This window comes from Hyphomicrobiales bacterium (assembly GCA_016125495.1).
GTDB lineage: Bacteria > Pseudomonadota > Alphaproteobacteria > Rhizobiales > RI-29 > RI-29.
The window spans coordinates 1-55991 of the sequence record WGLQ01000025.1 but is presented as its reverse complement, the minus strand read 5'-3'; the positions used below and the strand labels follow the sequence as shown (position 1 = coordinate 55991).

Genomic DNA, 55991 nt, shown 5'->3' with positions numbered 1-55991 from the left:
ACCGAGGTGCCGGATGCGGGATGGATGAAGCGGACGCAGTCGCCGACCGCAACGATCCGCGGGTCGCTGGTCGAGAGCCCGGCATCGACCAGCACGCCGTCGCGCGTCTCCAGGCCGGCGCCTGCGGCCAGTTCCTGGTTCGCCAGGACGCCGATGCCGACCACCACCAATCCGGCGGCGATGCGTTCGCCTCGCGTCGTCTCGACCGCGTTGACGTTGCGGCCATCACCATGGAAGGCGGCAAGCCCCGTTTCGAGGCGGACATCGATGCCGGCGGTGCGATGGCTCTCGAGGAAGTGGGCCGAGATTTCGGGCACCACGGCCCGGCCCATGAGGCGGGGGGCCATCTCGAGGACCGTGACACGCTTTCCGAGCGCGTTCGCCGTTGCAGCCACCTCGAGGCCGATGAAACCGCCGCCGACGATGACGACCTCGCTCGCGGCCATGAGGCGCCGTCGCAGTTCCCGCCCGTCATCGAGGGTCTTGAGATAGCAGATGCCCTCGAGGTCGGCGCCCTCTATCGCTGCGCGGCGAACGCGCGATCCGGCGGCATAAACGAGCGCGTCGAAGGCGATGCTGGTGCCATCGGCCAAAGCGACGGTGCCGGTGCCCCGGTCGATCGAGACCACCTCGCGGCCGAGTTCGAGTTCGATCCGGTTCTGATCGTAGAAGGCCTCTGCGCGAATCGGGAGCGGCTCGGAGCCCGTCTTGATGAAGGCTTTCGAAAGCGGTGGGCGATGATAGGGCAGGTGCGGTTCCGCGCCGATGAGGATCACACGGCCCTCGAAGCCCTCGTCGCGCAGGCTGGCGACGGCCTGGGAGCCGGCGTGACTGGCGCCGAGGACGACGATCTGTCCGAGCGGCATGGTTCCTCCTGTGATTGCAGCGCCGGCAGCTGGCGCGCGACGACGGGCGTGACGGGCGGGTCGGCGTGCAGCCGCCGCGAAGGGGTCACGGGACGCGCAAAGGGCGTCGTGTGTCAAGCGTGCGATCGGTGCGGACGGCGCCCCTGTGGCGGTCCCACTTGATCCAGGTCAATGCGGCAAGACTGGAAAGAAAGGAAGCAAAGATCGAGGGTCGTGCAAAGGAGAGCACGAGGCTACGCTGCCGCTGGACCGTCAGCCCCGCCCATCCCGGCGGTGCCCCCACGCTTCCGGCCGGGGTGTGGCGGTCAGTTGTCAGCTCAGGCAAGCTCGGCACGTACGGCTCGCCGTGCATGCCGGTGCTCTCACGATGCACGGCCCCGCTGACAATCTGGCATGAGCGGACGGCCGCGTCGATGCCCCGACGTGAGGTATCGCCAATTGGAGGAGTGGACCATGTCATACCGCAGCATCCTGGCGCCCATCGCGAGCGAGCGACACCTGAAGACGCTTCTGCCCGTGGCGAAATTCCTCGCGGAAAAACACGACGCTCACGTGACCGGTCTGCATGTGATTTCGGAGGTGCCGCTCTACGGCTCCATGGCGGTCGAATTCCCGCAGGAGGTCATCGACAATCAGATGCGCAGCCTGCGCGAGAATGCCAAAGCGCTCGGCGACTCGTTCGTCAAGGCCACGCAAGGCTGGCCGCATCCCGGTGAGTGGCGCTTCGAGGAGACGCGGCGCAACGAAGCGGGCAACGTCATTACCGAGCAGGCGCGCGCGAACGACCTCGTCGTTGTCTGCCAGGGGCCGAGCGACGATTATGACGCCTGGGAGGATTTGGCTCCCCGCGTGGTGCTGGGGTCCGGTCGTCCCGTGCTGGTGGTGCCTTCGGTCGGCTCCTACCCGAGCTTCGGCAAGACGTGCGTGCTGGCCTGGAACGGCAGCCGCGAGGCCTCGCGCGCGGCATTCGACGGACTGGCGATGCTCAAGCGTGCCGAGCGGGTGCATGTGCTCGCGGTCAATCCGCAGGACGAGGCGATGGGAAGCGCCCAGACGGCCGGCGACGCGATCGCACTCACACTGGCGCGCCACGGCTGCAAGGTCGAGGTGCATCGCGAGATGAACACCCGCATCCCGATCGCCGAGGCGCTGCTGTCGCGGACGGCCGATCTCGGGGGCGATCTTCTCGTCATGGGGTGCTATGGCCACTCGAGACTGCGGGAGACGATTTTCGGTGGCGCGACGCGCGAGATCCTGAAATCGATGACCGTGCCCGTCCTCATGTCGCACTGATCGGCGTCGGAGGTCCGTTGCGGCGGTCCGGGTGTCGGTGGCGCGGTCGCGTGTCACGGTGCCCGGATCGCGGTGACTGCGATCGGACGAATTCGGCTCAGACCGGTCACCTCGCCTGCCATAGGGAGATGAAATGAAGAAGATCCGCCTCGAACTCGCCAGGGACCACGACTTTCCGGGCGGCAGTCGCGAGCACGGCTACGAAATGGTCGCGCCAATCGACGACGACGGGCATATCGATGCCGCCGAGTGGCGGCGCAGCCGCGAGAAGTGCCGCGTCGTTCGCTTCTGGGGAGACGCGGATCACGAGATCGGCCACCTCGTGCGCAAGCCGGGCGGCCAGTGGGCCTTCCACTACGACATCCACGGCGACGAGGACGACGACGAGACGGGTCACCGGTTCGACAGTCATTCCTTCCGGATCGGCGATTATGTCTCCATCAAGGAGCACGACGACATCATGCGCACGTTCCGTGTGGTGCGTTCGCTGGACGTCGCACTCTGACGGAGAGGGCGCTCGTCGCGTGCCGGCCGGGTTAGGCGCGCAAGCGCTCGCCCGCGCCCAGAAGCTGGCCGCGCTGGATCGCAACGCCGAGTTCCAGCGATTGGGCGATCCGCTCGGCGCGGTCGATGAAGAGGGCCGCGGCCTCCGGCGGGCACGTTTCGCGCGCGGTCCGGCGGAACAATTCCAACCAGCGATCGAAGTGGGCGGCGGTGATCGCCGGATTGCCAGCGTGCGCCCGCATCGGCGAGCCCCTGTAGCGACCGGTGGCGAGCGTCACCGACGACCAGAACGCGCAGAGCTTTTCGAGATGGGCGTTCCAATCGTCGATCGCGGCGTCGAACACGGGGCCGAGTGCTTCATCCTGGCGGACGCGCGCATAGAATAGGTGGACGAGGTCGCGGATCATCGCCTCGGTGACGCTGGCGCCGTGGCCGGGGGCCGTCAGACGCGGCCCGTCGCGATCGCGGTCCGGGTGATTCGTGCTGTCGGTCGACATGGCTTGCTCCTCGGCTCGCTGGGAGATCCCCGGTGCCTCGCTCGTGCGGCACTTCCGATCCTCCATCCTTGATCTTCGTCAATCTGCGGCCGTTGGCTCCTGCTCGACGCAGATGGCTCGCGAATCCGTATCGCTCAGCGGTTCGTCGAGGAGCATGCAGTGGTGTGGGGTGGCACCAAGCGTCTTTCCGGGGCGAAAATGGCGGCACGTGAAGCAGGCCCCGAACGCCCGTCCGCCGTTACGGCGGATCAGGGTCGACAGGGTCGCGCGCAGGGCCTCGACCAGATCCTCGAGCTTACCGGGCAGTGCTTCGGCCAGATCGTGGGCCAGATCCAGCAACGGGTCGCGCGCGAGGGTTTCGGAGCCCGCCGGCGTCAGGGCGAGGGTGATCGAGCGCTTGTCCCGCGTACTCGGCTGACGGGTGACGTGTCCCTTCTGCTCGAGAGCGATCAGGGTTTGCGAGATCGTGCCGCGCGTGGCCCCGAGGTATTCGGCGAGGGCGGCGGGCGTGCGTGAAAAGCGATTGGCCTGCGCCACGTAGCGCAACGCCTCCCACTGCGCAGGGTTGAGGCCGCCCTTGGCCTCGTTGCTCCGCGAGAGGCGGTCCAGGCGATTGATCAGAGTGGCGGCTTGGAAGGCGTGTTCAAAAGGCATGTGGTAGCGACTCGCTATTTGTATTGACCGCCATCGGCGCCCGTGCCAATTGTAGCGTGTCGCTATCAATAATTCAACGCCCAGGAGTTCTCCATGCTTCGCACGATCCCGATCGCAATCGCGCTCGCTTTGACCGGCCAGTCAGCCACCGCCCACGAGATCACCGCCGCGCCGTCCACCGGCGCACCAGCCGCGTTCGACATCGTGCGTGCCGTGGCGACCACTGACGGGCGCCTCGCCACCTTCATGATGGAGGTGAGCGGAATGGCAGGAGCGCAGAAGCCCGCAGCCACCGGCCAACTCGCAGGCGCCTCGGTCGACGCCTATGTCTGGCCGACCAAGCTCGATCCCTCCGCCGTCGGATTCGCGCCCGGCTCGGGAATCCTCGCGCTCGCCGTCACCGCGCATCCCGATTTCGACGATACGCCCCTCTTCGACGAGAACGGCGATGGGGATCCGGCCAACGACGGGGCGGGCTGGCATTCGCATTGGGTCGTGCTCGAAGGCGATGCAGCCTGCGCGGGCGGGCTCAAGGTGCGGGATGTTTCGCCGGGCCAGGATGTGTTGCCCGCGACCGCGCCGGGTTTGCCGATCGCGCTCGACAGCCCCGGCATGAGCCCGATCATCAAGGGGGCCGTCGTGCGGATCACGGTGCCGGTCATGGGGGCGGAAAATGTGAGCTTCGACGCGGTCGCCGCCAAGCTGCAGGTCAACGGGGAGGTGAAAGCGCCCCTGCTCTGCGTCACCGGTACCTACAAGGTCGCCTCGGGCAACCTTTCCCTACCGGGCATCATCGTCAAGGAGACGAAATAGCAGCGGCGCGCCGGGTGGCCGCCATTGGGCCGCCATGCCGCCGCCCGGCATCGATGGTGCCCCGATCACATGAAACGGACGGCGTAGACCGGCGGCAGTGTGTGGCTCACCATGGTCCACTCCTCGCCGCCGTTCTCACTGACCCAGAGGCCGCCGGTGGTCGAGCCCATGGCGAGGCGCTCACCCTCGTCGTCGAGCGCGAGGGCATGGCGGTAGACCACGTCGTAGGCATGCGCTTGCGGCAGACCGCGCGTCAGAACCTCGAAGGAGCGCCCACCGTCGCGGGTGCGCGATACGACGAGGCGACCGCCGACGGGAATGCGTTTTTCATCCTTGATCTCGGGTACGAACCAGGCCGTGTCGGGATCGCGGGGGTGGACGACGACGGGAAAGCCGAAGGTCGAGGGCTCGACGCCGGTGATCTCCGTGAAGTTGCAGCCCTCGTCCGAGGAGACGAAGATCCCGTTGTGGTGCTGCACCCACATGCGGTGCGGCGCGGCGGGGCACTGGACGAGGCTGTGGACGTCCTGGGCGATCGGATCGTGGGTCAGTTCGGGTGGGACGTGGTCGGCGCGCATGCCGGCGCCGCGCTGCGTCCAGGTGGTGCCATCGTCGGGGCTGTGCCAGAGACCGCCGGTCGAGACCGCGACGGTGAGGCTCGAGCTGTCGCGGGGGTCGACGACGATCGAATGGAGGCCTGGGAGGTCCGCCCCGCCACCCATCCATTTCGTGCGCTTTGGATGGTCCCAGAGCCGGCGGATCATCTCCCAGCTCTCGCCGTCGTTCCGCGAGCGAAAGAGGCCGCCCGGGATGGTGCCGCACCAGAGCACGCCCGGCCGATCGGTCCCACCCTCCTCGAGAGCCCAGACGCGGACCGTCGACCAGGGCAGAGGCCGCCCCCACATGTCGAGTTCCTCGTAACCCTCCGGTTTTGGGGGATAGGCGGGTGTCGACATTTCTTCCCATTTCCCGGGAGCCGTGGAGCGGTGCATTTTCACTCCGAAATGTCCGTGATCGAGCGCCGCGTGACGATAGCCGCTGCGACGGTCGCAAAAGGCGAGCGAGACGTTGTCGCCGAGGAACTCGGCCTCGGCGATCCGCCAGTCGCCGGGCGCCGCGCGTGCGATGGTAAAGAGGCCCTTGCGGGTCGAGACCAGAAGTCCGTCCGACATGTTTTCCTCCAATCAGCCGCCGGAGAGTGCCTGCATGACGAAGATCGAACTGGCGTCCTCGACGGGATCACCGAGTCCGGCGCGGTCGCGGATCAGGACCCCGTCGATGTAGATCGTCATGTGACGACGCAGCGCGCCCTGATCGTCCAGCACGTAGGAGCGAATTCTCGCGTTGGCGGCAAAGACGTTCTCGAGCGCCTCGCGCACGCTTGTGCCTGGCACCGACATCGACGGGCAGTCGACGTGGCGCTGCAGGTTGCGGGTGAATGTCACCGTCGGCATGGGGCACCTGCAGGCTCGAGGACCTCCAATAGCACGGCCCAGCAACGGCCGATAGGCGTCGCCCGTTCAGGTCTTGGTCGAGAGGACGCGGTCGAGGGCGGCGATGAGGCGTTCGACCTCGGCACGTTCGGTGTAGTGCACGAACGAAAGCCGCAGAACGCCCGGCTCCGGGGCAACGCCCATCGCCTCGACGAGGCGTCGCGCGTAGAAATCTCCGGCCCAGCACATCACCTTGTGGCCGGCGAGCGCGCGGGCCGTCTCCTCGGGATCGCCGGGTATCTCTACGGCGACGGTCGGGGCGCGTTCGCTGGCGCGGGTCGGACCCAGCACGCGCACGTCGTTTCGCGCCGAGAGATAGTCGAGGAGCGGCGCGAGCAGGGCCTGCTCATGGGCGCGCATCAGGTCGTGGAGCGCGCGACCGCGTTCGCCCGGGGCGGCGTGCGATCCCGGAAAGTGATGGGCGTGGAGCGTATCGAAGTAGTCCGCGATACCCGCGGCCGCTGCAACCTGGGCGTGATCGGGGCCCGCCGGAACGAGCTTCTTTCGCGCCTCGTCCGCGTTGAAGTAGTGGCTCTGATTGGCGAGAGCTTGCCGCGTTTCGCTCCGCACGACCATCAGGCCCTGGTGCGGACCGTAGGTCTTGTAGAGCGAGAAGAGATAAATGTCCGCGCCGAGGGCGGCTACGTCGGGAAAGCCGTGCGGCGCGTAGGAGACGCCGTCGACGACGGTTCTGGCGCCCGCCGCGCGCGCCATCGCGCAGATCTTGGCGACCGGATTGACGTGCGCGACGATGTTGGAGCAGTGGGGGAAGGCGACGAGCCGCGTCCGCTCGCCGAGGAGGCCGGCCAGGTCCGCCGGATCGAGCTGGCCGGTCGCAGGATCGACCCGCCATTCCCGAACGACGATGCCCGTCTCGGCCAGCCGCCGCCAGGCACCTGTATTGGCCTCGTGATCCTGGTTGGTGACGACGATCTCGTCGCCCGGCTGCATGCCGGCGCGAAAGGCGTGCGCGAGCACATAGGTGTTCTGGCTGGTCGAGGGGCCGAAGTTGACCTCGTCTGGTGTCACGCCGAGGTAGGGTGCGAGACGCGCGTAGGATTCGTCCATCGCCGCGCCCGCCGCCTCGCCCACCGGATAGGGCGCGTAGGGTTGCACCTTGGTCTCGCGATAGAAGCGGTGGAGTCGCTCGACGACCGGTCCGCAGGCATATGAACCGCCGGCGTTCTCGAAGAACGCCCAGCCCGCGAGCGAGGGTTCGGAGAAGGCCGGGAACTGGCGGCGGACGAAAGCGGTATCGAGCGTCGGCATGGCGGGCTCCTTGCGACTGGCGAGAGCGCCAATTAGCAGCAGGAGGCGGTCGCGGGAAGGCCGGCCGCGCCGCAAGGATGGCTCGCGCCCGTTCTCTGAACCGCTTCTTCACCCTGGTATGCGATGGTTCCGCCGTCGGCGGACGGAACCGTGGTTGCTCCCTTGCCGCGGTTCTCCAGCCACCCGATGTGCCAGCCATGACGCCGGCGGCCGCCGGGACTGCCCCGGGCAAACGACGGAGAACGAGCCTTGCGCAAGGAATTCAAGCAGCATCAATGGCTGATCCTCGTGGCGGCGGTGGTGGTATTGGTCGCTGCCGGTTCCATGGTCATGGGAACCGCCGGTGCGATCGAGCCGATCCTCGTCGGCGCGATCCTCTTTGCAATGGGCGTCGGTGCGGCCCTGCTGGCGCTCTTTCACCGGTTCACGGTCGTGGTCGACCGCAAGGAGGTCGCCTGGTTCTTCGGCATCGGTTGGCCGCGCTGGCGCATGCCTCTGGCGGACATCGCGTCGGTAGCGCCTGTGCGCAACCAGTGGTGGTGGGGCTGGGGTATCCGGATCACGCCGCACGGCTGGCTCTTCAATGCGAGCGGCCTCGATGCCGTCGAGATCACCGACCTCAAGGGGCGCAAGCGCCGGCTCGGCACGGACGATCCCAAGGGGCTCGCCGCCGCGATCGAGGCGAGCCGCAAGCTCGCGCCCGGCCGCCGCTGAGATCGTGAGCATCCCGTGGCCGTCGCGGGCTTGCGGCGGCGGTGCGCGGCGCTATTGTCCGGGCCATGTTCACGAGCTTCTTTTTCGAGCTGAAAGCGGCTGGCGTGCCGGTCTCGCTGCGCGAGTACCTGACGCTGCTGGAAGCCATGCGGGCCGACCTCGCCGAAAAGCGCGTCGAGGATTTCTACTATCTCTCGCGCGCCGCCCTGGTGAAGGACGAGCGCCACCTCGACAAGTTCGACCGGGTGTTCGGGCATGCCTTCAAGGGCCTCGAAGCGCTCTCCGATGCGATCGAGACAGGCACCAGCGAGATCCCCGAGGAGTGGCTGCGTTCGCTCGCCGAGCGTTTCCTCAGCGAAGAAGAGAAGGCGCGGATCGAGGCACTCGGCGGCTGGGACAAGATCATGGAGGAGCTGAAGAAGCGCCTCGCCGAGCAGAAGGGGCGTCACCAGGGCGGCTCGAAGTGGATCGGCACCGGTGGCACCAGCCCGTTCGGGGCCGATGGCTACAACCCGGCCGGAATCCGCATCGGCCAGAAGGGTAACCGCAACTTCCGCGCGATCAAGGTCTGGGACAAGCGCGAGTTCCGCGACCTCGACGACACGGTCGAGATCGGCACGCGCAACATCAAGATCGCGCTGCGCCGCTTGCGGCGGTTCGCGCGCGAGGGGGCCGCCGAGGAACTCGACCTCGACGGCACGATCCGTGGCACCGCCTCCAAGGGCTATCTCGACATCCAGATGCGCCCGGAGCGGCACAACACGGTCAAGGTCCTGATGTTCTTCGACATCGGCGGCTCGATGGACTGGCACGTCAAGGGGGTCGAGGAATTGTTCTCCGCCGCCCGGACCGAATTCAAGCACCTCGAATACTACTACTTCCACAATTGTCTCTACGATTTCGTCTGGCGCAGCAATGCGCGCCGCTGGTCGGAACGCGTGCCGACGTTCGACGTGCTGAGGACCTACCCCGCCGACTACAAGGTGATCCTGGTCGGGGATGCCTCGATGAGCCCCCACGAAATCATCCAGCCAGGGGGGGCGGTGGAATACATGAACCGCGAGGCGGGGGCGGTCTGGATGCAGCGGCTCGCGGCGACGTTTCCGCGCCTCGTCTGGCTCAATCCCGTCGGGCGCGACCAGTGGGACTGGACGCAATCGATCCGGATGATCCGCCAGCTCACCGACGAGCGCATGTTTCCCCTGACGCTCGAGGGGCTCGACGGGGCGATGCGCGAGTTGATGCGATAGGACGGCGCGCGCGGTCGCAGCCGGCGCATGGGCTCCTGCCGGCGCCGTGAACTAGGGCGTGATCGGGCGCGCGACACGAAAGCCGCCAGTGCCATTTCGCTCCTGCGGCCCGAGGCCGGTACGATAGGCCGAGCGCATGTTCCATGGGCGGCTCTTCCAGGAGCCACCACGCACGACGCGAGCCGGCGCGTGGCCACCGGTGGTCCAGGCTGCGCCATCGGCGGGTGCGCCGTCGTAGGAGCGGTGCCAGCTGTCTTCTACCCATTCCCAGACGTTGCCATGCATGTCGTGGAGGCCCCAGGCGTTGGGAGAAAAGCTCCCGACCGGGGCGGTGAACCAGTGCCCGTCGGTGCAGGGAACGGGATCGCGCCAGCGCGCGCCATTCTCGCCGCCCGTCCGGTCGGCGCCGTTGCCGTTGCGGCAAAGGTCGCCCGCGTCGTCGCCGAAACCAAAGCGCGTCGCGGAGTCGGCGCGGGCGGCATATTCCCACTCGGCTTCCGAGAGGAGACGGTAATCGTGGCCGGTCAGCTTCTTCAGCCATAGGGTATAGGCCTTGGCATCGCCCCAGCTGACGCAGGTGGCGGGGTCGTCGTCGGTCTGCGGGTATCCGGTGTTGCGGAAGGAACGGCCCTCCGTCCGGCCCCAGGCCGCCGGTGTGTCGCTGTGCGTGAAGCAGCTGTCCTCGACGCGATGGCCGGTCTCGTCGGCGAAGTGCGCGAACTGGCCGCGGGTGACCTCGAACTTCCCGACCGCGAGGGGTCGCGCGATGGTAACCGGATGGCGGACCGTCTCGGATGCGATCCACTGGCGTTTGACGTAGGGGAATTCGCCGAGGATCGCCGTGGTCTCGTGCGGTCCCGCGCCCATCATGAACGTTCCGGCGGGGATCACCACCATTTCCGGGCATTGCGGGCAGTCCCTGAAGCTCGCGCCGGAGCCTGGAACGATGGCGCTTTGCGCCTCTGGAGAGGTGGGCGCTGCCTCGCCGCCGTGCGTGGGCGATGCTGCCAAGGCAAGCACGCAGAGCAGCAGCGGGGCGATGCCAACGAGGCGGACCGTGCCAACGACGCCACGGTCGCAATCGTGTCTTTTCGGTCTGCTTGCCCGCCTCGACATGTCCACGCCCCCGGTTGGTCGTTGCCCTCTAGCGATGGCGCATGATGCCGCGACCGGATCGTCGATTCAAATCCGTGATGGGCACAGTTCCCGAATGTCGACGAAGGCGGTTGGATAGCTGTGGACGGGCGATACAATCCACCGTCGGCGAATCGGATTACCTTGTTCACTCGGGGAAGTTTGTCGCAACGAGGGCACTGCCAGCATGCTGGTTCGACCTCCGGCACCACCAACTTCCTCGTGGTCGGACAGCTCGAGCGGGGGTAGCCATGAGGACACTCAGGCGCAATCGAGCGGTCATCGGCGATCTGGCACTCGTCATTGCGGGGGCTCTGTTGGCAGTCGCGGTTTCGGCGACGGTGGCGAATGCCACCGCTCTCTGGACCGTTTGATCTCGATGCCGCAAGCGGGCGATGGCGTGCCATCGCCCGCCATCGGGGCGGTCGCTCAGTTCGGCATGAGGGACCAGAAGAGCGCATAAAAGCCGATCCAGAAGAGCGCGAGGACGACGAGAACGGATCGCTCGCCGATGCGTGGGCCGGCGATGCGCGCAAAGCCCGCCGCGAGCGCGACGACGAGGGCGAAGCGCAGCAACCGCGCCGGCACGGAGACGGCGACGAAGAGGAGTGGGGCGAGGCCGGTCTCGCCTGCCGCCGTCGCATAGAGTTTATATGGGGTGCCGGAAAAGGCGCCGGCGAGCATGGCCGCGAACCATCCATCGCCCGCCATCGCGGTGCGCACGCCTTCGATCATGGTGCCCGAGATGGCAGGCAGCGCGTCATCGAGGAACGAAAAGACCGGGCCGGCACCGGGACCGACTCCCGGGTGCGCGAGCAACCACATGATAAGGCCACCGAGGGCCGCGCCGAGGGCGGCGGCAAGACCGGCAACGAGGCCCGGTCGCGGGCCGCCGCGCGCCGCCACCGCGCTCACCAGTACATCGGGAACGACGAAGAAGAGGGTTGCCTCCGCCAGCCCCCAGATGAACGCCGCGGCCTTCACTCCCAGGGCTCGAAGTTGCCCTCCGCCGCGAGCGTGCGGAACCGGCGCTCGAGGAGGTCCATGAATTCGTCGGGCCCGCCGCTATCGCGGTAGACGATTGGCTCGCCGACGAAGGCATCGCAGAAGAAGGGCACGAGCAGAAACGACCCCTTCGGCAGCGCCTTGCCGAGGCCATGGAGGAAAACCGGGGTGATCGGAACGTCGGGACGGCTGCGGGCGATGAGTGAAATGCCCTTCTTGAATTCGGCGAGACGCTCGGGATCGCCGCGGCTGCCTTCGGGAAAGAGGATCAGCAACTCACCCCGATCGAGCGCCTCGCGGCAGAGCGCGATGGGGTTGGAGACGATGCCGCCGCGCGCGATCGGCAGGATGCCGAGCAAATCGAGTGCGATGAAGCGCAGCCAGCGGTTGGCTAGGAAATAGTCGGCTGCCGCAACCGGACGCACCTCGGGCAACCGGCCGAGCGGCATCAGGGCCATGAGCGTCAGGGTGTCGAGGTGCGAGTTGTGGTTGGCGACGATGATGCCGGGTCCCCGGGTCGGGAGCAGGTGCCGGCGGCGCATGTTGATGCCGAGGACGAGGAGGATGAGCGGGCGAACGAAGAGGGCAAAGAAGGCGCGCTTGAGTTGCCGGCTTCGCCAGGAGGGGATGCCGCCGGCGGGTGGGTTGGCGGGCGCCGGGGCCGGGTTCCGCGGCCGGCCAGGTCTCGTCTCCTCGTTCGCTTGTCCGCTCGTCATCGCGCTCAACTCACGGGAAGAAGAAAAAGCGATAGGCGTGCGTGAACACTGGTGCTGCGAAGGTCAGGCTGTCGAGGCGGTCGAGCACGCCGCCGTGGCCCGGGATCATGGCGGAGGTGTCCTTGACGCCGAGGTCGCGCTTCAGTGCCGACATGGTGACATCGCCGAGGAAGCCGGCGATTGCGAGCATGGCGCCGGCCGCCGCCGACCAGGCGATCGGCATCGGGGTGAGGAGCGGTCCCGCGATGGCGGCAAGCACCGTTGTCGTCACGAGGCCGCCGAGGAAACCCTCCCAGGTCTTGTTGGGGCTGACAGTCGGCAGGATTTTGCGGCGCCCGAGGCTGCGGCCCCAGACGTATTGCGCGACGTCGTTGGCCTGCGTCATGAAGAGGAGAAAGAAGAGCAGTCCGGCGCCGCCCGCCACCGGGATGACCCGATCGCCCGCGACCAGCAGGAAGCCGAGGTGGCTCAAGGCGAACACCGTCATCATGAGGCCCCAGCTGATCATGCCGACCGAGCGCAGGAAGCCCTGCGTTTCGCCCCTGAGGACGAGAGCCATGGTGATGAAAAGATAAGCCCAGACGGGAACGAACACGATGAACAGCTCGTAGTTCTCATGGTAGGCGAAGGTGAGCTGAATGGGTATGGTCAGATAGACCCAGAGGAGCGTCGCGCGTTCGACGCGACGCGTCGGGATCAGGGAAAGATATTCCTTGAGCGCGAGGAAGATAACCAAGCCGATCGCCACGATGGCCGCAAGGCGGCCAGCCAGCACCACGAGCGTGAAGAGGCCCACCATCAGCCACCAGGAGCGGACCCGCTGGCGCAACTCGCTCGCCGGCAGCGAGGCGGGCCGGCCCCGCTCGAGCCAGAGGGTGGCAAAGCTCGCTGCAACGAGCACGCAGTAGACTGCCGCGAGCGCCCAGAACGCGGGCGGGGCAAGGCCGAGAATTCGCTCTCCCGTCATCTTCCCTCCCCTGCGTCCGTGGCTCGTTTCACCCCGCCTCTGCTCGCGGCGCCGGCCGCAGCCGCCGCGCGTGCCCGATTGATGACGGTTGCGAGGGCGAGAAGGGCCATCAATCCCAGCGGCCAGGCGAGCCATGTTCCGTCCGCCAGGCCGAAGCCGGCGACGAGCGCGAGGGCGCCGAAGGCAAGCGCGCGGTCCGATTTGCCGAGCGGGCCATCGTAGCGCCGTACGCCACCGAGCGCTTGCGCCAGAATGCCCATCGTCTCGCCCGTCAGCCCGAGGGCGACAATGGCGACGACCAGCGGACCATGGAAAGCCGCGACCAGCGCAAGCGGCAGATAGAGTGCGGCATCGCTGATGAGGTCGCCGAGTTCGTTGAGCACGGCGCCCGACGCCGAGGCCTGGCCGTGCTCACGGGCCAGCATTCCGTCGATGGCATTGAGCGCCATGCGGGCAAGGAGGCTCGCCGGCAGGAGGAGGAGTGGCCAAGGGTTCGCGGGCTGCAACAGGATCCAAGCGCCGTGCGCGAGCGAGAGGAGGGCGGCCGCGAGCGTGACCGCGTTCGCTGTCACCCCGGCCCCGGCGAGGCGGCGCACGAGCGGGCGAAGGAGCGCCTGGAAGCGCGGCTTGATGTCGTAGAGGGTGGCCATGACGACAAATTAGGCGGGAGCGGTGAAGAATTGGTGGCCGGCTGTGCCTTGCCGTGCGGCTGCCGCGTTCCCCTGCCAGCCTGTCGATGCGCCGAGGGCAAACGGGCATTTCACGAATCAGTGCCATCATGCTCGGCGGTGGAGACGGCCCGGGCGAGCCGCCCGTTGGAGGTGACGGTATGTCGAGAGCGATCCTTTCGTTGCTGGTGGTGATTGCATTCACCGTTCCGGGGCGCGCCGACCCGTCACCGGCCGCGCCGCGCGGCGACTTCGGGCGCATCGTTCTCTCCGATCGCCAATCGGTGGCCGGCGCCGTGTCGCTCGAGGCCAATATCGGCGCATACAACAACGAGCTGATCTCGAGTTACGGGCCACAGACCAGCTTCGTGCGGCTCGGGCGCGCGGTCGGCCGGCTCGACGTGCTGACGGATGCGGGGGTCTTTCCCTGCACAGCGTTCATCGTTTCGGAACGCTATCTGCTGACCAACCACCACTGCGTGCCCGGCATCGTCGATATTCCCGGTGCCAATGCCAAGCGGATCGACGCGGTGCAGTTCGTCGCGGGCTACACGGTCGAGGGCGTGACGGACGGCGCCAAGGCCTACACCGTCAGCCCCATTCCGGTCGAAACCGACCGCACCCTCGACTATTCCCTCCTCGAAGTGTTCGGCAATCCGAGCGCCGAGTATGGTCTCATCGGTCTCAGCGCGCCCGATCCGCTGCCGGAAAGCTATGCGCTCTGGATCATCGGGCATCCCTTGAAGGGCGCGCAGCGGATCAGCCGCGAACAGTGCAAGAGCGGGGCTCCGGCGATCGCGGACGGCAAGCTGCGCCATACCTGCGACACGCTGCCCGGCAATTCCGGCTCGCCGGTCATCGATCCCGAAACGCGCACGGCGGTTGCCCTCCATCACGCCGGCTCGCAGCGCGACAGCATCAACTTTGCCATCCCGCTCTCGCGCATCATGCGCCATTCGACCATCATCAGCGGCCTCGTCGAGGAACACCGCAAGGCATCGGGGGCATCGGGGGCGCCGGCTGCCACGCCACCCGCCCCGGCCGGCACGGCAGGGAACTCGCGGTCGGTCGACGCGATCACCGTCTGGGAGAGCCTCAAGGAGAGCCGCAGCCGCGCTGCGCTCGAGCGCTTCGTGCGCGACTATCCCGATACCGTCCAGGCGGCCCTCGCGAGCGAGCGTCTCGCCACGCTCGAGGCGGGCGGCGCGGGTGGTCAGGTCGCCAGCGCTCCAGCCACGAGCGGTACCACGGCGCCCCCAGCCGCGAATGCCGCCCCCCCGGCCTCCGCGCCCCGGGCACTTGCCGGGCGCTACACGTCCAGCGGGCGCAATCCCGACGGCTCGCGCTACACCGGCACCGCCGTGATCACGGAGAACGGCGGACTTGTGAGGATTACGTGGTATATCGCGAATGATGTGTTTCGTGGTACCGGGCGGTGGCGGAACGACCAACTCGTCGTCGATTGGGGGGCCGCAACGCCGGTGATCTATGATCTCGGCCCCGATGGAGTGCTTCGCGGCACCTATGCCGGCGGGGCGGCATCGGATGTGCTTCGGCCGCGCTGATCGGGGCTGTCACCTGCCGTCGCGTCGGCAGCATACCGCCGGTGTGTCCGGCACGCGAGGATCTTGAACGTGCAACTGATCTACTTCGCCGATCCTATGTGCTCCTGGTGCTGGGGGTTTTCGCCGGTCTTCGAGGAGCTTTCGGCGCTGGTTTCGGGGCGGGCGCGGGTCCGCTACGTCATGGGAGGCCTCAGGGCCGGCAGCACGCAGCCAATGGACGAGGCCCAGAAGCGCTACATCGCCGGCCACTGGCAGCACGTGCATGAGCGTACGGGCCAGCCCTTCAATCACGCGTTCTTCGACCGCGACGACTTTGTCTATGACACGGAGCCCGCCTGCCGCGCGGTGGTCACGGTGCGCGGGCTGCGACCGGACCTCCAGGGGGCGATGCTGAAGGCGCTCCATCGCGCCTTCTACATGGAAAACCTCGATCTTACGGATGCCGAGGTCCTGGCTGGCGCCGCCGGCTCGCTCGAAATCGACAGGGCGAGCTTTCTCGATGCCTTCGAGATGGAGGCGACGCACGATGCCACGCAGATCGATTTCGCGATCACGCAGCAGACCGGCATCCAGGGCTTTCCGACCGTGCTGCTCGGGCGGCCGGGCGCGCCGTTCGAGGTGGTGACGAGCGGCTACTGCGACCGCGCCCAGGCCAAAAGCCGGGCGCTCGCCATTCTCGAGCAGTTCAGCGCTTGAGGCGCGTCGGCCAGCCGCCCGACCGTGGGCGTGCGTGACCTCTCGTCAGATGTGGCCGAGGCTCTTCAGACTGGCATGGCCGTTGCGGCCGATGATGATGTGGTCGTGTACGGTGATGCCGATCGTCTGGGCCGCCTCGATGATCCGCTGCGTCATTTCGATGTCGGCGCGCGAAGGCTTGGGATCGCCGGAAGGGTGGTTGTGGACGAGGATGATCGCGGTCGCCGAGAGCTCGAGTGCGCGCCGCACCACCTCGCGAACATACACCGGCGTGTGATCGACGGTGCCGCGCTGCTGGACCTCGTCACAGATCACCTGGTTTTTCTTGTCGAGGAAAATGATCGAGAACTGTTCGTGGGTGTCGTAGGCCATCGCCGCGTGACAATAATCGAGCACACTCTGCCAGGACGCCAGCACCGGCCGGCGACGGGCCTCCAAGCGGGCCATGCGCAAGCCTGCGGCACGCACGATCTTCAGCTCGAGCGCGATCGTCTCGCCGACCCCCTCGACTTCGCAGAGCAGATTCGCGGGGGCGCTCAGCACCTCGGCAAGGGAGCCGAAACGCGCGATGAGCCGCTTGGCGATGGGTTTGGTGTCCTGGCGCGGAATGATCCGAAAGAGCAGCAGCTCGAGCAACTCGTAGTCGGCGAACGCGTCGGCACCGGCTTGCCGAAAACGGTGGCGCAGGCGCTCGCGGTGACCGGCGTGAAGGGGGGGCTCCTTGGTGGCGGCGCGTTCGGCGGTGGGCGACGGGGAGACCTCCGCGACGAGGCCAAGCTCCTTTTGCACCTCCTCGCGCATGGCGATGCTTCAACGATAGGGAGGCCGATGAAGACCGGCTGGTGAAACCGTGAAGATTTCGCAGCCGGTTTCGGTCACGCCGACCGTGTGCTCGAACTGGGCCGAAAGCGAACGGTCGCGTGTCACCGCCGTCCAGCCGTCGGCGAGAAACTTCACCTGCGGCCGGCCCAGATTGATCATCGGCTCGATGGTGAAGAGCATGCCGGGCTTCAGCACAGGGCCTTCGCCGCCGGTGCCGTAGTGCAGGATGTTGGGGCGATCGTGGAAGACGCGCCCGAGGCCGTGGCCGCAGAAATCACGCACCACACTGCAGCGCTGCTGCTCGGCATAGCGCTGAATGGCCTCGCCGATGTGGCCGGTGGTGTTGCCGGGTTTGACCGCCTCGATGCCCAGCATGAGGCACTCGTAGGTGACCTCCATCAACCGTTCGCTGCGTCGCGATACTTCGCCGACCGCATACATCCGGCTGGTGTCGCCGTGCCAGCCGTCGACGATCAGGGTGACGTCGATGTTGATGATGTCGCCCTCCTTCAACGGTTTGGGCGACGGGATGCCATGGCAGACGACGTGGTTGACGGAGGTGCAGCAGGAGCGCTTGTAGCCGCGGTAGTTCATGGTCGCGGGGACCGCACCATGTTCCAGGGCGAAGGCGACGATGAGATCGTCGATGTTATCGGTCGAGACGCCCGGGCGGATGTGCTCGACGAGCATGTCGAGTGCCGCCGCTGCCAGACGACCGGCCTTGCGCATGCCTTCGAAGGCAGCGGCGTCGTGGAGCAGGATGCCGCCCTCCGTCGCGCGCATGCTGCTGGTTTGCGTGGCTGTCATCGCCCGTGCCTCCGGCGTCGTGGCAGCGTCCACCGGCACCCCGCCGACCCGGGCGGGCGTCTCCGGGCCGGACCCGTTCTCGTTTCACCCTAGAGGTAGGGCCAATCGCGACCGCTGGCAACCGGGCAACGAGCCGGCGTTGATATCAGCCGGTCGGACAGATGATCGGGACTGGGCGGGCGACCACGATCGCTTCGGGCGAGACATCGCAGGCGTAGGCCAGCGCTTCGACGCCTGCTTGCGCGACCCGTGCGAACTCGCGCGCATAGGTCGGATCGATATCACCGGCCAGCGCCATACGATCGCAATCGCCGCGTTGGATGAGAAAGACCATCACGGCGCGATGGCCGGCCGCGACCATGTCGGCGAGTTCCCCGAGGTGCTTGGCACCGCGCTCGGTGACGCTGTCGGGAAACTCGGCGATGCCCCTTTCCCGCAAGAGGTGGACATTCTTGACCTCGACGTAAGTCAGCGCGCCGTTCTCTGCCTCGAGGAGAAGATCGATCCGGCTGTTCACGCCGTAGCGCTGCTCGCGTCGTATCGCCGTTGCGCCCGCCAGCTCGGTGATCGTTCCGGTGGTGATCGCTTCCTCGACGAGGCGATTGGGGTGGCCGGTGTTGATGCCGACGTGGACCGGCCGGCGCCCGGCAAGCTCCACCAGTTCCCAGGTATGGCGGTATTTGCGTGTCGCGCTGTCGGAAACCGAGAGCCAGACGGCGAGCCCCGGCTCCTTTAGGCCGAGCATGGACCCGGTATTGGGCACGCTTGCCGTCACCACCTCGCCGCTGTCGAGTTCCACATCGGCGAGGAAGCGTTTATATCGTTTGATGAGCGTGCCACGCACGAGGGGTGTTTCGAACCGCATGCCGTGCTTATGGCCGGCCGGATCGCCCTCGGCAAGGGCATGCACCGCCCGGCTTCTGTGGCGAGTGGGGGGCTTCTGCCATGAGCGACATCGTGACCGCCGCCCTCCTCGTGATCGGCGATGAAATCCTCTCCGGTCGCACCAAGGACAAGAACATCGGCCACGTGGCCGAGGTGCTCAACGAGGCGGGGATCCGGCTCGAAGAAGTGCGGGTCGTCGCCGATGTCGCCGAACGGATCATCGCGGCCGTCGATGCGCTTCGCGGCAGCTACGACTACGTCTTCACCACCGGCGGCATCGGGCCGACCCACGACGACATCACGGCCGATGCCATCGCACGGGCGTTCAACCTCGCGATCGACGTGGATCCGCGCGCGCTCGCGCTCATGCAACCCTACTATGAAGCCCGGGGCATGGAGCTGACCGAGGCACGATTGCGGATGGCGCGCATTCCGGCCGGGGCCGAACTCATCGACAATCCGGTCTCGATCGCACCCGGTTTCATGGTCGCGAACGTCATCGTCTTGGCGGGCGTTCCCAACATCATGCAGGCGATGCTGGCGGGTGTCGTTCCGCGCTTGCGCAAGGGGCGGCCGATGCGCTCGCTCACGCTCGACGTGCGCCACCCCGAGAGCGCCGTGGCGGCTCCCCTGCGGGAAACCCAGTCGCACTTTCCCGATGTTCCGATGGGCAGCTACCCCTACGTCGACGACGGTCGGTATTGCACCAATCTGGTTCTGCGCTCACCCGACCCGGAGCGCCTCTGCGATGCGGCCGCAGCCCTCAAGCGACGCCTTGCCGCAATGGGTATCTGCCCGTCGAACGAGAGTTGATTCGCTGCCGGGTGCGCGGATCGACAGGCCGGGATAGGGGGTGGCGAGCATGGCGGCGAAACCTGGCCCGAAGCGGCGCACGGCATCCGCCTCGCCATCGCGTCGCTCCGACTATGTGCCCGCGCCCATCGACACGTCGGGCGTGACACTGCGTCCGGCGCTCGCCGAACTCACCGAACGGCTTGCCGAGAGCACACACGACAATTGGGCGGCACAGCGCATTTCGGAGGGCTGGCGCTACGGCCCGCGCCGTGACGATGCCGCCAAGACCCATCCCGGGCTCGTCGCCTACGCGGATCTCACCGAAAGCGAAAAGGACTACGATCGGCGCACGGCGCTCGAGACATTGAAGGCGATTCAAGCCCTGGGGTTCCGGATCGTGCGCGCGCCGCAGCGTCGCGCGTGACCCTGCGGCGTCGGGGCGCGGCGCTTGCGAGGTTGGGCGCCGCACTCGATGCCGGGTCCGCATTGCAGTGCGAGCAAACACCATACCCCGCACCGGACGCCACATCTCACACGCGATGTGTCGCCCAGTGGTCAGGTCGTTATGTGCAGTCAATTGATTTCGATACTTCGACGCCTGCGAACAAGTGAGCCCGACGTACTCGTCAGAGCATACCAAGAACAATCGCAGCGATGAAACCCATCGAGAGGAGCGCAGCTATGGTCGCGAGCTTGACTTCAAGTTGCATGATCTGTGCCTCCTGGGATGTGCCGGCTTCGACGTCGGTCTTGGCCAGAAGCGTACGAATTTCTGCAACAGTTGCAAGAAAATCCTTCGCTGCGCTGCAGCGCAAAGGGTGTTGCGGTGCGGCAACCATCGGTGGAATCGATGAAAGCTCCGTACGCGACCTGTGGGTGGATGCGGCGTTGCGAACGGTGCCATCCAGCCATGCAACGGCGTCGTGGCTTTGGCGCCGGGCGTCGCAGCCGGCACAGCAGCGAAGCCGGCGTGCGGCTAGAAGACTGCCCAGCCACGATTGATCGACGGGGACGGAGGAAACGACATGGGCCTGCGGGTCGGCTTCATCGGACTGGGTAACGTCGGCTCCAAGCTGGCCGGCAGTCTCCTGCGCAACGGGGTGGATCTGACTGTCCGCGACCTCGAGCGCAAGGCGGCGGAGCCGTTGCTCACAAAGGGGGCCAAGTGGGGCGAAAGCCCGCGCGCGATGATGCAGGCCTGCGACGTCGTCATCACGTGCCTGCCATCCCCGGCGGCCTCGGCAGCCGTCGTCGAAGGGGCCGACGGCCTCATCGAGGGCATGGGGCCGGGCAAGGTCTGGATGGAGATGTCCACCACCGACGAAGCGGAAATCCGCCGGCTCGCGGCGCTGGTCGCAAAGACCGGTGGCGAGGCCGCCGAGTGCCCGGTCTCGGGCGGCTGTCACCGGGCCGCGACCGGCAACATCTCGATCTTTGTCGGTAGCCCTCGTGCCACATTCGAGCGGCTCATGCCGCTGCTGACCATACTCGGGCGGCGTGTGCTGCACACGGGCGAAATCGGCTCGGCCTCGATCCTCAAGGTCATGACCAACTACCTGGCAACCGCCAATCTCCTGACGCTCTGCGAGGCGCTCACCGTCATGAAGGCGGCCGGGCTCGATCTCAACACCACTTACGAAGCGATCAAGATTTCGTCCGGCAACTCCTTCGTGCACGAGACGGAAAGCCAGATGATCCTCAACGGCTGCCGAGACATCGATTTCACGATGGACCTCGTGCTCAAGGACATCGGGCTGTTCCAGACGATCGCCGACCGCAACCGGGTGCCGCTCGAGATCAGCCCGCTGATGATTTCCATCTTCAAGGACGCATCGGCCCGCTACGGCGTCCGAGCCAACTCGGACGACGTCATTCGCCGGTTGGAAGAGGCGACAGGTCTTTCCATCCTGGCGCCCGGTTTTCCCGCCGAGATGGTCGACGACGAACCGGAAGAGCCGGGTTACGAGGTGGTCCCGCCTGGCCGGGCGCAAGCGGCGGAGTGAGGTTGCGGCGCCGAGGCGTGAAGCGGGCGCCGCACGTATCGCTCGTGTGGCCGGGCGGCGGAATGATCGCTCCATCCCGCCGACCGCGATCGTCCGACTTCAGTAGGCCGGGCTCGGAACCGGGCCAACGGGTCCGGTCGGGCCGGAGCGCTCGGCACCGCCTTCGCGGCCCGGGTCACGCCGTTCATTGTCGGCGGTCGGCTCGGTGAAGCGTGCGCCCGCGCGCCGCTCGGCCATGAACTGGTCGAATTCCACCTTGTCCTTGGCCCGGCGCAGGCGCTCGAGGAAGCCCGTGAACTCGCGCTGCTCCTCTTCGAGGCGGCGCAATGTGTCGTCGCGATATTCATCGAACGCCGCATTTCCGCTCGAGCCCGAAAAGCTCATCGCCCGCTCGGCGCGCCGACCCCAGCCCCTGAACCTGCCACAACCTGCCTTGCCCATTCTTCCGCTCCAGATCATGTAGCCGAGGATCGCAAGTCCAATCGGCCAGAAAACGATGAAACCGATCACCATCAAGGTGATCCACGCTGGGCGACCCCACTCGTCCAGCTTGTCGACGATGCCGTTCATCCTCCACTTCTCCTGCTACGGTGCGAATGTAAATGTAATTCACATACACATAGATTGTGAGGTCGTCGCGCGCTGTCAAGAGGGACTCGCATAGGTCGTTCCTGACGGTCCGCGCCGGGCGAGCAATGCTCGGCCGGCAAGCGGTCGGGCGAACGGACAACGCGCCGACCGATGATTTCCGTCGCTCCGCGCCGGAAATTGACCTTCGTCAAGGCATGGCCGACGCGATGCGCCAGATTGAGCGCGATGGAGGGCGAGATGAGCATCAGGCGTTCCGGGACCGACGTCGAAGGGGGACCACGCCTCGAGCGCGCGCTGACGTTGCCGCTCGTCGTGCTCTACGGCCTCGGGGTTACGATCGGCGCCGGCATCTATGTTCTGATCGGGGCGACCGCCGCACGCGCCGGGCTCTATGCGCCGATCTCGTTCGTCGTCGCGGCCCTCGCCATGCTGCTGTCGGCGGCCTCTTTCGCCGAGCTGTCAGGGCGGCATCCTGTCAGCGCGGGGGAGGCGGCGTACGTACGGGCGGGGTTCGGCTCGCGGCGCCTTTCGCTGCTCGTCGGGCTCGCGGTGGTGACTGTCGGGTGCGTTTCGGCGGCGGCCATCGCGCTGGGGTCGGTCGGCTATATCGCCGAGATCACGGATTTGCCCCATACTGTCCTGGTGCTGCTGGTGATCCTCGCCATGGGCTTGATCGCCTCGGTTGGCATCCTCGAGTCGGTCGCCTTCGCCGGCTTCTTGACGCTGCTCGAAGTGGCCGGACTGCTCTTCATCATCGCCGGTGGCATCTGGGGCGGGACGCGGCCGGAGGTCGGTTTGGAGCAGTTGCTGGCGCCGCCGTTCGAGGCTGCTGTCTGGTCCGGCATCCTGGGCGCGGGTCTCCTTGCCTTCTTTGCATTCATCGGCTTCGAGGATTTGGTGAACATCGCCGAGGAGGTCGAGCGCCCCGAGCGCACGATGCCGCTCGCCATCTTCCTGACGCTCGGCATTTCGACGGTTCTCTACGTGTTGGTCGTGACGATCGCGGTGCTCGCGGTCGCACCCGACGACCTCGCCGCGACACCGGCGCCGCTCAGCCTGGTCTTCGAGCGGACCACCGGTTTGCCGCCGCTGGTCATCACCTCGATCGCGATCGTCGCCACGCTCAACGGCGTGATCGTCCAGATGATCATGGCATCGCGCGTGATCTACGGCCTTGCGGACCAGGCGAGCCTGCCCTCCGCACTCGCCAAGGTCCATGCCCGCACGCGTACACCGCTGAGGGCGACGGCGCTCATTGTCGCCGTCATCCTGGCTCTCGCGCTCCTCTTTCCCCTGGAGCGGCTCGCCGAGGTGACCTCCTCGATCACGCTGATGATCTTCACCCTGGTCAATCTCTCGCTCGTGCTCATCAAGCAGCGCGGGGAGCCCGCACCTGCCGGCACGATGGTGGTTCCGGGGTGGGTGCCGCCACTCGGTGCGCTGGTTGCGCTTGCCCTCCTGGTGGCGGGTTGGTTCGCCTGACGCGGCAGAGTGGGCCGGAGCCCGCACATTTGCAGTTCGGAATGGTTGCCGCGTTCCCACTCGCCAGACGGTGTTCGCCAGTTTATGCCAGCCCGGCGCCCTGCGAGGCGCGGATGGCATGGGGGCGCGCGTGACGGTGGACGTTTTCCTCTCCTTGGCGGTGCTCTTTCCGGGCGTCGTCGCGGTGGCGGCCGGCGTGCGTGCAACTATCGTGCTGATGTCCGGCACGGCGAGCCGACTGCTCGCCGATCCGCACCGCGACCGTCTCGCCTGGTCGATATGCTCGTGAGCGCCCGGCCCCTCGCGGGACATGGCATTCGATGAGTACGCGGGACCGTCTCCTCGCCGTGCTCGCGGCATTTCTCTGGGCGCTCACGTTCCCGATCAACGGGGCGGCACTCGAGGAAACGCCGCCGCTCTTTTTCGCCATGCTCCGGTTCGCTGCGACCAGCCTCTTCATCGTCGTCGTGCCCCGGCCGGCGGTCGGCTGGGGCATGCTCGGGCTCCTCGGGCTGTTGCTCGGCGGGGGGCAATTCGGCTTCATGTTCGTATCCATAAGCCTCGGCATGCCGTTGGGGCTCGCCTCGCTGCTGATCCACACGCAGGCGATCCTGATCATGGCGGCGGGTGTGCTGCTGTTCGGCGAACCGTTGCGACGGCCCCAGGCCGTCGGCCTCGTGCTGCTCGTCATCGGTCTGGCTCTGCTCGTTGCCGCCCGCTCCGGACCGGGATCGTTGATGGCCTTCGGGCTGATGGGGTGCGCGGCGGGCTGTGCGGCGACCGGCAACCTTCTGCTCAAGCGCCTCAAGGGCGTGGACATGGTCGGGGTGGTGGTCTGGATGAGCCTCTCGGCGCCGCTGCCACTGCTCGCCCTCTCGCTCGCCTTCGAAGGTGACGGTTCGCTCGCCAGCCTCGTGGCGGGCGCCACGTGGGTCACCGTCGGGGCGGTTGCGTTTTCGGCTGTGCCAGCGTCCATCCTCGCCTATGCCATCCTCGCCAGGCTGCTCTCGACCCACCCGGCCTCGAGCGTCGCCCCGTTCTTCCTGCTGGTGCCGGTGTTCGGCATCACGCTCTCGGCTCTTCTTTCCGGCGAGCGGCTGAGTGCGCTGGAACTCATCGGCTGCGGCGTGGTTCTCGCGGGGCTGGCGGTCGCCGTGGTGCGACGCCGATAGGGACGGCTGCGGCGGGCTTGCTTCACGTCCACAGAAAGCGTCACGGAGAATAGATTCCCCATTTGCCGGGAAACACTGCTTGCGCATAGTCGCAGGCACTGATTTGGCCAACGACGAGGAGATCGCCATGAGGAAAGCTACCGTGACATGCGCCGCCCTGGCGGTCGTTCTCGTGGCGGCGGCACCGGGTAGCGCCGGTGCGGCCTGTTTCAACAAAGCCTCCGAGGGCACGGGCGGCGACGTCGAGGGGGCCAAATTCCAGGCCTTCGAGGCGATCCTGCAGTCGTTCAGCTGGGGCACCTGGGCGTCGTGGATGACCACGGGGCAGACACCCGGCTACAAGATCACGACGAAATACAAGTGCAAGTCGGGCACGGGCCTCGGCGTCACCTGCAGGGCCAACTCGCGCATCTGTCCGAAATAGGCAGCGCGGCGGACATAGGGGCGGGCGCGCGGGTTCAGCGCCCGCGCTTGATGTCCTGGACGGCCTGCTCGAGTGCCTCGAGGAAGCGAGAGCGGCTGCGTGCCGAGAAGGCCGCCGGGCCGCCCATGTTCTCGCCACCGGCCCGGAGGTCCGCCATCAGCGAGCGCATGGCCATGGCCATGCCGATGCTGTCGGTGGTGAAGGGGCGCCCGTCAGGGCCAACCACCTTGGCGCTGCGCTCCAGAACGCGTGCTGCAAGGGCGATGTCCGCGGTCACCACGATGTCACCGGAGCCCGCATGCTCGGCGATCCAGTCGTCGACTGCATCGAGCGCGCCACCGACGATCACACGGCGAACCAGCGGGCTCGCCGGAAGGCGCATCCAGGCGTTGGCGACATAGGAAATCTCGGCGCCATGTCGCGCGGCGACCCGCAGGGCCTCGTCCTTGACCGGACAGGCATCGGCATCGACGAAGAACCGCAAAATCTTCTCCCCATCCGGTCGGCTGGCGCGCGCGGTCCTTGTGACCGCCGGTATCTCAGTTGAGCTGCGTGATGATGCCGGAGCCGTCGGATGCCAGATCGCGGCCGTCGAGCCATACGTCGCCACCGCCGACACGCTTGCGCATCTGATCGACCCAGCTCGAGGGAACGCCGACGGGGCGGAAATAGCGGTTGAAGAACTCGTCGGTGATCATGCTGCGCTGGAGATCGGAAATGCCCTTCTCCTTGTCGCTGATCGCCTCGCGAACGCTCACCTGATGGAACATCCAGCGGCTCTCGGGCCCGGCGAAACGGGTCTGGCCGCGCAGGTAGATCGGCACGCACATGGAAGCGCAGTTGTCATCGTCGTCGACGGCGGTGTCGAGACGGTGCGTCTTCTTGATCGTCTCGAGCAGCCGGATCACGTCGTTGCCATGGCTGAGGAGGCCGCCAGGCGAACTCAACACCAGGAGGAAGCGGTCGGCGTGATCGCGATTGGCATTGAAAGCCTCGGCGATTTCGCTGGCCATCGGATGCTCGATGGGGCCGCGCCATTTCAGCACGACGGTGCCGGGTTCGCTCTTTTCGATGCGCACATCGAGCGAGCCGGCGTCCGCCGCCATCTTGTCGTAGGCGCGATCGGCAAAGAAGACGATCAGGCTCAGCATCACCAGCCAGACGACGCGGTTCATGGTCGTGCTCTGCAATCTCCTTGGACTCGCGCCGGCCGTCACTCCCGCGCGCACCCGATTGAACGTCGGAGGGCGCGCCCGACTTTGCAAGATGGCGCAGCCCCGGGCGCCCTGTGCCCGTCGTCACAATGGAGCGATCAGAGGCGCTTCGGCCGGGGCCCGATCGACGATGACCGCAAGAGTGCCAGTTGATTCAGCCGATCACAAGGCGTGCGCCCGCCTCCTGGGCGAAGCCGAGGGCCTCGGTCCCGGCGAGACCGTGGTCCTGAGCCATGGCGAGGGGGTGAGGGCAGGCCTCGAGCCTGAGCACCGGAAGCCGGCCGCCGCCTTCGGCCTCGAGCTGGCCGGAAAGACCGATGGTGTCGGGAAAGCCGGGCAGCCGGTTGGCAAGGGCTCCGGCGACACGCCGTGTCCCCTCGACGGCATCGTGTCGCGCCTGCCAATGGGGCCAGAATTCGCTTTCGCCGACGAGGCACCAGACGAGCCAGCCAAACCGCTGTGCGGTGCCCTCGACGGGCACCGAAAGGCGGGCCCGGAGGAAATAGTCCCGGTCGTCGAGCACGCACGCGTCGCGCGATAGAACGGCACGGGCGAGGCGCTCGTGCTGCGGCAGGGCGTAATAGGCGAGCGGGGCGGCGAACGAGACGTCGGGCAAGCCCCGATGGATCTCGCCACAAGCACCGCAGCGATAGCGCAATTGCCCGAGCGGGGCCTGCGGCCGTTCCAGGTCAAGCGTGGGCAAGGCGTTTCCTCCGAACGCACAACTCGATGGCATTCCTAGAGAAAACGAATTGAAAGAGGGTTTATGGGAAACGTCGGGACGGGTGCGGACAGGGTTAGCTGATTGTTAAGCCGCGAGAGTCAAATTCGCGGAAAGCGGCCGTCTGGCCGGGGCGGGAGCACGAGGCCCGTCGCCGAAAGGGGGAACGATCATGGGCAACAGGTCGGAAGCGGTGATCGCCGGGATCCGTGCGCAGGGTGCGGTGAGCGCCGGCGACGTGCTGGCGCTGCGGCGCGCCTTCTACGAGGACGGCGCGATCTCGGTCACGGAGGCCGAGGCGCTGCTGGACATCGAGGCCACCGCCGACGAGCGTGATCCGAGCTGGGCACCATTCTTCATCGAGGCGCTGACCGATTTCACGGTGCACCAGGTGGCACCGGCCGGATACGTGAGCGCTGAGAATGCGGACTGGCTGATCGCGCGCATCACTGCGGACGGGCAGGTGCGCACCGCGAGCGAACTCGAACTGGTGATCTCGATCGCGGATGCGGCGCGCTGGGTTCCCGAGAGGCTGACCCGCTTCGCGCTCGCACAGGTCAAGGACGCGGTCCTCGGCGTCAGCGGACCGCTTGCCGACGGGCGCGGGCTCGAACCCGGCGTGATCGGGGCGGCCGAGGTCGATCTCATCCGGCGGATCCTCTATGCCGCGGGCGGTGACGGCAACATCGCCATCACGCGCGCAGAAGCCGAGATTCTCTTCGACATCAACGATGCGACCCGAGAAGCGGAAAACCATCCCTCCTGGTCGGACCTCTTCGTCAAGGCGGTCGCCAATCACCTGATGGCGGCGGCCGGCTACGCGCCGCCGACCCGCGAGGAGGCGTTGCGCCTCGAAGAGTGGCTGGAGGAACGTGGCTCGGTCAGCGATTTCCTCGGCAGCATGTTCTCCGGCGGCTTTCGCGCCGTCTGGGAGAAATACCGCGAGCAGTCCGCCGAGGAGCGGGCGCTGGAGCGCCTTACCGAGCAGCGCCGTCAGATCCTACTCGCCGAGGAGGTCACGTCGCTCGAAGCGTCCTGGCTCGCCGCCCGCATCGGACGAGACGGTGTCCTGCACGAGAACGAGCGGGCGTTGCTGCGCTTCATCAAGCAGGAGTGTCCGCAGATCGATCCGGCGCTCTCGGAGCTGCTGGCGGCCGCCTGAGGCCGGCGTTCGAAGCGCGGCGGCCCGCCCGGCACGGCGGACCGCACCTCGAATGGGGGCCGCGATCGGCGCGGTGTGCAACGCCGGACGACATCCGGTGATGCATTCCGCCCGCGTTGCCCGCACCGTCACATTTCCCGACCAACTGATGATATACGCCGAAAGCGCGCGCTGGCGGTGCCGTAGTGGCACGCGGCGCGGGTGGCGTGGGTCGAGACGCGGGATGTGACATGAACGACGGTCAGGGCGGTTTGGGCGCGGGGTCGTGCTTCGACGAGGACTTCGCCTATGTGAAGGCGCTGGCGGCCCGCGAGATCGACGATGCCGAGGAGGCCGAATTCGTCCTCGAGCAGATTTACCGCACCCTGCTCAACATCAATCCGGCCAAATACGATGTCGCACGCGTGCGAGCGGCGGCGGGGCGCCACGTCGGCGAACTGTTCGCATTGCGCATGGGGCTGCGCGACCAGATCGCGAGCTGGCACGCACGGGGCCTGATGTCGCCCGGGGCCGAGCGGGCCCTCAGAAACACGTTCCGCGCCTGCCGCTACGCGGGCGATATGATGGGTGAACTCATCGCCCCCCGCCGCGAAGGGCAGGATGGCGAGCCGGTTGCCAAGCGTGCTTTCAGCGGCAGCACGGAAACCCAAATTCATCCACGCTATGCGGGCGAAGGGGCCGTCACATTCAAGTCCGGTGACGTCCTGCTGATGCGTGGCGGCATGCACAACAGCGCGGCGATCGCACGTATCGGCGATGTCGATTCCCAGTTCAGCCACGTCGGCATCGTGCACATCGGCAAGGACGGCGCGGAAAGCGTCGTGGAAGCGCTGATCGAGGAAGGTACGGTCATCGCGACGCTCGATCACGTCCTCGAACAGGGGCTCGCGCGCCTCGTCCTGCTGCGGCATCGTGATCCGGCGCTCGCCCATGCGGCCGCGACGACCATTCACGAGGTCGCGAGTGCCGCCCTCGCCCGCAACCGCCCCATCCTCTACGACTTCTCGATGCGGCTCGAGGGATATGACGAGCTCTTCTGCTCCAAGCTGATCCGCATGGCCTTCGATCACGGCTCGGCTGGGCGCATCATGCTGCCGACCTTTCCGACCCGCATCTCCATGCGCAACCGTGATTTCCTCGATCGGGTCGGGGTCAAGGCCTCGACAACATTCGCGCCCGGCGACATGGAGCTCGAGCCACTGTTCGATGTCGTCGCCGAGTGGCGCGACTTCGAGCGCACGGCGCGTGTGCGTTTGCAGGATCTGCTGATGGACAAACTCTTCGAGTGGATGGAGCAGCACGGTTACCGCTTCCGGGAAACGTTCGCGATCCGGCTCATCTCGGTGCTCGGGCGTTTCTCCAGTTATCTGTCGCGCGACGCCAAGGAGATCCTGGCCGACGTCGTTCCCAAGGTCCCGGTCAACATGAGCCGGCGCACGATCGCCGCCGTGGCGATGCTCCACAAGACCGCCGAGCCGATCCTCGGGCACCTGCTCGAACTCGAGCGCCTGTCGATGGCCAACTACGGCCGTCCGCTGCATCCGCGCCAGGTGGCCGCTGAACTCGAAACCTATCGCGGCGAATTCGGCCGCAGCCTCGGCTATCTCAAGAGCTGATATCGGGCGAGGGGCGGCCCGCGTAGGGCACGATCGGCCTGTGGGAATTGCCGCCGGACCGGGCCTTCTAGCCGCATGCCAACACAGTTCTGACACACTGGCGTGTCCGGTTCTGGCCGCCTGGGCCCCGGGCCATCGCGGGGGCGGGCACGACGGGTTCGCAGGGGGAATTGGGGGAGAGGTTTGTCCATGCAACTTGCTCGATTGGTCCTGGCCGTTGCCGGCCTGGTCGGGGTTGCGGCGATTCCCGTGGAGGCCGCGCCGCGTGCGTTCGTCTGCGAGTTCGCGGACGGCCAGAGCTGGACCTACGGCCTCACCGGGTTCAGTGCCGGTCAGCCGGTCAAGTTGGCCTTCACGATCCAGAATGTCGATGAAGCCAAGGAGACGGCCGTGCTCGTCTCGCAGACCGGCGGCGTGCCGTTGAAGCTCGTGCGCGCCCTCGATGCGCAGCACTTCATCGAGGTCACCGTCGCTGGGTTCCTCAACATTACGACCATCTACGAGCGCGAATCGGGGCAGGAAGACTGGCCGGCCGTGCACTCCCGCCACCTCGGCATCATCGGTCAACCGCTGGTCTCGCAGTTTCGTGGCAGTTGCCGGCCAACCGGCCAGTCCTGATGCCGCGGCCGCGTCGGCTGGCCATCCGGGCGGTACCCCAGGGATGCGGTCGGCGCAGGAGGCGCCGGGATGGAATGGCGTGACGAAGGCATCGTGCTCACGGCGCGTCCGCACGGGGAGACGAGCGCCGTGGTCGATCTGTTGACCCGCCGACACGGCCGTAGCAGCGGCCTCGTCAGGGGCGGGCGTTCGCGGCGGCTGCGACCGGTGCTCCAGATCGGCAATCACGTGGACGTCGTCTGGAAGGCACGACTCGCAGACCATCTCGGCAATTGCACGCTCGAGTTGCGCGGAGCCTATGCGGCGCGGGCCATCGAGAACCGGGTCATCCTGTCGGGCCTCCAGTCGCTGGCTTCGCTCGCCCGTCTCCTGCCCGAGCGCGACCCCCATCCCGAGTTGTTCGAGGTGACGCTGTTCGTGCTGTCGCTCGTCGACGAGGTCGAGATCTGGCCGGCGCTCTATGTGCGCTGGGAGCTGGCATTGCTCGGCGAACTCGGGGTCGGGCTCGATCTTGCGAGTTGCGCGGCGACTGGGGCGACGGACGATCTCGCCTTCGTCTCACCGCGCTCGCGGCGAGCGGTGTCGCGCACGGCCGGTGCTCCCTATGCCGACCGGCTGCTGGCGTTGCCCGCGTTCCTGCTGCCGGGCGCGGGCCGGTCCGCGAGCGCCGACGACATCCGTGACGGGTTGGCGCTGACTGGCTTCTTCCTGACGCGGGACGTGCTGGAGCCGCGCCAGATGGCGCTTCCGGAGGCCCGGCGCCAGGTGCTCGCGGCGTCGTGAGGGCAGCTTGGCCGTGGGCGGCCTCGAAAGCACTTCGTTGTTCGACATTGTCTGCTAGCTTCTGGTGCCTCCATATGATCGGGGAGGCGGACCCGGCTTTACCGGGTCCCGCTGATACGGAGGAAGCCTGGACAGCCTGCCGATTGGAACAACGTCGGATCGAGCCATGCCAATGAAGCGGACAGCAGCCATTCTTCTCACGATCGCAGCGCTCACCGTCGGTCAGTTCGTCGGCACGCCGCAAACGAACGCCTCGTGCAGCGATCGTCCGGCACCCGGGATCGATTGGTCGGGCTGCAAGAAGATCGGCATGCTGTTGAGCAACGAGGACATGCGCGGCGCCAACCTCGAGCGCACCATGCTGGCCTCGACCCGACTCGTGGGCACCAACCTTGCCGGCGCCAACCTCGAGCGGGCCGACCTCACACGGGCCGACCTTGCGAACGTGGATCTGACCGGTGCCAGCCTGCACAAGGCGGTCGGTCACCGTACGGTCCTCAGCGGTGCCCGGCTCGAGCGCGTCGACCTCGAGAAATCCGACTTCAGCCGGGCGAATCTTTCCGGTGCCAACCTCGCCGCGGCCCGCATGGCCGAGGGGCAGTTCAACCGGGTGCAGTTCGAGAAGGCCATCCTCCGGCAGGCCGATCTCAAGTACGCCAATCTCTCGCGGGCAACATTCGCGGGCGCCGATCTCACCGGTGCGGACTTCACTCATGCCTACCTGCTTCGCGCCCATTTCGAGGACGCGGACATTTCTGGCGCAAAAGGAATCACGCAGCAGCAACTCGAAGTGTCCTGCGGGAACTCGGCGACGCGGCTGCCGAGCGGGCTGACGGCACCCGGCCATTGGCCCTGCGAGGCCTACTGATCCGGCAGCTGGCCCGAAGCGGGACCGGCATCGATGTCACGGCCGGTCGGCGTGTCCGTCATGGCCACGAAAGCGCCGCGTCGCGCGCCGGAGCAGCAGCCAGACCACGGCGATCACGACCGGCACGCTCACCGCGGTCACGAGAGAGGCCGAGACCGTCAGGCCGAGCAGCTTGTGGCCCTCGAAGCCCTTTGAGATGTAGCCAATGAGGCCGACGACGTAGTAGCTCACGGCCGCGATCGACAGCCCCTCGACGGTCTGCTGAAGGCGCAGCTGCATCTGTGCTCTGCGGTTCATCGAGGCGAGCAGATCGCGGTTCTGGCGCTCGAGCTCGAATTGGATGCGCGTGCGCAAGAGTTCGGCGGTTCGCAGCAACTTGCGCGAGAGCGTATCCTGTCGCTTCTCGATTGCGTTGCAAGTGGCGATCGCCGGCGTGAGGCGGCGGGCAAAAAAGGCCGAGAAGGTGCGCCCCGTGCCATAGGGGCGTTCGTGGATCGCCTTGATGCGCGCTTCGACCAGCTCGCCATAGGCGCGGCTCGCACCGAAGCGGAAGCTGCTCTCGGCCGCAAGGGCTTCGAGACGGGCGGCGAGGTCGGTCAGTCGGGTGAGAAGGGCCTGGTTCTCGCCGACGCCCGTGGAATCCGCGATCGCCCGCGTCACCCCGGCGAGTTGATGCTCGAAATCGCGCACCAGCGGCGCGGCGGAACGGGCGACGGGAAGTCCCAGCAGGGCCAGCGTTCGGTACGTTTCGAGTTCGAGAAGGCGTTGTACCAGGGCGCCGGCCTGGAGGTCCGTCAGTCCCTCGTCGAGAACGAGGATGCGCGTGAACCCGGTCGGATCGGCCAGAAAGTCCGTCGCGACGCGGGCGGCCCCGGCCTCGGCTTCGACGATGCACAGACTGCTGCGATCGAAGATCTCATCGAGACTCACGCGAAGACTGTCGGCCGGCACGATTGTCAGGCGTGTCGCGACCAGGAGTTGACCGGTGGGTCGCAACCCGAGTTCGCCGAGCGTCTCGATGCTGCCCGATCCGAAGAGCTTGTCGCCATCCCCTTTCCGGGTGCCGAGGCGAACCGTCATGAATTCGGTGTGCTGTTCCCAGCGCACATCCCAGGGACCCGAGGCGAGGCGATGGAAACTCGCGTTCGGCGCGGGTAACGCCTGGCCACGGGCCCGGGCCATCGAGGCGAGGGCCGCTCGCGTCATCTCCTCGTCTCCGTCCCCGCTCAGGACGGCGAAATGCAGGTAGTGCCTCGGCGGGACGACGGGATCGAACGGGCGCGCGTGCATTTCGCCGAGCAGGCTCTCGCGCTGCGGGTGCTCGACGAGACGGCTCACCCCGGTGTCGTCGCTCGCCAGTTGTCGTGCCGGGTCTTTCACACGCCAGCCTTCCTCATTCGCATGACCCCTAATCCCTACGCCGGGAACCGCAGCCCCGATGACTGGAAACGTCCGACACCAGCCTCGCAGCCGGTCGCGTGTCCGTCAGAATAGCCGATTGCACCGGGCCCGGCTGTGGCCCAGGGGCCCTTGCGGGACCTGCCGTGCGATGGCACCTCGGGTCCATGAGCGATAAACCGATTCTGCCGCCGGACGGCGGTGAGCCATACGAGCCGGTGGGGCTGCGCGAGGCGCTCGAGGAGCGCTATCTCGCCTATGCGCTCTCCACCATCATGCACCGCGCCCTGCCGGACGTGCGGGACGGCCTCAAGCCCGTGCATCGCCGGCTGCTCTATGCGATGCGCAACCTGAGGCTCGATCCGGACTCCGCCTTCAAGAAGTGCGCGAAGATCGTCGGCGAGGTGATGGGTGGCTTCCATCCGCACGGCGACCAGGCGATCTACGATGCGCTCGCTCGCCTCGCTCAGGATTTCGCGGTCCGCTATCCGCTGGTCGACGGGCAAGGCAACTTCGGCAACATCGACGGCGATAACCCGGCCGCCATGCGCTACACCGAGGCGCGCATGACGGATGTCGCGGCCCTCCTGCTCCAAGGGATCGACGAGGACGCGGTCGATTTCCGCCCGACCTACGACGGGGCCGATCAGGAGCCGGTCGTGCTGCCGGCGGCCTTTCCGAACCTGCTCGCCAATGGCTCGAGTGGCATCGCGGTCGGCATGGCGACGTCGATCCCGCCGCACAACGTCGATGAACTCTGCGCCGCCGCGCTGCATCTCATCAGGCATCCGAAGGCGACGACGGCCGACCTCATGCAGTTCGTGCCGGGACCGGATTTCCCGACCGGCGGGATCGTGGTCGAGAGCCGCGAGGCGATCCTCGAGGCCTACGAAACCGGGCGGGGCGGCTTTCGCCTGCGTGCGCGCTGGCAAAAGGAGGAGACTGGGCGCGGCACCTACGTGATCGTCGTCACCGAGATCCCCTATCAGGTTCAGAAGTCGCGGCTCGTGGAGAAGATCGCCGAACTCCTCCAGGACAAGCGCCTGCCGCTGCTCGCCGACGTCAACGACGAATCGGCCGAGGACATCCGCCTCGTGCTGGAGCCCAAGAGCCGCACGGTCGATCCCGTCGTGCTGATGGAATCGCTCTTCAAGCTGACCGAGCTCGAGACGCGCTTTTCCTTCAATATGAACGTGCTTTCCAAGGGGCTCGTGCCGAACGTCCTCGGTCTCGCCGAGGCGCTGCGCCAGTGGCTCGACCACCGCAAGGAAGTGCTGATCCGCCGCTCGCGGCACCGCCTCGCCAAGATCGAGAACCGGCTCGAAGTCCTCGACGGCTACCTCATCGCCTATCTCAACCTCGACGAAGTGATCCGCATCATCCGCTTCGAGGATCGGCCCAAGGACGAGTTGATGGCGCGCTTCGGGCTCACCGAGGTGCAGACCAACGCGATCCTCGAGATGCGCCTTCGGGCCCTCAACAAGCTCCAGGAGATCGAGATCAGGGGCGAGCACGATCGCCTCTCCAAGGAGCGCGCCGAACTGATCGACCTGCTCGGATCGGACAAGAAGCAGTGGTCGCGCATCGCCGACGAGGTCGAGACAACGCGTGAGAGCTTCGGCAAGTCGACGCCGCTCGGGCGCCGGCGGACCTCCTATGGCGAGGCGCCGGAGATCGAGGTCGATCTCGCCGAGGCGATGATCGAGCGCGAGCCGGTGACCGTGATCCTCTCGGAAAAGGGCTGGATCCGGGCTATGAAAGGGCACATCGACGATCTCTCCAAGGTGCCGTTCAAGGAGGGCGACAAGCTGAAGCGCGTGGTCAGGGCGCAGACCACCGACAAGCTCCTGCTGATGACGACGAACGGGAAATTCTTCACTCTCGCGGCCGACAAACTGCCCGGCGGGCGTGGCCATGGCGAACCGGTGCGCCTCATGATCGACCTCGAGGAGAACCACGAGACGGTCGAACTCTTTGCGCATGTGCCGGGGCGCAAGCTGCTTGTGGCCTCGAGCGGCGGCAACGGATTCGTGGTGCCGGAAGACGAGTTGATCGCCATGACGCGCAAGGGGCGCCAGGTGCTGAACGTCACCGAGCCCGACGAAGCGTGCATTTGCGTCCCCGCCGAGGGGGACAGTGTCGCGGTGGTCAGCGAGAAGCGGCAGATGCTGGTTTTCCCGCTCTCCGAGATCAACGAGATGACGCGCGGTAAGGGCATCCGCCTCATGCGCCTCAACAAGACGACGCTCCTCGATGCGCGCGTCTTTTCGATGCGCGAGGGGCTTTTCTGGACCGATCCCGCCGGCCGCCGCCAGGGCATGAGCAACGCCGATGAATGGTCCGGCGCCCGCGCCTCGGCCGGCCAGCCGGTTCCGCGCGGTTTTCCGCGTTCCGGCACCTTCGGCCCGGCCTTCGGCTGAGCGGCGCGCCCTCCAGGGACACGGCCCTTCGGGCTCCTCTCCTGGGTCCCGGATGTGCGGCGGGCCTTGCCCGCCTTCTCCGGGACGCGTGATGTGACGATCCCCGAATGCGGCGCGCCATCCCCACGATCCCCGGATGCGGTGCAGCACGAAGTGGTGCCCCGCTGATCCGGGGTCGCCATGAAGGGAGCTGAACGCGGGCGGTCCCGGGTCTGCGGCGCACCGTTCCGCTTTGCTCCACGCTGCACCGCGCCCGGGAGCCGTGATGTGGCGATCCCCGGATGCAACGGGCGCCGCCCCCTCGTGAAACGGTGATCCCACGCGGCAGGTTGCGCGCGGCCGGCGCGGGTGGTTGATTGGGCCGCGATCGCACGCCCGGCCACAGGCGGGCGCCGGCCGACGTCACCACCTTCCAGAGGAGGCCCGCCATGATCTTCCGGCAGCTCTTCGATCAGACCTCCGGCACCTACAGCTACCTCATCGCCAGCCGGCGGGGGGCGGAGGCGCTCATCATCGATCCCGTGCTGGAGAAGGTCGACCGCTACATACACCTGTTGCGCGATCTCGACCTGCGTCTCGTCAAGGCGATCGACACGCACATGCATGCGGACCACGTCACCGGGCTCGGGGCGCTGCGCGATCAGACCCGCTGCATCACCGTGATGGGTGAACAGACCAAGGCAGATGTCGTCTCGATGCGGGTTGCGGACGGTGACAGCATCGATATCGACGGCATCCGCCTCGGCGTCATCTACACGCCCGGGCATACGGACGATTCCTACTCCTTCACGATGCCCGATCGCGTTTTCACCGGCGATACGCTGCTGATCCGCGGTACCGGGCGCACGGACTTCCAGAACGGCGATGCGCGGGCGCAGTACGATTCGCTCTTCAATCGCCTGTTGCGCCTGCCGGAGCAGACGCTCGTCTATCCGGCGCACGACTACAAGGGCGATACCGTCAGCACGATCGGCGAGGAGCGCCGCTGCAATCCGCGCCTCCAGGTGCCCTCGGTCGATGCGTACGTCGAATTGATGGCCAGTCTCAATCTGCCGAACCCCAAGATGATGGACGTGGCGATACCGGCGAACATGCGCGTCGGGCTGGCGCAGGAGGACGTTGCCAGCCGCGGCCTCGCCATCGATGCGCGCGAGGCCATCGGATTGGTCGAGCGGGGGGATGTCGCGTTGGTGGATCTTCGCGAGCAGGGCGAGCGGGCGCGCACTGGCGCCATCCCCGGGGCGCTGCATCTGCCCTACCAGCAACTGCCCGAGAGCATCGCTCCAGGCGGTGTTCTCGCCATGCTCGGGCGCGACCGTCGCCTCGTCTTCTACTGCGCGTTCGGTGAGCGCTCGGCGATGGCGGTGCAGGCGGCCGAGGATGCCGGCCTGGCCGGTGCGGCGCACATTTCCGGCGGTCTCGCGGCTTGGCGGGCGGCGGGCGGACCGCTGTCGAGTTGAGACGATACCATTATTGCGTGGGTTGCGGGGTGCCGGCGTCCCGAACCCCAGCCGGGCGAACACCATGAACGACACCTCGGGCTCCCGCTTTCGCTACCTCGACGATGGCCGCGCGATCGCTTTCGCGATGGTGCTGGCGAGTTCGGCCGCGCTCTGGCTGTTGATGTTCTCGGGCATGGAGCGGGGGTTGCCGGAGCCGATCGCCGTGCTGCTGGAGGCGATCGGCACGCGTGTGGACTTGCCGGGTCCGGATTCGCACGCGCACGCCTCGGGTATGGGCAGCCTCGCCGGTCTCACGGTGATGTGGGCGCTGATGATGGCGGCGATGATGCTGCCCGCCATGGCGCCGGTGCTGGCGAGCTATGCGCGGCTCGTTGCGCGCGAAACCGCAGGGTTCCAGCTCGCCCTGCGGCTCACCCTCTTCATCGCCGGCTATCTGGCGGTCTGGGGGGTGGTTTCGTTCGCGCTCGCCGCGCTCCAACTGCTCGCGGCCGAGATGCCCGGATTCTCGCGTGCGGGCACCCTCGCCGGGCCGCTGGCCGCCGCCGCCCTGATGCTCGTGGCCGGTCTCTATCAGCTGACGCCGCTCAAGGCGGCCTGCCTCACCAAGTGCCGACATCCGCTCACCTTCCTCCTGGCGCACTGGCGGGAGGGCAACGCCGGAGCGCTCGCGCTCGGCCTTCGTCATGGGGTCTATTGCCTCGGCTGCTGCATCGGGCTGATGGGGCTGATGTTCGTGCTCGGCGCCATGAACGTCTGGTGGATGGCGCTGCTGACGATCTATTTCGTCGCCGAAAAGACGCTGCCCCATGCCGAGCGCTGGGGGCGCGCCTTCGGCGTCGTGCTCATCGCGCTGGCCTTTGCGATTGCGGGTGGCGCACTCGCCTACTAGGTTCGTTCCATGGGTTGCGGCGTGCGGATGATTTGACAGGACGGGGAGCAAAAAAGGATGGCGGACAAGAAGGCGGGCGAGATTCCGGCCTGGTCGATCAAGGGGGAGCTGGCGCTCAACTGTAGCTGCGACGTCTTTTGCCCGTGCGTCGTCTCTCTCGGTCAGGCAAAGCCGAGCGAGGGGTTCTGCCATGCCTGGCTCGCGGTGCGGATCGATGAAGGCAAGTGGGGGCGCACCTCGCTCTCGGGGCTCAACGTCGCCTTGCTGCTCGACATCCCGGGTAAGATGGGGGACGGCAACTGGACGGTGGCGGCCTACATCGACGAGCGCGCCAGTGACAAGGCGTTCGATGCACTGCTTGCGATCTTCGGGGGCAAGGCGCGGGGGACGACCGGGCTCTTCAAGCTGCTGGTCGGCAATTTCCTCGGCGCCCGGCGGGAAACCGTCGAGTACGTGACCGAGGGCAAGGTGCGGATGATCAATGTCCCCAAGGTGATCCAGGGCGCCGTCGAGCCGATCAAGGGCGCCGATCCCGAGGCCGAGGTCATGGTGCGCAACACGGAGTACTGGATGGGGCCGGACGTGGTCGTCGCGCGGGCGCTGAAGGGCCGTGTCCGGGATTTCGGGCGGGTCTGGAACTTCGAGAACCGGTCCGCTGAAATCTGCCAGATCTCGTGGATGGGGCCGTGAGGGCTCGACGCGCGGGTCAGCGCGCCGACGCTTCCTCGACGCGCGGGGTCACCTCCTGCCAGCCCTGCTGCGTCAGGTGCTCCTGCGGAAGGTATTCGGCCTTGTAGGTCATCTTGCGTGAGCCCGCGATCCAGTAGCCGAGATAGACGTACGGCAGGCCCTTGGAGCGCGCGAAGGCGATGTGCTCGAGGATGATGTAGCGCCCGAGGCTGCGGCTGGCGAGGGCGGGATCGAAGAAGCTGTAAACGAGGGAAATGCCATCGCTCAGCGTATCGGTGAGGGCGCAAGCCACGAGCCGGCCGCGTCTGTTGGCACCCCGGCCCGGTTGCTCGCTCGCGCGCTCACGGTACTCGGTGAGGCCGGTGTCCACGCTCGTGTCCGAGACCATCAGGTGGTAGTCGAGCACGCTCATGTCCGCCATGCCGCCGTCGCCGTGCCGGACGTCGATGTAGTCGCGAAAGAGATCGTATTGCTCGCTGGTCGGCCGGTTGGGCAGGCGGGTTGCGACCAGCGAAGCGTTGGCGCGCAAGGTGCGGCGCTGGTTCCGCGTCGGCTCGAACCGGTCGACAGGGACCCGCACCGACGTGCAGGCGTTGCAGCCTTCGCAGTAGGGCACGTAAGCGATGTTCAGGGAGCGGCGAAAGCCGCCGCGCAACAGGCGGTCGACCACGGCGGGCGACTTGTCCCGGTTGAGATGCGTGAACAGCTTGCGCTCGAGCCGGCCCGGCAGGTAGGGGCACGGTTGCGGCGAAGTCACGTAGAACTCCGGGAAATCCTTGCGCTGCTCCGTCACGGTCTGCTCGTTCCCCTGCTGGCCGGCCTGTTCTGCCTCCGCAGATGAGCCTAGCAGAGGCACGAAAGTGCGGCGAGCCTCGCGCGCGGGTGTGACGGGATCCGAACGAAGTCGTGCGAACGCGTGATGGCCCGCACCGGTTCTCGTTCGGGTGGTCCGGACGTGCCAGCGGTTGTCCCGACGATCAGAGCAGAGAGCCGCCGAAGGCGGTCGGCCGGCAGGCGAGGCTCACGGTCGCGAGGCGTGCGCAGAGGTTGACCGCCTCGGTCTTGTTGCGGAACGGCCCGGCGATCAGCCGATAAGGATTGGCGCCGCCGTTGTTCGAGGCGAGATAGCGGGTTCCCAGTCCCTGGAACAATTGGGAGTGGCGTTCGTTGAGGAGGTCCCAGCTGAGGCGGATGGCCTCGATGTTCGGCCCCCTGGCGAGTTCGACGCCGTAGGTTCCCCGGTCGGGCAGCGGCACGACGGGCGGAGGTGGCGGCGGGGCGGCGACCGGGGTCACGCCGGCCACAGGCTGGGCCGGCGCGGTCGCCTGGGGCGGGGCGACGATCAGCGACGGCGCACTCACTTGCAGGCTGCTGGCGATCTCCTGCGACGATACGATTTCGGGTGTGCCGCCACCCGCCGGGAAGGTGACGCCCTCGATTTCGGCCGTGGCCGCAGGTCCCTGCCCGGGAGCGTCCGGCACACCGACGACGACCTGCGGCGTAGTGGCGGCGGCTGGCGTCGGGCTGTCCGTGCCATCGGTGCCAGAGATTTCGGTGCTGGCCACCTGCGGCAGGACCTGCTCGATCTCGGTCCGCCACGCCTGCAACGTGGTGACGTCCTGGCGTACGGCGACCGTCTCGCGGCGCACCTCGGCGACCGTGCGCTTCAGGGATTCGACGTTCTCGCTGATGGTGGCGATGGCGCGCTCCGTGGCACGGGCTTGCTCGGTGAGCTGGGTGGTGTCGAGCGCCTGCGGCCGCGCACCGGAAATGGGAAGGCGGTCGCTGAGTTTGTCCTCGCCGATGGCGAGAAACGCAATGTATCCGATGGCCCCGATGGCCAAGGCGCACCAGCCGAGCAGGTAGAGCTGCATGCTCGGGTTCGTGCTCTCGTTGGCAGCGACTTTGCTCATCCCATCATCACTCGCTTTGTGCCGAGTCCGTGCCAGGCTCTCTGCAATCCAACCCGTTCCGCCTCCATGTCATCCGGACGCAGCAGCGGTTCGCAGGGGACCCGGTCTCTCGTCCACTGCTCGATCGCACGAGGGTTTGGTGAGTCAGCTTCTGACGTCAACGTGCCGGGTCGCCGGGTCGGCTCTGGTGCGTGCGCGACTGTGGATAATGGCGCCGATGCAACATTTGTGACTGGCGGGGCTTGGTTCACCGGGGGTGCCGGCCGGTTATCCGAAGAAACGTGAATTGATCGCCGAGACACTGGAACCCGACCGAACATCGTGCCAGAGCCAGTGACGCTGCGTGGTGGGCGAGCGAATCGCCCATCCTCGCACTCTCGTTTCCGGGTTCCGGCGCCGGGCCGTAAGGGGGTGATCGGGTTGCCGGGGGACGTCGGGGGAGCGGTCCGTCCGGCCCCCCCCATGGAACTGGCCACGGTGGCCATTCGCGACCGGTGGGAATTGCCCCGTCGGACACTGGAGCCGGCAGGAGAGCCCGAGGACACCATGACAACGAGACCTCTGCTGGTCATCATCCTCGCCGCTGGCAAGGGCACGCGGATGCGCTCGGCGCGCCCCAAGGTGCTGCACGAGATCGCCGGCCGCTCGATGCTCGGGCACGTCGTCGCCTCCGCGACCGAACTCGGTGCCAGCGCGATCGCCGTGGTCATCGGTCCGGACATGGACGACGTGCGAAGGGAGGCCCTGCGCTGGGCACCCGCCGCCAGCATTTTCGTCCAGGAGGCGCAGGCCGGAACGGGTGATGCGGTGCGTGCCGCCGGACCCGCGATCGCCGCGCACGATGGCGACGTCCTGGTGCTCTATGCCGATACCCCCTTGATCACGGTCGCAACGCTCGGGCGCATGCGCGAGCGTCTCGCGCAAGGGGCGGACATCGTCGTGCTCGGCTTTCGTGCCGCCGATCCGACCGGCTACGGCCGCCTCATCACACAGGAATCCGGCATCCTCGTCGCCATCCGCGAGCACAACGACGCAAGCCCCGCCGAGCGGGCGATCGAGTTCTGCAACTCGGGCGTTCTGGCATTCCGGGGCCAGAATCTCTCCGGGTTGCTCGCCAGCCTCGACAATCGCAACGCCAAGGGCGAGTTCTATCTGACCGACACGGTCGCCATCGGTCGGGCGCGAAACCTTACCGCCGTGGCGCTGGCCTGTGAGGAAAGCGAGGTCCTCGGCATCAACAATCGCGTGCAGTTGGCCGAGGCCGAGGCGCTCTGCCAGCACCGGTTGCGCGAAAGGGCGATGCTCGGCGGCGTGACGATGCGCGATCCCGCGAGCGTTTACCTCGCTTTCGACACCCGCTTCGGACAAGACGTGACGATCGAACCGAACGTGGTGTTCGGCCCCGGCGTCGAGGTCGGCGAGCGCGTCACCGTCCGGGCGCACAGCCATCTCGAAGGGGTGCGCATCGGCGACGGTGCCCAGGTCGGACCGTTCGCGAGATTACGCCCCGGCACCGTGCTCGCCGCCGGTGCGCGCATCGGAAACTTCGTCGAGGTCAAGGCCGCAGAAATCGGCGAGGGCGCCAAGGTCAACCACCTCTCCTACATCGGCGACGCCTCGGTCGGGGCCAAGGCCAACGTCGGTGCCGGCACGATCACCTGCAACTACGATGGCTATTTCAAGCATCGCACGGAGATCGGGTCCGGCGCGTTCATCGGCTCGAACTCGGCCCTCGTTGCGCCCGTGCGCATCGGTGTCGATGCCTATATCGGATCGGGCAGCGTGGTGACGCGCGATGTCGCCGATGGCGATCTGGCGCTGACGCGCGCGACCCAGGACGTGCGCCCCGGCTGGGCGACGCGCTTTCGCGAGCGCATGGCTCGCATCAAGGCGGAGCGCGACGCGCGGCGCGATGGGCGAAAGGGTGGTGGCGGGGACGAGCATCATTGATCGCACCGGACACCGGCCGGCAGCGCGGAGCCGGTGACGGATGACGTTCGGATGTCCGTACGGTCGCCACGGACGTGACAAGGCATCGAGGGAGCAGGGCGGATGTGCGGCATCGTTGGAATTCTCGGCCGGGGCCCCGTGGCGCCCGCGCTCGTCGATGCACTGAAGCGGCTGGAATATCGCGGTTACGATTCGGCCGGGGTCGCCACGGTGGAGCCGGGCGGCATCGAGCGCCGGCGGGCGGAAGGCAAACTACGCAACCTCGAGGCGCGGCTCGCCAGTTCGCCGCTCGCCGGGCACAGCGGTATCGGTCATACCCGCTGGGCGACGCACGGTGCGCCGACCGAACGCAACGCGCACCCGCACGTCGTCGGGCGCGTCTGCGTCGTGCACAACGGCATCATCGAGAATTTCCGCCCGCTGAAGGAGGAATTGATCGCGGGCGGCGCCGAGTTCACGACCGAGACCGATACCGAGGTGGTCGCCCATCTCATCGCTCGCGAGCTCGACCGGGGTGCCAGTCCGCGCGAAGCGGTCGCGCGCAGTCTCGCCCGCCTCGAGGGAGCCTTTGCGCTCGGCGTGATCTTCGCGGGCGAGGACGATCTGCTCATCGGCGCGCGTCAGGGACCGCCGCTCGCGATCGGGCACGGCGACGAGGAAATGTACCTCGGCTCGGATGCCATCGCGCTCGCGCCGTTCACCGATTCGATCAGCTATCTCGAGGACGGCGACTGGGTGATCGTCACCCGCGCCGGAGCGACGATCCTGGACTCTTCAGGAAACGAGGTGCACCGCCCGGTGGTGCGTTCGCAGGCCTCGGCCCTCCTTGTCGACAAGGGCAATCACCGCCACTTCATGCACAAGGAGATCCACGAGCAGCCGGAGGTGATCGGGCACACGCTCGCGAACTATCTCGATCTCGCCAATGGCGCGGTGCGGATTCCCGAGATCGGTATCGATCTGGCGGCGGTGCCCCGCATTTCCATCTCGGCCTGCGGCACGGCCTATTACGCCGGGCTCGTCGGCAAGTACTGGATCGAGCGCCTCGCGCGCGTGCCGGTCGAAATCGATGTCGCCTCCGAGTTCCGCTACCGCGAGGCGCCGCTGGTCGAGGGGGGGCTCGCGCTTTTCATTTCGCAGTCGGGTGAGACCGCCGACACACTGGCGACGCTGCGCTATTGCAAGGCGGGGGGCCAGCGGATCGCCTCGGTCGTGAACGTGCGGGAATCGACGATCGCGCGCGAGTCGCACGTCATCCTGCCGACGCTGGCGGGGCCGGAGATCGGCGTTGCCTCGACCAAGGCGTTCACCTGCCAGCTGAGCGTGCTGGCGAGCTTTGCGTTGGGCCTCGCGCGGGCGCGGGGCACCCTTTCGCGCGAGCACGAGCGCGAGTTGATCGATGCCCTGGCCGGCGTGCCACGCATCATCTCGGAGCTGCTGCGGGGCGAGCGCCAGTTCGAGCGGTTGGCCCACGACCTCTCGCGGGCACGAGACGTGCTCTATCTCGGGCGGGGCACCGGGTTTCCGCTGGCGATGGAGGGCGCGCTCAAGCTCAAGGAGATTTCCTACATCCACGCCGAAGGTTATCCGGCAGGAGAACTCAAGCACGGGCCGATCGCGCTCATCGATGAAAACGTGCCCGTCGTCGTCGTCGCGCCGAAGGACGAACTCTTCGACAAGACCGTCTCGAACATGCAGGAGGTAGCGGCGCGTGGCGGCCAGATCATCCTGATCACCGACGCCGATCCTGCCGAGATCGGTTGTCGGACGCTCGCCACCATCCAGGTGCCGAAATGCCATCCGATGGTGACGCCCCTCGTCTATGCGGTGCCGGTGCAGCTTCTCGCCTACCACACGGCCGTGCTCATGGGCACGGACGTCGATCAGCCGCGCAATCTGGCGAAGTCCGTCACGGTCGAATGATTGAACATGGACGGCGAAGTACCTGTTCGAGGCGGGATCGACTGCTTTCTCACGGTTCGTGAACGGTGCATATCCAAGGTGTAAGTCCGTCGCTCATTTGCCTCAAAGCAATGGTTGTCGTAGCTTCAACCAAGCCTTTGGCAGGCAAGTGATTCGGGTTTACGCAAGATGAATGTGGCAACGCGGCTTCGGCTCGCCGCTCTGGCGGGGGCTCTGGTGGTGGCGACAGCGACCACCGGGCTGACCGTGACGCTCGCGCGCGCCGAGAGCCCGTTGCTCGTCGAAGCGCGCAAGTCTTACCAGGCTGGGCGCCACGAACAGGCGGCCAAGGCGGCGACCGACGCGCTGGCGGCAGGGTTAGCACCGGCCGAAACTGCACGCGCCTACTATCTGCGTGCGCTTGCCCTCAGCGCCAGCGACAAGCACGCCCAGGCGATCGCCGATTTTACCAGCGCCATCTGGCTCGGCCAGCTGACGCCCGAGGAAAGGGCCGACGCGGAATCGCGGCGTGCGGCCGCCTACGGGGCGGTCGGAGTCGGTGCCTCTCGTTCGCCGACGACGACTGCGGGCGCCACCAGTGCTCCTGCCCCGGCCCGCAGTTCGTCGGCGAGCAATGGTGGTACGGCGCCGGCGACGGTGGCCGCTGTTGCCTCGCCGTCGGCTGGTTCCGTTGCAGAAAGCCGGCAGGCGGGGGCTCCGGGCACGGGCGGTGTCGCGGCGCCAGGAGCTGCGAGCGTTGCGGCAACGGCCGCTTCTGGTGGCGGATGGTCGCTCGATTCCCCACAAGCTGCGCCGTCGGCTGCCCGGCCCGCCAGGACGGCGGCGGTTCGGCCGGCGTCCGCTGGGGCGGGATCGGCGCTCGATGAGCGCGGCTGGGCGAGTTCCACTGCGTCGCGTTTCCCGGCGTCCGGTTCGGCGGCTTCCGCCCCGTCCGCCGCCGCAGCTTCGTCCGTGCCACTGATCGCTGCGGCCCCGGCCCCCGGCGCATCTCCGAGTGCTACGGCTGTCGCTCAGGCGCGAACCGGCGCGGCTGCACAAGTTCCTGCAGCACCGGTGGTCGGGACGGCTGGACCGGTCGTGTCGCAAGGGGCTCCGGTCGCGGGCGCGAGTACCGCTCCGAGCGGTGCCGAAGTGGCCACCGCCCAGCGACCGGCCTCGACGACCACCGCGAGCGGTGGTTGGAGCACGACGCCCGCCGCATCCAATGGCGGCCTCGGTTCGTTCTTGAGCGATGGCCTCGCGGCGTTGTTCGGTGGCGGCCAGGCGGCTTCCGGACCGTCGCAGCAGAGCGCGTCGGCGGCGGGTGCAGGGACCGATGTCTCCGCAGGAGCGGCGAGCGGCGCATTCAGCCGTGACGATGCCGGGCCTCTCGATCTCCGTGGGCGCAGGGTGCGCACCGCGAGCGCCGGTGACAGCGGCCGTCCGCCGGCGACGGCTTGGCAGGTCGATCTCGATCAGGGCACCACGGCGCCTTCGGTTGCCGCGCCATCCGCCGCCGCGGCCCCTGCGACGGCCCGTGGCGCGGCGCGGCCGGCAGCGCCGGCGGCTCCGACCGCTTTCGAGACCATGGTGCTCGCGGCCCTCGCGCCGGAAGACGGGAATTCTTCCGCAGCGTCGGGCACGCCGAGCGCTTCCCCGTTCGGTGCGCGTGGCGAAACGGGTATCATCGGCACGGTGCAACCCGGGCCGCAACGCACGCGCCGGCCGGCGGTGGTTTCGAATCCTTCCGGCACGGCGACGCCGACCGTTCCGCTGGCGCCGAGCATTTTCAGTGCCGGTTCGGGTGCCCCGGCAGCGACGCCCACCGTGGTGGGCGCGGCACCGGGCTCGCGTCCGGCGGGCACCGGATCGACCTGGACAGCACAGACCGTTTCCGCGCCAGCGTCGGGCGGCGCATCGGTTCCGTCGTCGCAAGGACCCGCGACAGCACCTGCAACACCGGCGGAGCCGCGCGCACCGCAGGCGACAGCACCGCAGGGCACTGTACTCGCCATGCTCACCAACCTCTTCACTCCCTCATCGGCAGCGCCGACGGCAGGCGCGCCGGCCTCGGGATCGCCAGCCCCGGCCCGCGGCCGTGCCTCGCCCTGGGGCGAAGAGCGTGAGGGCGGGTCTATGCTTTCGGCGCCATCGGCCGCTTCGAACGGCCAGCGCAGGAACGCCAGCTCGAGCGATGGCGCATGGTCCGGCTCGGTGGCCACCGTCGCCCCCCCGGCTGGCGAACCGGTGGCAGCCGTCAGCCCCGCACGGCCAGCGGTCGTCGCGCCTCCGCCACCGACGCAATACGCTTCGCTCGCGCCGGCGGGTGCGCCCACGCGGCAACGCGTGCCGACTGCCCAAGCCAAGCCCGCCCCGAGGAGCGGGGCCTTCAGTCTCCAGGTCGCGGCGCTGCGCAGCGAGAGCGAGGCACGCGAACTCGCCGCGAGGCTGATGGTGAAGCACCAGGAGGTCATCGGCAGCTACGAGGCGAGTATCGAGGAAACGCTGCTCGGCAACATGGGTACGTTCTTCCGGGTACGGGTCGGACCTTTCGCGAGCGAACAGGAATCTCTTTCCGTTTGTCAGAAGCTGCGCCGTTCACAAATCGACTGCTTCTTGGTGCGATGATCCAGGGTGTGGCTTACGGGCCTGCTTCAGGGTGGTGGTGCGGGCCGACTTGCTTGCGCGCGCCGTCCTGCTAGCTTGGCCGCGCGGGTGCCGTTGGCCGAGGCCATGCGCGTGCCCGAGAGGCAGGATCGACCACGCCGAAGTTGCCGGTCGGATCGGTCCTGACGAAACATCCGCGGCGGAACTGGCGAGCCAATGCGCGTCGTGGTGCGGGAAGGCTGATGTCGACTTGGAAGCGTAGCAGTTCCGGCGGGGCGCGGAACAAGGCGAAGGCCGAGGCGGATGCGAGGCGCAAGGCCGAGGCCGAACGCGGTGGCGTGCGGATGGGTGCTCGGCTGCGGAATTGGTTCCTCACCGGGCTCGTCATCGTCGGACCGGTCACCATCACGCTCTACATCGTCTGGTGGTTCATCAACGTCGTCGATGCCTGGGTGAAGCCGCTCATTCCGACGCGCTATCTGCCGGACACCTATCTGCCGTTCGCGGTGCCGGGCGCGGGTCTCATCTTCGCGGCCGTGGCCCTGATGATGATCGGTGCGCTGGCGGCGAACCTGCTCGGTCGCACGGTGATCAGTTATGGCGAGAGCATGCTGGCGCGCATGCCGGTCGTGCGCAGCGTCTATGCCGGTCTCAAACAGATCTTCGAGACGGTTCTTTCGCAGTCGAACCAGAGCTTCCAGCAGGTTGGTTTGATCGAATACCCGCGCCGCGGGCTCTATTGCATCGTCTTCATATCGACCGACACCACAGGTGAAATCGCCGAAAAGTGGGAGGGGCCGACGCCGCTCGTCAGTGTGTTCCTTCCGACGACGCCCAACCCGACCTCGGGATTCCTGCTGTTCGTGCCACGCGAGGACATCGTCGTGCTCGACATGAGCGTCGAGGAGGGGGCCAAGATGGTGATCTCGGCGGGCCTCGTCGTTCCCGAGTTCCCGCGACCGTCGGATGGCGGAGGCGAGGGCGGGCAGGAGGATGGAGCGCTCGGAACGACACCCGAGGGCGAGACCGGCCCGACCTCGCGGAGCGACAATCCGATGGTAGCGAAACTGCGTGGTCCGCGCGGTGGCGGGGAGCAGGCCGCTCCGGCCGGGGGCGTCAAGCCTGCGGCTGCGGGCCCGTCGTCCGGCGGTCCGCACGGCGCTGCCGGCGCTCTGCCGACCCTCTCGCGCGAGGAGGCGGGGCGCTTGACCGGGGTCGATCCGGTCACCGGGCGTCCCTATCCCGCCAGCCGTTAGGGGCCGGCGTTCACGACCACCCGAGCGCCCTTACGGTCCTGCTCGCTCAACCGCGCTCGTCGGTCTGCAGGCGTCGCTCGAGCCAGCGCACACCGGCCGAGACGATGAGGATCAGCACCAGGTATTCCAGAACCAGAACGGTGTAGATTTCCAGCGGACGGTATTCCGTCACGACCAGTTCATTGGCTTTGCGGGTCAGTTCGGGCATCCCGATGACCGAGACCAGCGAACTCATTTTCAGCATGTAGACCAGCTGGTTGCCGAGCGCCGGCAGGATCCGCCGGATTGCCTGAGGCAGGATCACGAAGCGCATGGTGTCGGCATAGCCGAGGTTGATCGAGTGCGCGGCCTCGTACTGGCCCTTGGCGATCGATTGGATGCCGGCGCGGAAAATCTCGGCCTCGAAGGCGCTGTCGGAGAGCGCGAGAGCGATGACGCCCGCCCAGAACACGCTGATCGCCAGCCCGGTGAGCGGCGGCAGACCGTAATAGACCCAGAGGATCAAAACGAGGATCGGCACCGCGCGCACCAGTTCGACGTAGCCACGCGAGAGGCCGCGGAGCCAGCGGTTGCGCGAAAGGCCCGGCAGCGCCACCAGCAGGCCGAGCACCACCGAGATCGAGATCGCCGTCAGCGAGAGCAGGATGGTGTACTGCAGGCCACTGAGCATGAACTTGAGGTTGACCATGCCCCCCTTCGTCGTCGGGTCGACGACGTACCAGCCCCAGCTTCCCGAGCAGCCGGCGAGCGGCAGCAGGAGCGCGAGGGTGGCGGCAAGGGCGAGGGCGCGGCGCGGCATGATGGGCCTTCTCAGTGCTTCAGGATGCGTTCGAGGAAGGCGCGGCAGCGCTCGCTGCGCGGAGCCGTAAAGAAGGTTTCGGGCGGGGCCCGCTCGACGATCTCGCCGTGGTCCATGAACACCATGGTGTCGGCGACGCGGCGGGCGAAGCCCATCTCGTGGGTGACGCAGAGCATGGTCATGCCGCTCGCCGCCAGTTCGACCATGACGTCGAGCACTTCGTTGATCATCTCGGGATCGAGGGCCGAGGTCGGTTCGTCGAACAGCAGGATTTTCGGCTCCATGCACAGTGCGCGGGCGATCGCGACGCGCTGCTGCTGGCCGCCCGAGAGTTGGCGCGGATATTTCTCCGCCTGCTCGGGAATGTGCACCCGCTCGAGATAGCGCGCCGCGAGCGCCCGGGCCGCCTCGCGTGACATGCCGCGCGCGCGCACCGGCCCGAGCGTCAGGTTCTCCATCACGGTGAGATGGGGAAAGAGGTTGAACTGCTGGAAGACCATGCCGACGTCGGCGCGCACCTTCTTGAGGCTGGTGCGTGAGCCGTCCAACGAGACGCCGTTCACTCGGATGGTGCCGGTCTGGTGCTCCTCGAGGCCGTTGATGCAGCGCGCGAGCGTCGACTTGCCGGAACCGGAGGGCCCGCAAACGACCACGCGCTCACCGCCCTGGATACTCAGGGAGACTCCCTTGAGGGCCTCGAAGTCGCCGAAGCGCTTGGTGACCTTGTCGATCTCGATGACCGGCGCCGCAGCCGCCCCCATGCCCTCGCCCCTTGCCGGTGCCGCTTCTTGTGCCCGCGAACTTAACGACCGGCGCGGGGGCGATGCAATCGGATTATCCCATTGCACGGGTGCCAGGATTGCTCGATCATGCCGCGGTCAATTCGAGGGAGGTCGACATGAAATTCCTGAAGGCGGCGGTCGCCGCGATCGCGATGCTGGCGACGGCCGGGGCGGCACAGGCCGATTCCGTGCTCCAGCAGATTCTCAGTAGCGGCAAGCTTCTCGTCGGCACCACGGGCGACTGGAACCCGATGACGATGAAGGATCCGGCCACCAACAGCTATACCGGCTTCGACATCGACGTGATGACCGCGCTCGCCACCGACCTCGGGGTCGAGGTGGAATTCGTCGCGACCGACTGGAAGACGCTGGTCAACGGCGTCACCGCCGGCAAGTACCACATCACCGGCTCGGCATCGATCTCGCCGGCCCGTGCCAAGGCCGCCGGCTATTCGATGAGCTATTTCGCGCTCGCAACGGTGCCGCTCGTGCGCGTCGAGAGCGGCGATCGCTTCCAGGACTGGGCCGACCTCGACAAGCCCGAGGTGACCGTTGCCGCGACCCTCGGGACGACGCAGGAAAAGCAGGTCATGCAGTTCTTCCCGAACGCCCAGAAGAAAATCGTCGAGGCTCCGGCCCGCGATTTTCAGGAGGTTCTGTCCGGACGGGCCGATGCGCACATCACCTCGAACATCGAGGCTCTCAAACTGGTCGCCCAATATCCGGCGCTCAAGATCGTGCCGGTCGCGGCGCCACGCGCACGCACGCCGGTGGCCATGCTGATGCCGCAGGGCGACCAAGTCTGGATCAACTACGTCAACACCTGGATCACGCTGAAGAAAGAGGCTGGTCTCTTCGACGAACTGGCCAAGAAGTGGAAGCTGACCGAGTAGGTCGGCGCGCATCGCGGGGGAGGCTTTCGACGTGCTGCAGATGTATGCCATCGCCGAGAGCCTCTACTGCGCCAAACTGCGCATCGTGATGCGGCACAAGGGCTTGCAGTGGAGCGAACTCGAGCCGCCCGGTGGCTACGGGTCGCCGGAATACAAAGCGCTGGTGCCGGCGGGCAACCTGCCGGCGTTGCGGGACGGGGACCTGCTCATCGCCGATAGCGAGGCGATCGCGGAGTATCTCGAGGAGACCTTTCCCGAGCCCGCCATGCTGCCCGCTAGCCCGGCGGCGCGCGCCATGGTGCGGGCCCGCTCGCGCCATCACGACACGCGCCTCGAGCCGGCCGTCCGCAGGCTGTTTCCCCATGTCGGCAAGCGGCCGGTCGACCGCGAGGCGATTTCCTCCATCGCGGCCGATATCCAGACCCGTGTCGACCAGCTCGGCGACGTGCTGCGGCATGCGCCGCCTGGACCGGGGCTGGCACTCGGCGACTGCGGCTATCCGATCACCGCGGCATGGGTGAACGGGCTGGCGTCGGTGATGGGCTTTGCCGTTGTCTGGCCCGAGACCGTCACATCGTACCTCGCGCATCTGGCGCGTCAGCCGGCGGTCGCCGAGGAGATGGCGAGCTACGGGCCGGTGCTCGCGGCCTGGATCGCGCGAAAGACGGGCTGAGGCCTTCGGCGCCGTCGGCCGGTGTTCACAAAAGTATCACGTGAAGCTGCTAGCGGGCGCGCATCTCGATTGCGTATGGTTCGCCGTTGCCGGTTCGCGGGGCCGGGGTCATCGGCGCCAGTTCGGAGGCAGGCCGGCGATGAGTGACCGTGTCTTCAACGTCCTCTTTCTCTGCACCGGGAATTCGGCGCGCTCGGTCATCGCCGAGGCGATCCTCAACCGCGTGGGATCGGGGCGTTTCCGGACCTTTTCGGCAGGCTCGCAGCCGAAGGGGCAGGTTCACCCATACACGCTCGATCTCCTGCGCCGGGCGAACCACGATGTTTCTGCGCTGCGCTCGAAGAGCTGGGAGGAGTTCTCCGGCCCCGGTGCGCCCGAACTCGATTTCGTCTTCACTGTCTGCGACAGCGCCGCGAGCGAGACCTGTCCGGTCTGGCCCGGTCAGCCGATGACCGCCCATTGGGGGGTGCCGGATCCGGCCGCCGCCACCGGCACCGAGGCCGAAGTTCGGTTCGCCTTCTCGGACACCTACCGGATGATGATGAACCGCATCTCGATCTTCACGAACCTGCCGCTGGCGAGCCTCGACAAGCTCACCCTGCAGAAGCGGCTTGAGGAGATCGGTCGCGCGCAGGCATAGGCGGCGGCGCCCGCTGGCGTGGCGGTTCCAAGTGTTGGTGGCCGGCAATGAGGCCCGCGTTGCATGGCCCTCGCTCAGGCGGCCGGCTCAACCATTGCGCGTCTGATCTCCATCAACACCCGGCCCGCCCAATTCTGGCCCGCGCCATCGGGACCGGTGCCCCAGAACGGCTCGGAGGGCGAATCTTCGATCAACTCGGCATCGCCCGTCGCAAGGAGCAGTGCGCCTAGGTCCGGGTTCTGCGTGAATTTGGCGAAATCGGCGCGCCGCATGACGTCCAGCTTGATGTCGTGCCAGTCGGGGCGCGGCAATGTGTCGTGCGCCTTGAACCAGGAATCCTTGGAGATGCGTCGCGGGGCTCCAGGCGGCGCTGCAAGACGCTTTGCCCGACCCGGCGTGGCGGCGCCGAGAATGGCGGCCCGGTAGTCCGGGGCGGGCGATTTTTGTGCCTGATAGTAGTGCTCGACGGTCGGCCAGACGGCTCCGTCGAGTTCGATCGGGCTCGGATGGAAGTGCGAGAGGAAGCGGAATATCTCGCGGTCGCGGCCGAAGTAGAGGATCCTGTTGTCCTCTGGGATTGCGATCGGCATGGCATGCCTCCCGGTGCTGTCCCTCATGGCTGGTGTCTCGAACATCTAAGCGAAGACGACACAACTTCACGCGCCCGCTCGCGGCTCGGCCCCACGGCGCGCGCCATTCAGCCGGCGCGAAAGAGGCGGATCGCCTCGTCACACTCGAAGAGGTAGAGGAGGGTGCGCAGGGCGCGGCCCCGTTCGCTTTCGAGTTTCGGGTCACGCGCGAGGATCAGCCGTGCGTCGTCCCGTGCCATGGAAAGCAATTCCTCGAAGTTGGCGGTGCGGGCGACACGGAACTCCGGCGTGCCGGACTGGCGGGTGCCGAGCACCTCGCCCCCGCCGCGAAGCCTCAAGTCCTCTTCGGCGATGACGAAACCGTCCTCCGTTTCGCACATCGTCTTCAGGCGCAGTTTGGCGTTCTCGGAGAGCGGCTGGGCATAGAGCAGCGTGCAGAACGATTGGCGGTCGCCACGCCCGACACGCCCGCGCAGCTGGTGCAACTGGGCGAGGCCGAAGCGTTCGGCGTGCTCGATCACCATGATGGTGGCATTGGGCACATTGACGCCGACCTCGACCACGGTCGTCGAGACGAGGACCTGGGTCTGGTTGCCGGCGAAGGCGGCCATGGCCGCGTCCTTGGCGCTCGCAGCCATCTGGCCGTGCACGAGGCCGACCCGGTCGCCGAAGTGCTGGCGAAGATGGGCGTGGCGCTCCTCGGCGGAGGCGAGTTCACTCGCATCGCTGCCCTCGACGAGGGGGCAGACCCAGTAGACCTGTGCCCCCTCGGCGAGCGCGCGCCCGAGCCCGGCGATCACCTCCTCGAGCCGCTCGATCGGCACCGCCACGGTCTTGACCGGCTTGCGGCCTGCGGGCTTTTCCGTCAGCCGCGAAACATCGAGATCGCCGTAATGCGTCATCAAGAGGGTGCGCGGGATGGGCGTTGCGGTCATGACGAGGGCATCGGCGCCATAGCCGCCACCCTTCGATTGCAGCGCGAGGCGCTGGTGCACGCCGAAGCGGTGCTGCTCGTCGATGACGGCGAGGGCGAGGTCGCGAAAGACGACGTCGGGCTGAAAGAGCGCGTGCGTGCCGATGAGTATGTCGATCTCGCCGCTCTCGAGGCGGGCGAGCAGTTCGCGTCTCGGCTTGCCCTTCTCGCGCCCGGTTAGGAGCCCGAGCGTCAGCCCGGACGCCTCGGCGAGGGGGGCGATCGTTTCGGCATGCTGGCGCGCGAGGACTTCGGTCGGCGCCATCAGCGCGGCCTGGGCGCCGGCCTCGATCACCGTCGCCATGGCGAGCAGCGCCACCACCGTCTTGCCGGAGCCGACGTCGCCCTGGATGAGGCGCAGCATGCGGCGCGGCGCACCGATGTCGTCGTAGATTTCGGCGAGTGCCTGACGCTGGGAGCCGGTCAGCCGGAACGGCAGCGCCGCCTCGATCCGCCCGCGCAAGCGCCCATCGCCCGAGATCGCCCGCCCGCGCTGGGCCCGCAGGCTCTCGCGCACGACGGCGAGCGCGAGCTGGTTGGCGAGCAGTTCGTCGAAGGCGAGCCGTTGCCAGTTGGGGCCGACGTTCGAGATGTCACCGACCTCTCGGGGAACGTGAATGCGGTGCAGCGCCTCTGCGAAGGAAGGCCAGCCCTCGCGCTCGCGCAGCCCCTGTTCCAGCCATTCCGCGATTGCCGGCAAGCGCGTCAGCGCCTGGCCGATCGCGCGCGCGACGGAGCGACCGACGAGGCCGGCCGTCAACGGATAGACCGGTTCCAGCAACGGCAGGCTCGCGGCATTCTCCGGGGCGACCGCATAGTCCGGGTGCGGCATCTGCAACTTGTCGCCATAGGCCTCGATGCGCCCGGAGACGATGCGCTCGCTGCCGACGGGCAGCAGCCGCTCGACGTAGGTGCGGTCGGCCCGAAAGAAGACGAGATCGAGGCGCCCGCTGTCGTCCTCGCATTGCACACGGTAGGGCGCGCGAGAATTGCGTGGCGGCGCCTGGTGCTTGAGAACGCGCAGGCGCAGCGTCGCGATGGCCCCCGGTACCGCGCTGGCGACGGCCGGCTGCGCGCGCCGGTCGACGAGCCCGGTCGGCAGATGCCAGAAGAGGTCGACGACGCGGGCCTGCTCGACCCCCGGCGGCAATGCGAGGGCGCGCTTCAGCAGCCCCGCGATCTTCGGGCCGACACCTTCGAGCGACTGCACGGAGGCAAAGAGGGGATCGAGGGCTTCGGGTCGCATCGTTCGCCTGACGTCTGATGGCACCGGCCGCCGGACCGGGGCTGCATGTGCGGCCGGTTGCCGGGCGGGCCGCGTGCGATGCCTATACCACGGCGGCGCCCGCGGGAACCGGGCGGGCGCGGGGCGCTGGGGGAGGGCGACCTTTCGCCGGAATGGCGGTTGGGCTAGAATGAGGGGCCGGACCTGCCGACGCGACCGGCGCTCCGATCGCGACCGGCACGGCCATTCGGTTGTTTGCGGGCCGAATGGGCCGAGGCGAGGCCGCGCCACTGATCGGCGTGATCGGCTGGCCCCATTGCAGGCCAAGCACCGCAAGAACCGCAGGACCTGCCGGCGGGGCGACGAGCCCATCGTGCTCCGAGCCGACAATGCCGCGAGCAGACATTGCCGCGAGCCCGCGAACGGGCGATCCCGCAGAGGGCGCGAGCGCAGCGGCACATCTTGGGGCTGTCACCGGACGGGCCTGCGCTCAACTCAAGGGAGAGCGACATGCACGCCACCGAAATCCTCGAGCATGCACGCAAGCTGTTCGACGTCAGGGGCAACAAAGCCATTGCGGACGCGGCCCAAAAGGCGGTCGAACTCCAGCGCAATGGCCGCCCGGATGCGGCGAAGGACTGGCGCCGGATCGAGGCCGCGCTCCGACAGATGCAAGGGCCGCACGAGAGCTGAGGGTGGGGGGGCGAGGCCGTGGCGTGGGGAAGGGCGCGGGTACGAACCGGGTAGTTCCCTGACAGCATAGACCGGGAGCATTCCTGACAGGTCAACTTGCTCGAATCACCAGGAGATTCGAGCGATGCCCTTCAAGGAGAGCTGTCGGGTGGAAGAGCGTATCGCGTT

General features: G+C 67.4%; 56 protein-coding genes (1 of these 56 running past the window's edge). 30 read left to right on the top strand and 26 right to left on the bottom strand.

Annotated elements, in window-relative coordinates:
• Window positions 1-866, bottom strand: the 5' portion of a protein-coding gene (locus GC150_15730; protein ID MBI1386357.1) for an NAD(P)-binding protein. 364 nt of this gene lie to the left of the window's left edge; the window shows 866 of its 1230 coding nt (coding positions 1-866); it begins with the start codon at window positions 864-866; its stop codon lies off the left edge, out of view.
• A 393-nt stretch (window positions 867-1259) separates the two neighbouring features.
• Between GC150_15730 and GC150_15725 the strand changes: the two genes are divergently transcribed.
• Window positions 1260-2159, top strand: a complete 900-nt coding sequence (locus GC150_15725) for a universal stress protein (protein ID MBI1386356.1) — start codon at window positions 1260-1262, stop codon at window positions 2157-2159.
• A 133-nt stretch (window positions 2160-2292) separates the two neighbouring features.
• On the top strand, window positions 2293-2664 hold the full coding sequence (locus tag GC150_15720; protein ID MBI1386355.1) for a hypothetical protein: 372 nt from the start codon (window positions 2293-2295) through the stop codon (window positions 2662-2664).
• 31 nt (window positions 2665-2695) lie between these two features.
• Here the strand turns inward: GC150_15720 and GC150_15715 are convergent, their stop codons facing one another.
• Complete coding sequence (locus GC150_15715) at window positions 2696-3160, bottom strand: preprotein translocase subunit TatC (GenBank protein ID MBI1386354.1); 465 nt, start codon at window positions 3158-3160, stop codon at window positions 2696-2698.
• Between the two features lie 78 nt (window positions 3161-3238).
• Window positions 3239-3814, bottom strand: a complete 576-nt coding sequence (locus GC150_15710; protein ID MBI1386353.1) for a MarR family transcriptional regulator — start codon at window positions 3812-3814, stop codon at window positions 3239-3241.
• A 93-nt stretch (window positions 3815-3907) separates the two neighbouring features.
• On the opposite strand from GC150_15710, the gene GC150_15705 reads away from it, so the two are divergent.
• The gene (locus GC150_15705) at window positions 3908-4627 is read left to right on the top strand and encodes a hypothetical protein (GenBank protein ID MBI1386352.1); all 720 of its coding nucleotides are present in this window, start codon (window positions 3908-3910) and stop codon (window positions 4625-4627) included.
• A gap of 65 nt (window positions 4628-4692) precedes the next feature.
• Here GC150_15705 and GC150_15700 read toward each other — a convergent pair whose 3' ends face one another.
• From GC150_15700 to GC150_15690, 3 genes are all read right to left on the bottom strand, one after another.
• Window positions 4693-5799: an exo-alpha-sialidase gene (locus tag GC150_15700; protein MBI1386351.1), complete on the bottom strand. Its 1107-nt coding sequence runs from the start codon at window positions 5797-5799 to the stop codon at window positions 4693-4695.
• A gap of 12 nt (window positions 5800-5811) precedes the next feature.
• Window positions 5812-6081, bottom strand: coding sequence for a MoaD/ThiS family protein (locus GC150_15695; protein MBI1386350.1), 270 nt, complete (start codon window positions 6079-6081; stop codon window positions 5812-5814).
• A 66-nt stretch (window positions 6082-6147) separates the two neighbouring features.
• Window positions 6148-7389, bottom strand: a complete 1242-nt coding sequence (locus tag GC150_15690; GenBank protein ID MBI1386349.1) for an aminotransferase class V-fold PLP-dependent enzyme — start codon at window positions 7387-7389, stop codon at window positions 6148-6150.
• Between the two features lie 249 nt (window positions 7390-7638).
• On the opposite strand from GC150_15690, the gene GC150_15685 reads away from it, so the two are divergent.
• Window positions 7639-8103 (top strand): hypothetical protein, encoded by a 465-nt coding sequence (locus GC150_15685; GenBank protein MBI1386348.1) that lies wholly within the window; start codon window positions 7639-7641, stop codon window positions 8101-8103.
• Between the two features lie 65 nt (window positions 8104-8168).
• Entirely contained in the window at window positions 8169-9353 is a 1185-nt protein-coding gene (locus GC150_15680; protein MBI1386347.1) for a VWA domain-containing protein, read from the top strand.
• Window positions 9354-9404: 51 nt separating this feature from the next.
• Here GC150_15680 and GC150_15675 read toward each other — a convergent pair whose 3' ends face one another.
• From GC150_15675 to GC150_15655, 5 genes are all read right to left on the bottom strand, one after another.
• The gene (locus GC150_15675; GenBank protein ID MBI1386346.1) at window positions 9405-10469 is read right to left on the bottom strand and encodes an SUMF1/EgtB/PvdO family nonheme iron enzyme; all 1065 of its coding nucleotides are present in this window, start codon (window positions 10467-10469) and stop codon (window positions 9405-9407) included.
• 447 nt (window positions 10470-10916) lie between these two features.
• Entirely contained in the window at window positions 10917-11471 is a 555-nt protein-coding gene (locus tag GC150_15670; protein MBI1386345.1) for a hypothetical protein, read from the bottom strand.
• Window positions 11468-12208, bottom strand: coding sequence for a 1-acyl-sn-glycerol-3-phosphate acyltransferase (locus tag GC150_15665; protein MBI1386344.1), 741 nt, complete (start codon window positions 12206-12208; stop codon window positions 11468-11470). Before GC150_15665 ends, GC150_15670 begins: the two co-directional genes overlap by 4 nt.
• A gap of 10 nt (window positions 12209-12218) precedes the next feature.
• Window positions 12219-13175, bottom strand: coding sequence for a phosphatidate cytidylyltransferase (locus tag GC150_15660; GenBank protein MBI1386343.1), 957 nt, complete (start codon window positions 13173-13175; stop codon window positions 12219-12221).
• The gene (locus tag GC150_15655; GenBank protein ID MBI1386342.1) at window positions 13172-13825 is read right to left on the bottom strand and encodes a CDP-alcohol phosphatidyltransferase family protein; all 654 of its coding nucleotides are present in this window, start codon (window positions 13823-13825) and stop codon (window positions 13172-13174) included. The genes GC150_15660 and GC150_15655 overlap by 4 nt, the downstream gene beginning before the upstream one ends.
• A gap of 86 nt (window positions 13826-13911) precedes the next feature.
• Here GC150_15655 and GC150_15650 point away from each other — a divergent pair, with 86 nt between their 5' ends.
• Window positions 13912-15408 carry a trypsin-like serine protease gene (locus tag GC150_15650; GenBank protein MBI1386341.1) on the top strand — a complete coding sequence of 499 codons (1497 nt, stop codon included), beginning with the start codon at window positions 13912-13914 and terminating at the stop codon, window positions 15406-15408.
• Window positions 15409-15504: 96 nt separating this feature from the next.
• The gene (locus GC150_15645; protein ID MBI1386340.1) at window positions 15505-16104 is read left to right on the top strand and encodes a DsbA family protein; all 600 of its coding nucleotides are present in this window, start codon (window positions 15505-15507) and stop codon (window positions 16102-16104) included.
• Between the two features lie 45 nt (window positions 16105-16149).
• On the opposite strand, the gene radC is transcribed toward GC150_15645, so the two are convergent.
• The 3 genes from radC to sfsA form a co-directional block, all read right to left on the bottom strand.
• On the bottom strand, window positions 16150-16905 hold the full coding sequence (gene radC, locus GC150_15640; GenBank protein ID MBI1386339.1) for a DNA repair protein RadC: 756 nt from the start codon (window positions 16903-16905) through the stop codon (window positions 16150-16152).
• 9 nt (window positions 16906-16914) lie between these two features.
• Window positions 16915-17733 (bottom strand): type I methionyl aminopeptidase, encoded by an 819-nt coding sequence (map, locus tag GC150_15635; protein MBI1386338.1) that lies wholly within the window; start codon window positions 17731-17733, stop codon window positions 16915-16917.
• Between the two features lie 145 nt (window positions 17734-17878).
• Window positions 17879-18598, bottom strand: a complete 720-nt coding sequence (gene sfsA / locus GC150_15630) for a DNA/RNA nuclease SfsA (protein ID MBI1386337.1) — start codon at window positions 18596-18598, stop codon at window positions 17879-17881.
• A gap of 80 nt (window positions 18599-18678) precedes the next feature.
• On the opposite strand from sfsA, the gene GC150_15625 reads away from it, so the two are divergent.
• The gene (locus GC150_15625; protein MBI1386336.1) at window positions 18679-19431 is read left to right on the top strand and encodes a competence/damage-inducible protein A; all 753 of its coding nucleotides are present in this window, start codon (window positions 18679-18681) and stop codon (window positions 19429-19431) included.
• Between the two features lie 49 nt (window positions 19432-19480).
• Complete coding sequence (locus GC150_15620; GenBank protein MBI1386335.1) at window positions 19481-19837, top strand: Ryanodine receptor Ryr; 357 nt, start codon at window positions 19481-19483, stop codon at window positions 19835-19837.
• 202 nt (window positions 19838-20039) lie between these two features.
• On the opposite strand, the gene GC150_15615 is transcribed toward GC150_15620, so the two are convergent.
• A complete protein-coding gene (locus tag GC150_15615; protein MBI1386334.1) occupies window positions 20040-20252 on the bottom strand; it encodes a hypothetical protein in 213 nt (70 codons plus the stop codon).
• 192 nt (window positions 20253-20444) lie between these two features.
• Here GC150_15615 and GC150_15610 point away from each other — a divergent pair, with 192 nt between their 5' ends.
• A complete protein-coding gene (locus tag GC150_15610) occupies window positions 20445-21416 on the top strand; it encodes an NAD-binding protein (GenBank protein MBI1386333.1) in 972 nt (323 codons plus the stop codon).
• Window positions 21417-21515: 99 nt separating this feature from the next.
• Here GC150_15610 and GC150_15605 read toward each other — a convergent pair whose 3' ends face one another.
• Window positions 21516-21986, bottom strand: a complete 471-nt coding sequence (locus GC150_15605) for a DUF2852 domain-containing protein (protein MBI1386332.1) — start codon at window positions 21984-21986, stop codon at window positions 21516-21518.
• A 258-nt stretch (window positions 21987-22244) separates the two neighbouring features.
• On the opposite strand from GC150_15605, the gene GC150_15600 reads away from it, so the two are divergent.
• The 3 genes from GC150_15600 (at window position 22245) to GC150_15590 (ending at window position 25085) form a co-directional block, all read left to right on the top strand.
• Window positions 22245-23489: an amino acid permease gene (locus tag GC150_15600; protein MBI1386331.1), complete on the top strand. Its 1245-nt coding sequence runs from the start codon at window positions 22245-22247 to the stop codon at window positions 23487-23489.
• 320 nt (window positions 23490-23809) lie between these two features.
• Complete coding sequence (locus GC150_15595; GenBank protein MBI1386330.1) at window positions 23810-24661, top strand: EamA family transporter; 852 nt, start codon at window positions 23810-23812, stop codon at window positions 24659-24661.
• 127 nt (window positions 24662-24788) lie between these two features.
• The gene (locus GC150_15590) at window positions 24789-25085 is read left to right on the top strand and encodes a hypothetical protein (protein MBI1386329.1); all 297 of its coding nucleotides are present in this window, start codon (window positions 24789-24791) and stop codon (window positions 25083-25085) included.
• Window positions 25086-25119: 34 nt separating this feature from the next.
• Here the strand turns inward: GC150_15590 and GC150_15585 are convergent, their stop codons facing one another.
• From GC150_15585 to GC150_15575, 3 genes are all read right to left on the bottom strand, one after another.
• Window positions 25120-25572 carry a YaiI/YqxD family protein gene (locus GC150_15585; GenBank protein ID MBI1386328.1) on the bottom strand — a complete coding sequence of 151 codons (453 nt, stop codon included), beginning with the start codon at window positions 25570-25572 and terminating at the stop codon, window positions 25120-25122.
• 52 nt (window positions 25573-25624) lie between these two features.
• The gene (locus tag GC150_15580) at window positions 25625-26275 is read right to left on the bottom strand and encodes a hypothetical protein (GenBank protein ID MBI1386327.1); all 651 of its coding nucleotides are present in this window, start codon (window positions 26273-26275) and stop codon (window positions 25625-25627) included.
• Window positions 26276-26453: 178 nt separating this feature from the next.
• Entirely contained in the window at window positions 26454-27035 is a 582-nt protein-coding gene (locus GC150_15575) for a DUF2199 domain-containing protein (GenBank protein MBI1386326.1), read from the bottom strand.
• A gap of 157 nt (window positions 27036-27192) precedes the next feature.
• Between GC150_15575 and GC150_15570 the strand changes: the two genes are divergently transcribed.
• The 5 genes from GC150_15570 to GC150_15550 all read left to right on the top strand — a co-directional run bounded on the left by GC150_15570 (window position 27193) and on the right by GC150_15550 (window position 32067).
• Window positions 27193-28182 (top strand): hypothetical protein, encoded by a 990-nt coding sequence (locus GC150_15570; GenBank protein MBI1386325.1) that lies wholly within the window; start codon window positions 27193-27195, stop codon window positions 28180-28182.
• A 230-nt stretch (window positions 28183-28412) separates the two neighbouring features.
• Window positions 28413-29798 (top strand): hypothetical protein, encoded by a 1386-nt coding sequence (locus GC150_15565; protein MBI1386324.1) that lies wholly within the window; start codon window positions 28413-28415, stop codon window positions 29796-29798.
• Window positions 29799-29987: 189 nt separating this feature from the next.
• A complete protein-coding gene (locus GC150_15560; GenBank protein ID MBI1386323.1) occupies window positions 29988-30416 on the top strand; it encodes a hypothetical protein in 429 nt (142 codons plus the stop codon).
• 69 nt (window positions 30417-30485) lie between these two features.
• A complete protein-coding gene (recO, locus tag GC150_15555; GenBank protein MBI1386322.1) occupies window positions 30486-31199 on the top strand; it encodes a DNA repair protein RecO in 714 nt (237 codons plus the stop codon).
• Window positions 31200-31365: 166 nt separating this feature from the next.
• Complete coding sequence (locus tag GC150_15550; GenBank protein ID MBI1386321.1) at window positions 31366-32067, top strand: pentapeptide repeat-containing protein; 702 nt, start codon at window positions 31366-31368, stop codon at window positions 32065-32067.
• A 36-nt stretch (window positions 32068-32103) separates the two neighbouring features.
• On the opposite strand, the gene GC150_15545 is transcribed toward GC150_15550, so the two are convergent.
• A complete protein-coding gene (locus GC150_15545; protein MBI1386320.1) occupies window positions 32104-33357 on the bottom strand; it encodes a DUF3422 family protein in 1254 nt (417 codons plus the stop codon).
• A 275-nt stretch (window positions 33358-33632) separates the two neighbouring features.
• Between GC150_15545 and parC the strand changes: the two genes are divergently transcribed.
• From parC to GC150_15525, 4 genes are all read left to right on the top strand, one after another.
• The gene (gene parC / locus GC150_15540) at window positions 33633-35885 is read left to right on the top strand and encodes a DNA topoisomerase IV subunit A (GenBank protein MBI1386319.1); all 2253 of its coding nucleotides are present in this window, start codon (window positions 33633-33635) and stop codon (window positions 35883-35885) included.
• Window positions 35886-36313: 428 nt separating this feature from the next.
• The gene (locus GC150_15535) at window positions 36314-37345 is read left to right on the top strand and encodes an MBL fold metallo-hydrolase (GenBank protein MBI1386318.1); all 1032 of its coding nucleotides are present in this window, start codon (window positions 36314-36316) and stop codon (window positions 37343-37345) included.
• Complete coding sequence (locus GC150_15530) at window positions 37266-38237, top strand: DUF2182 domain-containing protein (protein ID MBI1386317.1); 972 nt, start codon at window positions 37266-37268, stop codon at window positions 38235-38237. Before GC150_15535 ends, GC150_15530 begins: the two co-directional genes overlap by 80 nt.
• A gap of 57 nt (window positions 38238-38294) precedes the next feature.
• Window positions 38295-38927 carry a DUF1326 domain-containing protein gene (locus tag GC150_15525; protein MBI1386316.1) on the top strand — a complete coding sequence of 211 codons (633 nt, stop codon included), beginning with the start codon at window positions 38295-38297 and terminating at the stop codon, window positions 38925-38927.
• A gap of 16 nt (window positions 38928-38943) precedes the next feature.
• Here the strand turns inward: GC150_15525 and GC150_15520 are convergent, their stop codons facing one another.
• Entirely contained in the window at window positions 38944-39720 is a 777-nt protein-coding gene (locus GC150_15520) for an arginyltransferase (protein MBI1386315.1), read from the bottom strand.
• Window positions 39721-39904: 184 nt separating this feature from the next.
• Window positions 39905-40840, bottom strand: a complete 936-nt coding sequence (locus GC150_15515; GenBank protein ID MBI1386314.1) for a hypothetical protein — start codon at window positions 40838-40840, stop codon at window positions 39905-39907.
• Between the two features lie 546 nt (window positions 40841-41386).
• Here GC150_15515 and glmU point away from each other — a divergent pair.
• The 4 genes from glmU (at window position 41387) to GC150_15495 (ending at window position 48555) form a co-directional block, all read left to right on the top strand.
• Complete coding sequence (gene glmU, locus GC150_15510) at window positions 41387-42790, top strand: bifunctional UDP-N-acetylglucosamine diphosphorylase/glucosamine-1-phosphate N-acetyltransferase GlmU (protein ID MBI1386313.1); 1404 nt, start codon at window positions 41387-41389, stop codon at window positions 42788-42790.
• Window positions 42791-42892: 102 nt separating this feature from the next.
• Window positions 42893-44713, top strand: coding sequence for a glutamine--fructose-6-phosphate transaminase (isomerizing) (gene glmS / locus GC150_15505; GenBank protein MBI1386312.1), 1821 nt, complete (start codon window positions 42893-42895; stop codon window positions 44711-44713).
• A gap of 168 nt (window positions 44714-44881) precedes the next feature.
• The gene (locus GC150_15500) at window positions 44882-47320 is read left to right on the top strand and encodes a hypothetical protein (protein MBI1386311.1); all 2439 of its coding nucleotides are present in this window, start codon (window positions 44882-44884) and stop codon (window positions 47318-47320) included.
• A gap of 323 nt (window positions 47321-47643) precedes the next feature.
• The gene (locus GC150_15495; GenBank protein ID MBI1386310.1) at window positions 47644-48555 is read left to right on the top strand and encodes a DUF502 domain-containing protein; all 912 of its coding nucleotides are present in this window, start codon (window positions 47644-47646) and stop codon (window positions 48553-48555) included.
• A gap of 46 nt (window positions 48556-48601) precedes the next feature.
• Here GC150_15495 and GC150_15490 read toward each other — a convergent pair whose 3' ends face one another.
• Together GC150_15490 and GC150_15485 are read right to left on the bottom strand one after the other, a co-directional pair.
• Window positions 48602-49354, bottom strand: a complete 753-nt coding sequence (locus tag GC150_15490; GenBank protein ID MBI1386309.1) for an ABC transporter permease subunit — start codon at window positions 49352-49354, stop codon at window positions 48602-48604.
• 11 nt (window positions 49355-49365) lie between these two features.
• Window positions 49366-50115 (bottom strand): ATP-binding cassette domain-containing protein, encoded by a 750-nt coding sequence (locus GC150_15485; protein ID MBI1386308.1) that lies wholly within the window; start codon window positions 50113-50115, stop codon window positions 49366-49368.
• Between the two features lie 137 nt (window positions 50116-50252).
• On the opposite strand from GC150_15485, the gene GC150_15480 reads away from it, so the two are divergent.
• From GC150_15480 to GC150_15470, 3 genes are all read left to right on the top strand, one after another.
• Window positions 50253-51029: a transporter substrate-binding domain-containing protein gene (locus GC150_15480; GenBank protein MBI1386307.1), complete on the top strand. Its 777-nt coding sequence runs from the start codon at window positions 50253-50255 to the stop codon at window positions 51027-51029.
• 31 nt (window positions 51030-51060) lie between these two features.
• Window positions 51061-51702, top strand: a complete 642-nt coding sequence (locus tag GC150_15475; protein MBI1386306.1) for a glutathione S-transferase — start codon at window positions 51061-51063, stop codon at window positions 51700-51702.
• Between the two features lie 139 nt (window positions 51703-51841).
• Window positions 51842-52342, top strand: coding sequence for an arsenate reductase ArsC (locus GC150_15470; GenBank protein ID MBI1386305.1), 501 nt, complete (start codon window positions 51842-51844; stop codon window positions 52340-52342).
• A 74-nt stretch (window positions 52343-52416) separates the two neighbouring features.
• Here the strand turns inward: GC150_15470 and GC150_15465 are convergent, their stop codons facing one another.
• Both GC150_15465 and recG read right to left on the bottom strand, forming a co-directional pair.
• On the bottom strand, window positions 52417-52932 hold the full coding sequence (locus tag GC150_15465; protein MBI1386304.1) for a DUF1768 domain-containing protein: 516 nt from the start codon (window positions 52930-52932) through the stop codon (window positions 52417-52419).
• Window positions 52933-53039: 107 nt separating this feature from the next.
• Window positions 53040-55151, bottom strand: coding sequence for an ATP-dependent DNA helicase RecG (gene recG / locus GC150_15460; GenBank protein ID MBI1386303.1), 2112 nt, complete (start codon window positions 55149-55151; stop codon window positions 53040-53042).
• 489 nt (window positions 55152-55640) lie between these two features.
• Between recG and GC150_15455 the strand changes: the two genes are divergently transcribed.
• Complete coding sequence (locus GC150_15455; GenBank protein MBI1386302.1) at window positions 55641-55823, top strand: hypothetical protein; 183 nt, start codon at window positions 55641-55643, stop codon at window positions 55821-55823.
• Window positions 55824-55991: the final 168 nt, after the last annotated feature.

Bases quoted from the DNA above. Each gene is read 5' to 3' on its own strand.
- GC150_15725 (MBI1386356.1), top strand. From the start codon at position 1,260: ATGAGCGGACGGCCGCGTCGATGCCCCGACGTGAGGTATCGCCAATTG.
- GC150_15720 (MBI1386355.1), top strand. From the start codon at position 2,293: ATGAAGAAGATCCGCCTCGAACTCGCCAGGGACCACGACTTTCCGGGC.
- GC150_15715 (MBI1386354.1), bottom strand. From the start codon at position 3,160: ATGTCGACCGACAGCACGAATCACCCGGACCGCGATCGCGACGGGCCG.
- GC150_15710 (MBI1386353.1), bottom strand. From the start codon at position 3,814: ATGCCTTTTGAACACGCCTTCCAAGCCGCCACTCTGATCAATCGCCTG.
- GC150_15705 (MBI1386352.1), top strand. From the start codon at position 3,908: ATGCTTCGCACGATCCCGATCGCAATCGCGCTCGCTTTGACCGGCCAG.
- GC150_15700 (MBI1386351.1), bottom strand. From the start codon at position 5,799: ATGTCGGACGGACTTCTGGTCTCGACCCGCAAGGGCCTCTTTACCATC.
- GC150_15695 (MBI1386350.1), bottom strand. From the start codon at position 6,081: ATGCCGACGGTGACATTCACCCGCAACCTGCAGCGCCACGTCGACTGC.
- GC150_15690 (MBI1386349.1), bottom strand. From the start codon at position 7,389: ATGCCGACGCTCGATACCGCTTTCGTCCGCCGCCAGTTCCCGGCCTTC.
- GC150_15680 (MBI1386347.1), top strand. From the start codon at position 8,169: ATGTTCACGAGCTTCTTTTTCGAGCTGAAAGCGGCTGGCGTGCCGGTC.
- GC150_15675 (MBI1386346.1), bottom strand. From the start codon at position 10,469: ATGTCGAGGCGGGCAAGCAGACCGAAAAGACACGATTGCGACCGTGGC.
- GC150_15665 (MBI1386344.1), bottom strand. From the start codon at position 12,208: ATGACGAGCGGACAAGCGAACGAGGAGACGAGACCTGGCCGGCCGCGG.
- GC150_15660 (MBI1386343.1), bottom strand. From the start codon at position 13,175: ATGACGGGAGAGCGAATTCTCGGCCTTGCCCCGCCCGCGTTCTGGGCG.
- GC150_15655 (MBI1386342.1), bottom strand. From the start codon at position 13,825: ATGGCCACCCTCTACGACATCAAGCCGCGCTTCCAGGCGCTCCTTCGC.
- GC150_15650 (MBI1386341.1), top strand. From the start codon at position 13,912: ATGCGCCGAGGGCAAACGGGCATTTCACGAATCAGTGCCATCATGCTC.
- GC150_15645 (MBI1386340.1), top strand. From the start codon at position 15,505: ATGTGCTCCTGGTGCTGGGGGTTTTCGCCGGTCTTCGAGGAGCTTTCG.
- radC (MBI1386339.1), bottom strand. From the start codon at position 16,905: ATGCGCGAGGAGGTGCAAAAGGAGCTTGGCCTCGTCGCGGAGGTCTCC.
- map (MBI1386338.1), bottom strand. From the start codon at position 17,733: ATGACAGCCACGCAAACCAGCAGCATGCGCGCGACGGAGGGCGGCATC.
- sfsA (MBI1386337.1), bottom strand. From the start codon at position 18,598: ATGCGGTTCGAAACACCCCTCGTGCGTGGCACGCTCATCAAACGATAT.
- GC150_15625 (MBI1386336.1), top strand. From the start codon at position 18,679: ATGAGCGACATCGTGACCGCCGCCCTCCTCGTGATCGGCGATGAAATC.
- GC150_15620 (MBI1386335.1), top strand. From the start codon at position 19,481: ATGGCGGCGAAACCTGGCCCGAAGCGGCGCACGGCATCCGCCTCGCCA.
- GC150_15615 (MBI1386334.1), bottom strand. From the start codon at position 20,252: ATGGTTGCCGCACCGCAACACCCTTTGCGCTGCAGCGCAGCGAAGGAT.
- GC150_15605 (MBI1386332.1), bottom strand. From the start codon at position 21,986: ATGAACGGCATCGTCGACAAGCTGGACGAGTGGGGTCGCCCAGCGTGG.
- GC150_15600 (MBI1386331.1), top strand. From the start codon at position 22,245: ATGAGCATCAGGCGTTCCGGGACCGACGTCGAAGGGGGACCACGCCTC.
- GC150_15595 (MBI1386330.1), top strand. From the start codon at position 23,810: ATGAGTACGCGGGACCGTCTCCTCGCCGTGCTCGCGGCATTTCTCTGG.
- GC150_15590 (MBI1386329.1), top strand. From the start codon at position 24,789: ATGAGGAAAGCTACCGTGACATGCGCCGCCCTGGCGGTCGTTCTCGTG.
- GC150_15575 (MBI1386326.1), bottom strand. From the start codon at position 27,035: ATGCCATCGAGTTGTGCGTTCGGAGGAAACGCCTTGCCCACGCTTGAC.
- GC150_15570 (MBI1386325.1), top strand. From the start codon at position 27,193: ATGGGCAACAGGTCGGAAGCGGTGATCGCCGGGATCCGTGCGCAGGGT.
- GC150_15565 (MBI1386324.1), top strand. From the start codon at position 28,413: ATGAACGACGGTCAGGGCGGTTTGGGCGCGGGGTCGTGCTTCGACGAG.
- GC150_15560 (MBI1386323.1), top strand. From the start codon at position 29,988: ATGCAACTTGCTCGATTGGTCCTGGCCGTTGCCGGCCTGGTCGGGGTT.
- recO (MBI1386322.1), top strand. From the start codon at position 30,486: ATGGAATGGCGTGACGAAGGCATCGTGCTCACGGCGCGTCCGCACGGG.
- GC150_15550 (MBI1386321.1), top strand. From the start codon at position 31,366: ATGCCAATGAAGCGGACAGCAGCCATTCTTCTCACGATCGCAGCGCTC.
- GC150_15545 (MBI1386320.1), bottom strand. From the start codon at position 33,357: ATGCACGCGCGCCCGTTCGATCCCGTCGTCCCGCCGAGGCACTACCTG.
- parC (MBI1386319.1), top strand. From the start codon at position 33,633: ATGAGCGATAAACCGATTCTGCCGCCGGACGGCGGTGAGCCATACGAG.
- GC150_15535 (MBI1386318.1), top strand. From the start codon at position 36,314: ATGATCTTCCGGCAGCTCTTCGATCAGACCTCCGGCACCTACAGCTAC.
- GC150_15530 (MBI1386317.1), top strand. From the start codon at position 37,266: ATGCCGGCCTGGCCGGTGCGGCGCACATTTCCGGCGGTCTCGCGGCTT.
- GC150_15525 (MBI1386316.1), top strand. From the start codon at position 38,295: ATGGCGGACAAGAAGGCGGGCGAGATTCCGGCCTGGTCGATCAAGGGG.
- GC150_15515 (MBI1386314.1), bottom strand. From the start codon at position 40,840: ATGAGCAAAGTCGCTGCCAACGAGAGCACGAACCCGAGCATGCAGCTC.
- glmU (MBI1386313.1), top strand. From the start codon at position 41,387: ATGACAACGAGACCTCTGCTGGTCATCATCCTCGCCGCTGGCAAGGGC.
- glmS (MBI1386312.1), top strand. From the start codon at position 42,893: ATGTGCGGCATCGTTGGAATTCTCGGCCGGGGCCCCGTGGCGCCCGCG.
- GC150_15500 (MBI1386311.1), top strand. From the start codon at position 44,882: ATGAATGTGGCAACGCGGCTTCGGCTCGCCGCTCTGGCGGGGGCTCTG.
- GC150_15495 (MBI1386310.1), top strand. From the start codon at position 47,644: ATGGGTGCTCGGCTGCGGAATTGGTTCCTCACCGGGCTCGTCATCGTC.
- GC150_15490 (MBI1386309.1), bottom strand. From the start codon at position 49,354: ATGCCGCGCCGCGCCCTCGCCCTTGCCGCCACCCTCGCGCTCCTGCTG.
- GC150_15485 (MBI1386308.1), bottom strand. From the start codon at position 50,115: ATGGGGGCGGCTGCGGCGCCGGTCATCGAGATCGACAAGGTCACCAAG.
- GC150_15480 (MBI1386307.1), top strand. From the start codon at position 50,253: ATGAAATTCCTGAAGGCGGCGGTCGCCGCGATCGCGATGCTGGCGACG.
- GC150_15470 (MBI1386305.1), top strand. From the start codon at position 51,842: ATGAGTGACCGTGTCTTCAACGTCCTCTTTCTCTGCACCGGGAATTCG.
- GC150_15465 (MBI1386304.1), bottom strand. From the start codon at position 52,932: ATGCCGATCGCAATCCCAGAGGACAACAGGATCCTCTACTTCGGCCGC.
- recG (MBI1386303.1), bottom strand. From the start codon at position 55,151: ATGCGACCCGAAGCCCTCGATCCCCTCTTTGCCTCCGTGCAGTCGCTC.
- GC150_15455 (MBI1386302.1), top strand. From the start codon at position 55,641: ATGCACGCCACCGAAATCCTCGAGCATGCACGCAAGCTGTTCGACGTC.